Raw genomic sequence first — 57,671 nt, 5'->3', positions numbered from 1 at the left:
GGCCGCCGTCCGGCCCGGCGGGACCTGGTCGCGCTCGCCCCGGGCGAGAACGGGCCGACGCCGCCCGGGTCAGCCGGCCGTCCAGCGGCGGGTGACCTCCTCGGCGGTCGGCGGCGGGCCGGGCGGGGGAGGAGCGGAGGTCAGGCGCAGAGCGTCCAGCATCAGGGTGAGATGGCGGCGCCGTATCTGCGCGGTCCGCTCCTCGTCGCCGAGGTGGAGGGCGGCGAGCTGGTCGAAGATCAGTGACATGTCGGAGGTGTTCAGGCCGGGCCGCACGACGCCTGCCCGGGCGGCGCGGTCGAATACCTGCTCGGCGAGCCCGCCGGCGCGGGCGGCCTCGCGCCCTAGCTCCTCGGTGGGGGTGAAGGTGCCGGCGAGGTTGATCGTCAGGGAGTGGACGTCGGCGTCCACGATGCGCCGCATGAAACCGGCGAGCGCCTCCCACGGGTCGTCCCGGTTCGACAGAGCGGTCTCGGCCTCCGCGATGTAGGTCCGCAGCCCGTCGGAGCAGAGTTTGCGCAGGAGGTCCTCCTTGCCGGCGTAGCGGCGGTAGAGCGCGCTGATGCCCACCCCCGCCCGCTCGGCCACCGCCGAGATCGGGGCGCCGGGGTCGGCGACGAACACCGCCCGCGCCGCTTCGAGGATCACCTGGTCGTTCCGGGCGGCCTGGGCCTTGCGGCCGCTCATGGGGGCCGGGGTCGTCGTCTCCACCCTTCCACTATAGTCACGGAACATAACCTTCCGTTCTATGAACGGTGGCGTGGCCTCGGATGCCGGGGCGATCCGTGGCGGTCCGTGGCGGTCCTGGAAGGACGGCCTCGGAAGGACGCCCCGGTGAGGGCGGCTTGAGGGAGCGCCCCGGCGAGGAAGGCGTGAGGAGGGCACCTCGGCAAGGAAGGTCCGGAAGGGGCGGCCTAAGAGGGACGCCTTCGTGAGGAAGGCCCGAGAGGGGCGGCTCGGGAAGGACGGTCCAGGGGAAGCGGCTCCGGAAAGCCGGAAGACCCGCCCCGGGCGGGTCTTCCGCTACGTCTCGGCGGGAACCCCGCCATCCCTCGGACGGATCAGGCCGCCGGTGTGGGGCCGCTCGTCCGCGGGAAGAGCACGACGTTGCGTCCGGCGTAGGCGCGGAGGTCGACGACCTTGGCGTCCCTGGCGGGCCCGCGGTCCTTCGCGGAACGGATATCCCTGATCTTGAGCCGTGCGACCTGAGGCGGCACGACCGCAAGTCTCCTCATTGAACAGCCCCCCGGCGTGATGATTCCGTTACGCGAGTTGTTTACAGAGAACCGCGTAAAACCACTGTAAAGGGACGTTCAATAAGGAAGCATGCGGCCCGACGGGGTCCGCAGGTCCGGCTCGGTGCCGACGGTGCGGCGGCGCCGGTCACGCGGCCTGATGGTCTTGCTGCGTCGCATGGTCCGCCCCCCTTTTCTTTACGCCTGGTGTGTCCGATATCACCCGGCATTCCCCGCCGCGAGCCGGTGTAAAAGGCCGGCTCGCACGGAAAGCCCGTGCGAGCCAACCTAGCCCCGGGAGACCCTCCGCATCAACCGCTTTGGTTGCGAAGAGAACCCGCGACCTTACGCGTGGTGACGCAGATCCGGTTCCAGGCGTTGATCGTCGAGATCGCCATCACGAGCGCGGCCAGGAGCGGCGGCTCGAAGTGCCGGGCGGCCTCCTCCCACACGTGGTCCGGCACCGCCTCCGCCCGGTCGCTGAGCCGGGTGACCTCCTCGGCCAAGGCCAGGGCCGCCCGTTCGGCGTCGGTGTAGTACGGCGTCTCCCGCCAGGCGGCCACCGAGAACAACCGCTCGTCGCTCTCGCCGGCCTGCTTCGCCTCGTGGCTGTGCATGTCCACGCAGAAGCCGCAGCCGTTGATCTGGCTGGCCCGCACCTTCACCAACTTCAGCGTGGGTCTCGGCAGGCCGCTGCCGTTGAGGTACTTCTCCAGGCCCAGCATGGCCTGGTAGCCCTCGGGGGCGACTTCGGCGATGTCCATCCGTTCCTTCATGGAATGCTCCTCAGCTTCTCCGGGTTCATCACGATGTAGATCTCGGTGATCCGGCCACCGGCCGTGTTCAGCGTGTAGACGCCGTGCGGCGCGCCCCGCCGGAACCGCAGCAGCCCCGGCCAGCCGTTGACCGCGACCGGAGCGAACCCGCGGGAGGGGCCGTACCGCCTGGTGATCCCGATCAGGAAGCGGGCCACCCGGTCGGCGCCACGGACGGGCCGCCTGGCGGCGGTGACCAGGCCGCCCCCGTCGCTGCGCAGCACCACGCCGGGGTCGAGCAGCTCCATCAGCGCGCCGATGTCGTCCCCGGAACCGGCCCGGGCGAACGCCTCGACCACCCTGCGGTGCTCGGCGGCGTCCACCTCGAACCGGGGCGCCCGCGCCGCGACGTGCCGGCGCGCCCGGGCGGCGAGCTGGCGGCAGGCGGCCGGTGAGCGCCCCACGGTCCGGCCCACCTCGTCGAACGGCATCCCGAACACGTCGTGCAGCACGAACGCGGTGCGCTCGGCCGGGCTGAGCGACTCCAGCACGACGAGCATCGCCATGCTCATCGACTCGTCCAGCGTCACCCGGTCGGCCGGGTCGCCCCCGCCCACCACCGGCTCGGGCAGCCACGGTCCGACGTACTCCTCCCGGCGCGCCCGCGCCGAGCGCAGCACGTCCAGCGCGAGCCGGGAGACCGTGACCACCAGCCAGCCCGTGACGTCCCGGATCTCCTCGCGGCCGGCGCGGCCCAATCGGAACCACGCCTCCTGGACCACGTCCTCGGCCTCGTCGAGGCTGCCGAGCAGGCCGTAGGCCACGCCCACCAGGCGGGGCCGGATCGCGGCGAACTCGGCGGCGAGATCTTCATCGGTCTTCACACATGGAGGACGGGACACCCTTCGAGTGTGTGACATCCGCCGGTCGGAGCCGCCGCCGGAGCACCCGGAAAGGCGCGGAAACCCGGAGGGGGCCGGGGAAGATGATGATTGCGCCCCCTCGCGCGGCGCGGGTTGACTTACCATGACGGAGACGTGAAAGGGCGGGGGTGAAGTGAACGTCATCGAGCCCACCCCCGTCCACGCCGCGGCCTGCGAGACCGCCTCCGAGCACTGGTGCGGGCGCGGCGCGTGCCCCGTGGCCTGTAGCGACCCGGGCTGCCCCGTCTGCCACCCCGAGCCTCCCGACTCGGTCGTCGTCTTCCGCACCCGGCCCGCGGCCACCCCCGGGACGCAGGGCGATTTCGGGATGCGGGCCGCCTCCGGGACGCATGCCTCCGCCTGACTCCGGTCCCGCGATGACGGGTCAACGTTCGACCGGCTTCGTCTGAGTCCGTCCCCGGCCGGGTAGACCCACGGCGAGGACGCCGCCGGTTTTCGGGGGGAGACATGGCTCGGTGTGAGGTCTGCGGCAACGACTACGACATGTGCTTCGAGGTGCACGCCCAGGGGGCCGTGCACGTCTTCGACAGCTTCGAGTGCGCGATCAGCGGCATGGCGCCGGTCTGCGAGCACTGCGGTGTGCGGATCGTCGGGCACGGGGTGGAGGCCGACGGGCGCTGGTACTGCTGCGCGAACTGCGCCCGGCAGGAGGGAGCCGAGGCGATCGTGGACCGGGTCGGGGTCCCGGCCCAGCAGCGCGGCCTGTAGACCGCCGTCCGGATCGGCGCGCGACGGGGCCACCGCCGGAGCCGGTTGCGGCGGGATCTCCGTCCGGATCAGCGTGGCCGCTGCGGGGTCCGCGCCCGGGTCAGCGTGTGGCCGCGGCGGGATCGCCGAACGCGTACCGCACGGGCGGCAGCACCGCCCGGGCGTCCGCGCCGCGGAACCACAGGCCGACCATGAACGCCATCGTCGCCTCCAGCAGCCCGGCGCGGTCCAGGCCGCCGGCCTCGACGGCCTCGCAGCCCAGGTCCTCGGCCAGGGACCGTACCGTCGCGAGCGCGCCGGGGTCGTCCCCGCACAGCGGGACGGCCAGCCGTTCGCCGTCGAAGACGGGCGGCGTCATCCGCCAGACGTCCTCGTGGCAGAGGTTGAACGCCTTGACGACGCGGGCGCCGGCCGCGATCTCCGCGACGCGCCGGGCCATCGAGGGGCCGCCCTCGGTGGCGAGGACGAACCTCCCGGGGACCACGGAGTTGGTGCAGTCGATCAGCACGCGCCCGCGCAACGCCCCGTCCGCCGAGCCGGCCGCCGCCAGGACGTCGGGCACCGCCTCCGCGTGTACGGCCAGCAGCACCGCCTCCCCGAACCCGGCCGCCTCGGCCCAGGCGCCCGCTCGGGCCGCCGGTCCCAGACGCTCCGCCAGGGCCGCGGCCTTCGCCGCGTCCCGGCCGCTCACCATGAGCTCGTGGCCCGCGCGGGCCCACTGCGTGCCGAGGGCGTCGGCCATGTTGCCCGCCCCGAGGATGCCGATGCGCATCCGTCCTCCCCATGTCGTCATGCCGTCGTGGCCGGTGTCCGTGGACCGGGTGACGACCCGGCACGCGTGCCGTCCGGCCCGGCTCCGCGCCGCGGACCGGGGGATGACCCGGTCCGCGTGCCGTCCGCCCCGGCTCCGCGTCGCGGGCCGTTGGGAACGACCATAGGCAAGCCGTAAGGCACCGTTCGGTGCGCGACGGCGGCGGCATAATCGGTGACGTGGACGTGTTCCTCGCCGACTGCCGTGCCCGGCTCGCCTTCGACCTGATCGGCAACACCTGGAACGCCGTCGTGCTGTGGGCGCTGCGCTCCGGCCCGCGCAGGCCGGGGGAGCTGCGCGAGGGGATCGGCGGGATCAGCCGGAAGGTGCTCACCGAGACGCTCCGCAGGCTTGAGTACAACGGCCTCGTCGGACGGCGGGCCTACCCGGAGGCGCCCCCGCGGGTCGAGTACGGCCTGACCGACCTGGGCCGCAGCCTGGTGCCGCTGATCGGGGCGTTCGGGGAATGGGCGTTCGAGCACGGCGATGACGTCCTCGCCGCCCAGGACCGGGCCGAGGCCCTCACCCCGGGGTGTCCCCGCGACCCCCGTCCCCGGCCCGGCGAGGACCTCCGCTAGCCGCGTCCGGCGGTGCGCGGGACGGCGGCCACGGCCTCCACCTCGACGGCGAACTCGGGGGCTGCCAGGGCCGCGACCACCGCCAGCGACTGGGCGGGCCAGTCGCCGTCCGGGAACCACCTGCCGAACGCCTCTCCCATCGCCGCGCGGCAGCCCGGCAGGTGCTCGGTCCCCGCGACCATCGTGAACACCTTCACCAGGTGCGCCGGCGTCGCGCCGATCGATTCGAGCAGCAGCTCGATGTTGACGTAGACCTGCCGCGCCTGTGACTCCGCGTCCGGGCCCGCGAGGGCGCCGTCCGGCAGCACGCCGAGCTGCCCGGAGATCATCACCAGCTCGTGGCCCTCGGGCACCGCCGCGAGGTGGCTGTAGCGGCCGGCCGGGGCGGCCACGACGTCGGGATTCCAGCGGCGGATCATCGAAACTCCTTGTATCCGGACACGGCGGACTGTCCGCCGCATCCTTCCACAGGCCACACCGGACGGGGCCGCTCAGTCTCCCCGGGGCTCGTCCCGCCGGGCCACCAGGACGTCGTGACTTCCGGAGGGGCCGCCGGCACCTCCGCCCGGGACGTCACGCGGATCCGCGGCGCCGCCCGGTCCGGGGGCCTTCTCCCGGGCGCCGGGCGGATCCCCGCCGACGGTGGTCCCTCCCGTCTCTCCGGCGTTCCCGCCGTCCCGCGTGTCCCCGGTGTCCCCGGTGTCCCCGGTGTCCCCGTACGGGTGCGCCCGCTGCCGGGCGGGGAACTCCGCGGTGTCCCCGCCGGGTGCCGGCCCGCGCCCCGTCCCCGCCGGCCCGGCGTCTCCCGCGTCCGCGGAACCCGCGGCTCCGGCGGTGGTTCCGGCGGTTCCGGCGCCCCGGGCGGACTCCGGCTCGCGCAGTGCCGCGATCACGTCGTCGGCCTCGGTCTCGGCGGCGAAGTCCTGGGCGGCCTCGGCCTCCCGCCGCCTCATCACCAGCAGGTGGTCGACCGACAGGCGGCCCGCGCCGACGACCGCGAGGAGGACGGAGGCGGCGCCGAGCGCGATCACCAGGCTGACGTCCCCGCCGGTCAGCGGCAGGCCGTGCTCGCCGGTGGTCACGACGAACACCGCGACGGCCTCGGCGAACAGCATCAGACCGCAGGCGGGAACCGCCAGCCCGGCCACCAGGAGCACCCCGCCGACGAGCTCGATCAGCATCGTCGCGGCGGCCCAGGCTCCGGGCGCGGGCGCCCCGAGGGACGTGAACTGGTCGTTGGTGGCGGTCAGGCCCGCCTCCAGCTTGTGCCAGCCGTTCGCGAAGAAGATCCCGCCCACTCCCAGCCGGGCGGCCAGAGCGGCGAGATCGCGGAGGGTTTGTCGCACGGTTCCTCATTCTGGGGAGATTCCGCGTTCATGCCCATAGCTGACCGCGAACGGGTTTCTCAAACGCCCGGCGTGCCGCCGGAAAAAACGCCTCTCCGGCCCGGTCCGTCCTCCTTGACCGGTCCGGCTGGCTCTCCCCGCCCGGCCTCGCGGCCCCGGGGCCGGCTCAGCCGGAGTCGTCCCGCCGGTCGCGCGGCACCAGCAGCGCCACGGCGGCGGCGGTGCCGGCCAGCAGGAGCAGGCTCACCAGGACCGTGGTGTGCAGGCCGGAGACGAAGGCGGCGCGGGCGGCGTTCAGCAGCGCCGTACCGGTGCCGCCGCCGACCTCCCGCGCCACGTGCGCGGCGGCGGCGAGCGACTGGCGGGCCTGGTCCATCAGCGCGGGCGGGACGCCCGGGACCCGGGCCAGCGAAGGCGCGTAGACGAGGGTGGTGACCGTGCCGAGGATCGCCACACCCAGGCCGGCGCCCAGCTCGTAGGCCGTCTCCTCGATCGCCGCGGCGCCGCCGGCGCGATCCTCGGGGGCGGACGACATGATCGTGTCGGAGGCGGCAAGCAGGGTGACCTGGATGCCGAAGCCGATCCCGACGAAGCAGAGCGCGAGGACCAGGGGATGGGCCTCCGTACCCCAGGTGAGCGGGGGCGTCAGCGACAGGGCGGTCAGCGCGAGCCCGCCGCTCATCGTGGCGCGCAGCCCGAACCAGCGCAGCAGCCGAGCGCCGGCCAGCCCGCCGCAGACGGCGGCGACCATGAGCGGCAGCATGCGGATCGCCGCTCCGAGCGGGCTGTCGCCGAGCACGAGCTGGAGGTACTGGGCGAGCATCAGCTCCAGGCCCACCAGGGCGAAGACGGCCAGCAGCACCGCCGCCACGCCGACGGAGAAGGCCCGCCGCCGGAACAGATCGAGGTCGAGCAGGGGGAACGCCAGCCTCCGCTGCCGTCGCACGAACCAGACCAGCAGCCCGGCCCCGCAGACGAACGCCGCGATCCCGGCCGGATGGCCCGAGCCCGCCTCCTTCAGCCCGAAGGCCAGCGCGAGGATGCCCAGCACCGACAGCAGCGCGCTGGGCGCGTCCCACGGCTTCGGGTCACGCGGACGGCACTCGGGCAGCAGCCTGGCGGCGGTGGGCAGCAGCACCAGCAGGATCGGCACGTTGATCAGGAAGACGGCGCCCCACCAGAAGTGCTCGACGAGCAGACCGCCGATGACCGGCCCCACCGCGGCCCCGGCCGCCGCGACCGCGCTCCACACGCCCAGTGCGAGCGCGCGCTCCCGGCGGTCGGTGAAGACCTGCCGGATGATGGACAGCGTGGCCGGCATGATCATGGCTCCGCCGACGCCCAGGAGCACCCGCGCGGAGATGAGGGTGAGCGGGGTCGGCGCGAAGGCCGCCGCGGCCGAGGCGACGCCGAAGACGAGGTAACCGGCGAGCACCAGGCGCTTGCGTCCGTGGCGGTCGCCGAGCGTGCCGAAGGTCAGCAGCAGCGGCGCGACCACCAGCGAGTAGGCGTCGATGATCCACAGCAGTTCCACCGAGCTCGGCTCCAGCGCGGAGGTCAGCGCCGGGACCGCGATGTGCAGGACGGTGGCGTCCACCGCGATGAGCAGCAGACTGAAACAGAGGAGGGCGAGGACCGACCAGCGGTTCGGCTCGCCCGTCCGCCGACCCCCCTCGCGCCGCGAGGGCGCCACCGCGACCCTCATGGCGCTCATCGGCGGCGGGGGGTCTTGCCGGCCTGGACGAACATGCGACGCAGCTTAGGCGAAGTCGGGCACTGATTGAGTCGGCATCGAGGTTATCGGTTCACGGCGGTATGCCCGTGGCGGCCGCGCGCACCGGCGTGAGGCGGACCGGCGCGCGCCACCTCTCTAGAGAGATACAGGCATGTGGCCGCCGTCTAGGCAAACGCCGCCTCCGCACAGATCATGGCCATCGTGGCCGATGAGCGCGGAACCCGCGGCGAGCCCGGCGAGACACGCGACACCCACCGGACCCCCGGGGGTCGCGGCCGGTGAGAACGAGATCCGCGGAGAACGGAACCCCACCGCCGGCGGATCCCGGTGACCCGCGCGAGTGGTGCGCCCTGGCCGCGTGGCACCTGGCCGAGGACCGGCCCGAGGCCGCGCTGGAGGCCGCCCGCCGGGCGGTGGAGCGCGACCCGGGCGCCGAGTACGCGGCAGGGTGGGGCTACCGCCTGGCCAGCCTCGCGTTCGAGCGGCTCGGCCGCTCCGCCGAGGCCGTCGCCGCCGCGGAGGAGGCCGTACGGCTGGCTCCGGGGTCCTGGACGGCGCGGCTGCGCCTGGGGGCGGCCCTGCGGCACGTGCCCGGCCGCTGGCGGGAGTCGAGGGCGCAGGCGGCGCGGGCCGTGCGCTACGCGCCGCAGGAGCCCGACCCCCACGTCCTCGCCGGCGACCTCGCTCTGCTGCGCGGCGAGCACCGCGCGGCCGGGGACTCCTACCGGGAGGCGCTGCGCCGGCTGGACGGGCACCCCGGGGCGAGGGTCGGCCTGGGCCTGGCCCTGCTTCGCTGGGAGAGCCCCCGGGACCACCACGACCCGGCGTGGCCGGTGGATCCGCGCGAGACCGGGCGGGCGAGGCGGGCCCTGGAGTCGTGGGCCCGGCAGACCCGCCTGCTGCTGGCCGCGGCGCTCGTCACGGCGGCCGTCGCGGCCTTCGGAGCCGGCCTGGTGACCTGGGCGGAGATCGGCTGCGGCGCGGTGCTCGCGGCCGTCGTGGCGATCACCCTCCGCCAGGCCCGCCGGGTCAGGCTCTGGTCCTATGTCCCCGGCATGCTCGCCAGGGACGTGTGGCTCGCGGTGTCCGTGTCGGTGACCCCGGTCGCGCTCGCCGCCTACGTCGCGGCGGTCGCCACCCTGCCGCGGGCGGTCTCCCGGTCCGCGGCGGGGGATTTCGACGGCGCGTGGGCCGTCCTGGCCGGGACGGTCCTGCTCAACGGCGTCGCCGTGTTCGTGCTGCGCGTCCTGGCCGAGGCGTGGCGGGGACGGCCGGTCGCCGCTCTGGCCCAGTTCGCCGCCGCCGGCGGGGACCGTACGGCCCGGCGCGCCGCCGACGTGACCCTGTGGCTGGTGGCGGGCCGCGCGTGGTCGGCGCTCGCCGTCGTCGCGGCGGCCGCCCGGGCCACCGGGTACGGGCGCGACCGGGCGGGCGACCTGGCCTGGTGGTGCGCCGTGACGGCCCTGGCGGTGTTCGCGGCGGTGTTCGCCGTCCGGTCGGCGCGGGCGTGGTGGCAGGGGTCGCCGGGCCCCTGGCGGGCGTCCCTGATCATGCACGACGGCCGTGGCGGCCGGCTGCCGGGTGACGCCGGGCCCCCGGTCGGCCTCAGCGGTGACGTGCGCCGTGCCTTCGTCCACGCCCGGGAGGTGGTGCTCGCCTGCGCCGCCTCCGGCGGGCCCCGCGCGCTCGCGGTCGGCGCGGTCGGCGCGATCGGACCGGGCGGCGAGTTGCGCCTGGTCGCCGGGGAGGACGCCTGGGAGGCGGCCGAGCGCGATCCCCGGGTGGCGGTTTTCGCCGCCGACCCCGTCGAACGCGGGTTCTGGGTCGAGGTGCGCGGTGTCGCGGTCGGCGACCCCGAGGCCGGCGTGCTGCGCGTCACCCCCGAGCACGTCACGGTCGGCGAGTTCCCCGGACGCCACCGGGGCCGGGCTCGCGCCGGCTGAACATCGAGTCCGTACGGGCTGGACACCGGGCCCGTGCCGGCTGGACATCGGGTCCGCGTCGACCGGACATCGGGTCCGCGCCGGATACCGGGCCCGCGTCGGCCGGACACCGGGCCCGCACACGCGGGCTTGCCGGACGGTGAGATTTCCCTGCCGGTTTGCCGTGACGCGTGGCGGGCAGGAGGCCGCCGCCCGGATCGTGGGGTTCATCCGGTCCTACCGCTTCGCCCGATCATGACCGAACGGCGGCGTGGCGCGACGCCCAGGCACGCGCGAACGTCTGTCCGGTGCGGTATAACCGGGTGGCAAACCGGGGAGGCGTGATGCGGGAACCCGACATGGCCCGGCCGGCGGGACGCGCGGCGGCACGTGACGCGTTCGAGCAGGTGCGGATGCGATACTTCCGCCTCCCCCCTCCGGTGCGGCGGCTGATCCACGTCGCGGTCCTGGTCGCCGCGGCGGGGCTGGCGCTCGGCATGGGCTGGCCCCTCCTCACCGCGCTGCCCGTCACGATCGCCCTGCTCGGCTTCGTGTCACTGGCCCTGCGCTACCCCCGCGCCGCCGCCACCGTGGCGGTCGTGGCCGCCTGGATGCTGCCGGCGCTCCCGATCTTCGGGTTCGTCTTCGGCCCCTCCCTCGCCCCGACCGGGATGATGCTGCTGGCCCTGCCCGTGGCCGGTCTGGCGCACGTCATCCGCTGGGTCCCCCCGTGGATGACCACGCTCATGGCCCTGGCCGCGGCCGGGGTGGTGGCCGTCGCCGCCGGACTGACCGTGCCGGGCGTCGCCGTGTGGGCCGCCTACGGCGCGGCCGCCGCGGTGCTGGTGTACCGCTTCGTCCAGGCGCGCCGGGCCAAGGCCGCGCTGGACGCCGCCGAGGGGCACGCGCGGCCGGAACGGGCCGGCCGGGCCGAGCGGCTCCGCGGCAGGGAGGGGGGCCCGCCGGCCGCCGCGTCCGCCGGCCGTACCGCGCCGCCGCCGATCTCGGTGGAGGAGGCGCTCGGCGAGCTGGACGCCATGATCGGCCTCGCCCCGGTGAAGGAGCAGGTGCGGTCCATCGCCGCCTCGATCGAGGCGGCCCGGCTGCGCAGGGAGGCCGGATACACGACCGAGCCGCCGATGCGCCACTTCGTGTTCGCCGGTCCGCCGGGCACCGGCAAGACCAGCGTCGCCCGGACCGTCGCGAAGATCTTCTACGCCTTCGGCCTGCTGGAGACCCCGTACGTGGTGGAGGCCCAGCGGGCCGACCTGGTGGGGGAGTTCCTCGGCGCCACCGCGATCAAGACGAACGAGCTGGTCGACCGGGCGCTCGGCGGGGTGCTGTTCATCGACGAGGCCTACGGTCTGATCAACTCCGGTGACGGCCAGCCCGACCGGTTCGGCGCGGAGGCCGTGCAGACGCTGCTCAAACGGGCCGAGGACGACCGCGACCGGCTGATCATCATCCTGGCCGGCTACGAGAAGGAGATGGCCTCCTTCCTGTCGTCCAACCCCGGGCTGTCCAGCCGGTTCGCGAGCCGGATCCACTTCCCCGGCTACGCGCCCGAGGAACTGCTGCGGATCACCGAGCTGCTGCAGCGGGGACGCGGCGACCGGACGGCCCCGGACGCCGCGCCCGCGCTGCTCGCCCGGTTCGAGGACGTCCACCGGCGCGGGCTGGTCGACGAGCTGGGCAACGCCCGGTTCGCCCGCAGCCTCGTCGAGGCCGCCGCCCAGGCCCGCGACGTGCGCGTGGTGGGCGCGGGAGGCGCGCCGACCACCGAGGACCTCGTCACCGTCACCTCCGCCGACGTCGCCAAGGCGTTCGACGAGCTGACCGCCCGCTACCGCGGCTACCAGGCGGCCCCCAGCCTGGAGGAGGCGCTCGCCGACCTGGACCGGATGGCCGGCCTGGAGCCGGTCAAGCAGCAGGTGCACGCGATCACCGCGCAGCTCAGGGTGGCGAGGATGCGCCAGGAGCGCGGCCTGCCGACCCCGCCGCAGATGAGGCACTTCGTCTTCACCGGCCCGCCCGGCACGGGCAAGACCACGGTGGCCCGCATCGTCGGCCGCATCTTCGCCGCGCTGGGCCTGCTCGCCCAGCCCGACGTGGTGGAGGCCCAGCGGGCCGACCTGGTGGGACAGCACCTCGGCGCCACCGCGATCAAGACGAACGAGCTGGTCGACCGGGCGCTCGGCGGGGTGCTGTTCATCGACGAGGCGTACAGCCTGGTCAACCCGGGCTACGCCGGGGGTGACGCCTTCGGCGCCGAGGCCGTGCAGACGCTGCTCAAGCGGGCCGAGGACGACCGCGACCGGCTGGTGGTCATCCTGGCCGGCTACGAGGACGAGATGGACCGCTTCCTGGCGACCAACCCCGGCCTGGCGAGCCGGTTCAACCAGCGGGTGCGGTTCCCCTCCTACGCGCCGGGCGAGCTCGCCGAGATCGCCGAGCTGCTCGCCCTCCGGGCCGGCGACCGTTTCGACGAGGCCGCCCGGCGGGACCTGTCGGAGGTCTTCACCTGGGTCTGCGACAACGGCCTGATCGACGGCCTGGGCAACGGCCGGTTCGCCCGCTCGCTGTTCGAGCGCGCCGCGATGTGCCGGGACGTCCGGCTGGCCGCCCTCGACGGCACCGCCAGCGCCGAGGAGCTGACCACCATCACCGGCGCGGACCTGCGGGCCGCCGTCGACGAGCTCGCCGGCCGCTGACCCGCGCGCCGTCTCCCGGCGCTCCCGGTTCGGAAAGGCCCGTTCTGCGAGAGCCGGGAGCCGGGGCCGGGGGCCGCCTCGGAATCCCGGCTCCACGCTCCGGCCCGGGCCCCCGGGCCCCCGGGCCCCCGGGAGCCGGGATTCCGCGCTCCGGCCCGGGGCCCCGCCATACCCGGGAGGCGCTTGACCGAGACCGCACCCCCGATTGGGCACGTAGCGTGTTCGCGCTGCTGCATTATGTAGCAGGATGGCTGCCGACGGCGCGCGGGAACGCGGAGGGGGACGATGGCGGGATTCCTTTTCCGCAGGCTGCTCAACTACCTGGCGTTGATCGCCGTCGCCACGAGCCTGGCCTACGCGCTGGCGGCCACCGCGCTGAACCCGCGGGCCAACTACGAGGGCCGCAACCCGCCGATCCCGCCCGCCGTGGTCGACGCCCGCCTGGCCGAGCTGAACCTCGACGATCGCACGCCGCTGCCCGAGCGTTACCTGAGGTGGGCGGGCGGGGTCGTGCGCGGCGACTTCGGCAGGACGGTCACCGGCGGGTCGGTCAACCAGGACCTCGGGCGGCGGATCGGCGTCACCCTGCGGCTGATCACCGCCGGGCTGCTGCTCGGCAGCGTCACCGGCGTGCTCGTCGGGGCCTGCGCGGCCGTCCGGCAGTACGGCCCGTTCGACCGGTTGTCCACCGGCGCGTCGTTCGCCGTGCTGGCCGTCCCCACCGTCGTGCTCGCCAACGTCCTGATCATCGCCGCGGTCTGGTTCAACTACCTGGTGGGCGCCCACGTCTTCCTGGTCAGCGGTGAGGCGACGCCGGGCCTTCCCGGCGGCTTCGCCGCGCAGGCGGCCGACCGCCTGCGGCACCTGGCCCTGCCGACGCTGTCGCTGTCGCTGGGCCTGGCCGCGGTCTACAGCCGCTACCAGCGCAACATGATGCTCGACGTCCTGGGGGCCGACTTCGTGCGCACGGCCATGGCCAAGGGGCTGCGCCGCCGTACCGCGCTGGTCAGGCACGCGCTGCGCACCGCGCTGATCCCGGCGGTCACCTACTTCGCCTTCACCTTCGGCGCGCTGCTGGTCGGCACGACCTTCACCGAGAAGATCTTCGGCTGGCACGGCATGGGGGAACAGCTCGTCGACTCCATCTCCGGCAACGACGTCAACACCGTCGCGGCGATCAGCTGCTTCGCCGCCCTCGCGGTGCTGGCCGCCGCCCTGGCCTCCGACCTGATGCACGCCGTTCTCGACCCGCGGGTCCGGGTGGGGGCGGGCCGATGAGCGTCACCGGCGAGGAGCTCGCCGAGCAGTTCGAGGCGGGAGACCGGCTCGGTGCGCCGTCGCGGCTCCGGGTGGTCGCGGGCCGCTTCTTCGGCTCGTTCCAGGGCCGGGCCGGGTTCGCGCTGCTGGCGCTGATGTTCCTGCTGGCCTTCGCCGGCCCGCTGCTCGGCCGGTGGAGCTACACCGACCGCGACTTCACCGCCTTCCTCGCGCCGCCCTCGTCCGTCCACTGGTGGGGCACGCTGCAGACCGGAGCCGACGTGTACGCCGTCACGCTGCGCGGCATGCGGCGGTCGCTGGTCGTCGGCCTGCTCGCCGCGGTCGTCGGCACCGCGCTGGCGGCCGTGGTGGGAGCGTTCGCCGGATACTTCGCGGGCTGGACCGACCGGGTGCTGACCTGGTTCACCGACCTGCTGCTGGTGCTCCCGGCCTTCCTGATCCTGGCGGTCATGTCGCCGCTCTTCGCGAGCGGTCAGTGGCCGCTGTTCGTGCTGGTGCTGGCGCTGTTCCTGTGGATGGTCACCTCCAAGATCGTGCGGAGCGTGACGATCTCGCTCCGGGAGCGGGAGTTCGTGCACGCCGCCCGGTTCATGGGGGTGCGGCCCACCACGGTCGTCTTCCGGCACATCCTGCCGAACATGTCCTCGCTGCTGGTCGTGGACGCCACGCTCAACGTCAGCGCCGCGATCCTCACCGAGACCTCCCTGTCCTACTTCGGCTTCGGCATCCAGCCGCCCGACGTCTCGCTGGGCAGCCTCATCGCCGACGGCACGAAGACGGCCCTGTACGCCCCGTGGACGTTCTGGTTCTGCGCCGGGCTGCTGGTCGTGACGGTGCTCGCGGTCAACATGGTCGGAGACTCCCTGCGGGACGCCTTCGACCCGGCCTCCGGGAGAGGACGCGGATGAAGGGGTACGGCGGGCTCCGAGCGGAGACGGCGGGCCGTCCCGGCACGGGCCGGACGGACCCGGCCGGCCCGGCGGATCGGGACGATCCGGCTGACCGGGGCGACTCGGCGGACCGCCATGACCCGGCGGAGCGGCCAGGCCCGGTGCTGGAGGTGACCGGCCTCCACGTGACCTTCGGCGCGGGGGCCGGGGCGGTGCGCGCTGTACGGGGGGTGAGCTACGCCGTCCGGCCGGGGGAGGTGCTGGGCGTCGTCGGCGAGTCGGGGTCCGGGAAGTCGGTCACCTCGCTGGCCGTGATGGGCCTGCTGCCGCCGCACGCCCGCGTCACCGGCTCGGTGCGGCTGCGCGGCCGGGAGATCCTCGGGGCGGACGAGAAGACCCTCTCGGCCGTCCGGGGTGGGACGATCTCGATGGTCTTCCAGGACCCGCTCTCCGCGCTCACCCCGGTCTACCGGGTGGGCGACCAGATCGCCGAGGCGGTCAGGATCCACCAGCGGGTGAGCAGGGGGAACGCCGCCCGCCGGGCCGTCGAGCTGCTCGACCTGGTCGGCATCCCCGACGCCGCGCGGCGCGCCCGCGCCTTCCCGCACGAGTTCTCCGGCGGCATGCGCCAGCGCGTCATGATCGCGATGGCGATCGCCAACGACCCCGACGTGATCCTCTGCGACGAGCCCACCACCGCCCTCGACGTCACGGTCCAGGCCCAGGTGCTGGAGGTGCTGCGGCGGGCGCGGCGCGAGACCGGCGCGGCGATCGTGCTGATCACCCACGACCTGGGGGTGGTGGCCGGGTTCGCCGACCGGGTGATGGTCATGTACGCCGGGAGGCCCGTCGAGACCGGGCCGGTGGACGACGTCTACCTGCGGCCGCGCATGCCGTACACCGCGGGCCTGCTCGCCGCGGTCCCACGGCTGGACGCCGCGGAGCGGCCGGTGCCGATCGAGGGGACGCCGCCGTCGCCGGCGGCGCTGCCCCCGGGCTGCCCGTTCGAGCCGCGCTGCCCCCTGGCGGTCCCCGCCTGCGCCGTCGCCGAGCCCGCCCTGGAACCGGTCGGCTCGCCCGGCCACCTGGCCGCGTGCGTCCGCGCGGGTGAGATCGAGGCCACGGGCGGGGCCGTGCTCGCGGCCCGCCCCCCGGGCGTCCTCCCGGTGGCGGGTCTTCCGGCTGAGACGGACGTCCCGGGGCGGACCGGCGAGACGGCCGGTGGGGAAGTCCCGGAAGAACCCGGCGGGACGGCCGGCGAGAGAGTCCCGGAGGGGCCCGGCGGGCGCGCGGCACGGCCGCGACGGGACCGTGAGGTGGTCCTCGCGGTGGACGGCCTGGTCAGGCACTACCCCCTGACGAAGGGGACGCTCCTGCGGCGGCGGATCGGCACGGTCCTGGCGGTGGACGGCGTCTCCTTCGACGTCCGGGAACGCGAGACGCTGGCGCTCGTCGGGGAGTCCGGCTGCGGCAAGACGACGACGCTGATGGAGATCCTGAGGCTGGAACGGCCGCAGGGCGGCACGGTCACCGTGCTGGGCCGCGACGTCGCGGCGCTGGGGACCCGTGACCGGATGGCGATCCGGCGCGACCTGCAGGTCGTCTTCCAGGACCCGATGGCCTCGCTCGACCCCCGGATGACGGTCTACGACATCGTCGCCGAGCCGCTGCGCACCCACGGGGTGCGGCGGCCGGGGCCGAGGGTCCGCGAGCTGCTGCGCCTGGTCGGACTGGAATCCGGCCATGCCGCGCGCCACCCGCAGGACTTCTCCGGGGGACAGCGCCAGCGCGTCGGCATCGCCCGCGCGCTCGCGCTGGAGCCCCGCCTGGTCGTGCTGGACGAGCCGGTCTCCGCGCTCGACGTGTCGGTCCGGGCGGGCGTGCTCGACCTCCTCACGGACCTCAAGACGCGGCTGGGCCTGTCCTACCTGTTCGTCGCGCACGACCTGGCCGTGGTCCGGCACCTCGCCGACCGGGTCGCGGTCATGTACCTCGGGGTGATCGCCGAGATCGGCCGGGTCGATCGGGTCTACGCCGCGCCGTTGCACCCCTACACGCGGGCCCTGCTGTCGGCCGTGCCGGTGCCCGATCCCGTCGCGGAGCGCTCCCGCGGGCACGTCCTGCTGGAGGGCGACCTGCCCAGCCCGGCCGACCCGCCCTCCGGCTGCCGGTTCCGCACCCGCTGCCCGCTGTTCCGGGTGCTCGGCGAGGCCGAGCGGGCGCGGTGCTCGGGCGAGCGGCCCCCGCTCCGGACGTTCGGCGACGACCACGCCGTCTCGTGCCACTTCGCGGAGAGATCCGGAGCCGGATGAGACCGCCGGCCGGGGGAGCACGCCGTACGGGGGCCGCATCGGGTGGGCGGGCCGCGTCATGGAGCCGGAGGGCCACGCCGTACGGAGGTCGCATCGGGTGGGCGGGCCGCGTCATGAGGCCAGAGAGGCGACGTCGGATGAACCAGTCGGATGAACCAGGAGGAAGCGTGACATCATTCCGGCGCGCGGCCGCGTTCGCCGCCGTGCTGGCCACGGCCTGGGCGCTCGCCCTGACCGGCTGCGCCGGCGGGCGGGGAGCCGGGCCGGGCGGGGACGACAGGGCCGGCCCGATCCGCGCCTACGACATCAACCCCGTCCCGCGCGAGGGGGTCAAAAACGGCGGGCGGCTCCGCTGGGGCCTCAGCGAGTATCCGGCTAACTGGAACCTCAACCACGTCGACGGCAACTCCGCGATGGTCAAGAAGGTCATCGACGGGCTGATGCCCTCCGCCTTCCGCTCCGACGAGCAGGGCCACGTGTCGGCGAACACCGACTACGTGCTCTCCGGCGAGGTCACCGCGCGCACCCCCAGGCAGGTCGTCACGCTGCGGCTCAACCCCCGGGCCCGGTGGTCCGACGGCACCCCGGTCACCTGGGAGGACTACCGCGCCCAGTGGCGGGCGCTGAACGGCTCCGATCCCGCCTACCGCGTCGCCGGAACCACCGGCTACCAGGACATCCAGGACGTCGCCAGGGGCCGGGACGACCACGAGGCCGTCATCACCTTCGCCCGTCCCTTCGGCGACTGGCAGTCGCTGTTCGGGCCGCTGTACCCGAGGTCCACCAACGCCACCCCCCAGGCGTTCAACACCGCCTGGCTGAACCGCATCCCGGTGACCGCGGGGCCCTTCAGGCTCGGCTCGTTCGACCAGACGGCCAAGACCGTCACGCTCCTGCGGGACGACCGCTGGTGGGGCGACCGGGCCAAGCTGGACCAGATCATCTTCCGGGCGATGGAGAGCGACGCGCTGGTCGGCGCGTTCAGCAACGGCGAGCTGGACACCTTCGACGTCGGCCCGTCCGCGCCCGACTACATGCGGGCCAGGAGCACCCCGGACGCGGTCGTACGGCAGGCCGCCGGCCCGGACTTCCGGCACATCACGATGAACGGCGAGAGCGCGGCGCTCTCCGACGTCCGGGTGCGCCGGGCCGTCGCGACGGGCATCGACCGGCAGGTCATCGCCCGATCCGACCTGCAGGGCCTCGACTGGCCCATCACCCTGCTGGGCAACCACTTCCTGATGAACACCCAGGAGGGCTACCGCGACAACGCCGGAAGGACCGGCGTCTACGACCCCGCCGAGGCCGGGCGGCTGCTGGACGCCGCCGGATGGAGGCTCTCCGGCCAGACCCGCCGCAAGGACGGCCGGGACCTGAGCCTGCGTTTCGTCGTGCCGTCCGGTCTCCAGCTCACCAAGTCCGAGGCCGAGCTGGTGCAGAGCATGCTCGCCCGGATCGGCGTCAGGGTCGTCATCCAGTCGGTGCCCAGTGACGACTACTTCACGAGATACATCATCCCCGGCAACTACGACATCACCGCGTTCTCCTACGTGGGCACGCCCTTCCCCGTCTCCAGCGGCTACGGCCAGTACGCCGACGCGTCCAAGGACGCCGCCGGGCACCTCCAGTGGAACGCAAACCTGGGCCGCATCGGCTCCCCGCGGATCGACGCCGCCATGCAGAAGGCGACCGCCGAGCTCGACCAGGAGCGTGCCCTGGCCGCCACCAACGCCGCCGACCGGCTGATCTGGGAGGAGGTCAACGTGGTGACGCTCTACCAGCGCCCGCAGAACGTCGCGGTCGGCCGCGACGTGGCCAACTACGGCGCCCGCGGCTTCTACGACCTGCGCTACCAGGACATCGGTTTCACCCGCTGAATCCGCGCCGGCGTCCCCGGGGACGGGCCCGCCCGGCCCGCCGGTCCGGCCGGCGCCCGGGAGCCGGGCCTCCGTGCGGAACGGCGGTCGGCACAGCGGTCGCCACGGTGGCCGGCCCACACGGTCCGGCCGCCGCTGATCTCTCCGTCGGAGCGGTGGTGTAGAACCTCATCCATGTCTGTCTCCCTGACCTGGCCGCAGGTGCTCGCCTGGCGGCTGAGGCGGCAGTTCGTCGACCCGGTGGCCGGCCCGGACGCGGTCTCGGTGGTCCGCCGCCTGACCGGGGTGCAGGCGCAGGTGGCCTCCTCCGCCGAGCTGGCCGTGGCCGTACGGCACGCCGCCCCCCGCCCCGGCGAGCTCGACGAGGCCCTGTGGCGCGACCGCACCCTGGTGAAGACCTGGACGGCGCGCGGCACCCTGCACCTGGTCCCCGCCGACGAGCTGGCCGCCCACACCTCGGTCCTCGGCTCCTTCCGCCACTGGGAGAAGGGGTCCTGGCAGCGGGGCCACGGCGTCTCCGCCGCCGAGGTCGCCGCGATCCTGGAGGCGGTGCCCGCGGCGCTCGCGGGCCGCGCGCTCACCCGCGAGGAGCTGGTCGAGGCGGTCGTCGAGATCACCGGCGACGCTCATCTGCGGGAGGCGCTCACCTCCGGCTGGGGCGCCCTGCTCAAGCCGCTCAGCTTCCTCGGCGAGCTCTGCCACGGCCCGCCGCGCGCGGGCCGGGTGACCTTCGTCAGCCCCCGCGACTGGCTGGCCGGGCACCGGCCCGGATCGCTCCCGCCCGAGGAGGGCGGCGTGCGGCTGGTCCGCTCCTTCCTCGGCGCGCACGGCCCCGCCACCCCCGAGACCTTCGACACCTGGCTCTACCGCGGGGGAGCCCGGAAGGCGGCGCTGCGCGGCTGGTTCGGCGACCTCGCCCCCGAACTGGCCGAGGTCGAGGTCGAGGGACGGCCGATGACGATGCTCGCCGGGCACCTCGACGACCTGGCCGCGACCGCTCCCGCCGCCGGGGTCCACCTGCTTCCCGGCTTCGACCAGTACATCCTGGGCGCTCCCCGCGACCTCACGCCGCTCCTGCCCGCGGCGGCCCGGCCGAAGGTCAGCCGGGCCGCAGGCTGGATCTCCCCGGTCGTGGTCCACCGGGGCCGGGTCGCCGGGGTCTGGGAGGCGAAGGACGGCGAGATCGTCCTCGACCTCTTCGAGGACGTGCCCGCCGCCGCCCTGGCCGCCGAGACCGAACGCGTCGGGGCCCTGCTGCGGCGGGGGCGGACCGGCGCCTGAGCGGCGGGGCCCCGCCGAGCCCGGGGCCCCGCCGCCCCACCCCGCCGCGCCCGCCCGTCCGGCGCGCCCGGCGCCCCGGTCGTGCCAGCGCCCCGGCTGTCCCGGCGGCCCGGGTGCCCCGGCCACACGGGCGCCCCGGCCGTGCCGGGGAGCGGTCACAGCGGTGGGGCGAACGTCCAGCCGCGTGCCAGCAGGGCGTCGATCGCCTCGACGGCCCGCTCCAGCCGCGCGGCCGGAGGTCCGGACACCACGACGTGCGGCAGCCCCCGCGCCCGGAGCTCCTCGCGGAAGCGGGCGTCCATCCGGTGCCGGATCGCCTCGCCGTCCCGCCAGCCGTCCTGTTCGAACGGCACGTCCTCCACGGAGGTGTGGATCCACAGGTCGTGCCGGGCCCGCGGGGGAACGGCGCAGGCCGTCCCGAGGTAGCGCTCGTGCCACAGCGAGGTGGCGAACGCGTCGGTGTCGCACACCAGCAGCGGGGAGCCCACACGGGCGGCGGCGTCCTCCCAGGCGAGCTGGCGCTCGGCGATCTCCGTGAACTCCGCGGAGTCCCACTCCAGGCCGTCCAGCCACGGCTCGGGGAGCCCGGCCGCCTTCGCCCGGCGGCGGGCCAGGGCGAGCTTCTCCTCGCAGTACGTCCTGCCGTACTCGGGGACCCAGCGGGTCGCCGCCCAGGGCCCGCCCCGGGCGGCGTAGTGGGCGGCCAGGTCCCTGGCCAGGGTGGTGGTGCCGCTGGACTCGGCGCCGACGACCGCCACGCGGCGGGCCAGGTGGCCGCGGACCGCCGGGGACAGCCACGGCCAGCACGCCACCGGGTCGCGCCGGACCATCGTCCCGCTCACCGGGAACCGCGCCCGGGTCGCGTCGACGCTCACGTGGGCGGCGCCGAACCGGCGGGCCAGCTCCGGGCCGTACTCCTCCGAGGAGAAGACCGCGTCGATCCGCGGGACGACGCCGTGCGCCAGGGCGAGCGCGTGCCGGAACACCGCCACGTGCGCGGCCCAGATCCCCGGATCGCCGTAGTCGATCTCGACGTCGTCGACCACCGGGGCGATCGTCACGCCGGGCTGCGGGTGGGCTTCGCGCAGCCAGGCGGCGCGCAGCGCCAGCGGGACGCTCTCCGCCGACGAGGCGGTCACCACCACGCTCACCCGGGCGCACCGGGCCGCCGCGGTGTCGACGAGGTGGTGGTGACCCGCGTGCGGAGGGTAGAACTTGCCGATCACCAGCCCGTGGGCGAAGGACCCGGCCGCGCCGTCCGCCCCGGTCACGTCATCCGGAAGGCCCGCCCCGCTCACGTCGCCCGGACGACCCTCGCTCACATCGCCAGGACGGCCCGGCCCGCTCACGTCGCCGAAGCCGCTCATCCCGGTCACGCCGTCACCGGGACCGGCCGGGCCGCGAGCTCTCCGCGCCAGGCCCGCAGGCCCGCGACGCAGAGCGCGAGGAAGACCACGTACAGGACGGCGGTGAGGTACAGCCCCTTGTAGGCGTAGAGCGGGATGTAGACCAGGTCGGCCGCGATCCACAGCCACCACGACTCCACGAGCTTGCGTGTCTGCCCGTAGGTGGCCGTCAGCGACAGCGCGGTGGTCAGCGCGTCCCAGAAGGGCACGGTGGAGTCGGTCCAGGTCGCGAGGGCGACGGTGAGCACGGCGGTGGCGGCGGCGCCGCAGAGGGCCAGCGCGGTCCACTCGGCGCGGCGGGTCCGGCGCACCGCCGGCCGGGTGCGGCCCGCCCCGCCGTACGTCCACTGCCACCAGCCGTACGCGCCGAGCGCCACGTAGAGGACCTGCAGGGCCGCGTCGGCGTAGAGCCCGACGGCCAGGAACACCAGTCCCAGCAGGACCACGTTGGCGATCCCGATCGGCCAGTTGGCGATGTGCTGTCGGGCCACCAGCCAGACCGTGAGGATGCCGCTGGCGAAGCCCAGCAGCTCGGCCCAGCTGGTCGGCGTCCCGGCGAGGGTGAAGGCGGGCTGGAGGAGGGGGTCGAGCAGTTCGGCGAGGGACATGCGCTCTCCTTTATCGTCGATATGACGATAAAGGGTCAGCGGAGACGGAACCAGACCGGGTCCCCCGGACGCAGTTGCGCGGCCGTCGCCAGGTCGGCCGGGACGACGACGGCGATGACCGGATAGCCGCCGGTCGGGGGATGGTCGGCGAGGAAGACGATCGGCCGGCCGTCCGGCGGCACCTGAACCGCCCCGGCCACCATGCCCTCGCTGGGCAGCTCACCGTCGCGGACGCGCCGCAGGGCCGCCCCTGTCAGCCGTACGCCGACCCGGTTGCTGTGCTCGCTCACCCGGTACGGCGCGGCGCACAGCGCCTCCAGCGCGTCCGGGGCGAACCAGTCGTCGCGGGGGCCGGGAAGCACCCGCAGCACGCCCCGCGGGGCCGGAGGCGGCGGCGCGGCGTCGACGACGATCGGCCGCAGGCCGGCGGCCGGGCCCAGAGGCAGGCGCAGCCCCGGGACCAGCGGCGCCGGCCCCAGGCCGGAGAGCGCGTCGGTCGAGCGGCTGCCCAGGACGGCCGGCACGTCGAGGCCGCCGCGGGCCGCGACGTAGGTGCGCAGCCCCTCGGCGGGCGTCCCCACCCGCAGCTCGCCGCCGGGCGGCACCCACACCGGCGCGTACGGCCCCACGGCTCCGAGCTGTGCCAGACCCCGTGCCGCGTCCCGCGAGGTTCCGGCGGCGGGGGAGCCGGCCGGGTCCCCCGCTCCACCGGGGACGTGGAGCGTGAGGGGGCAGGGCGCCCCGGTGACGGCGACCCAGGCGCCGGCGGGGAACCGCAGGCGGGCGCCGCCGAAGGTCAGCTCGATCCCGGCGGCGTCCTCGGGGTTGCCGACCAGCCGGTTGGCCAGCCGCAGGCTCGGCGCGTCCGCGGCGCCGGAACGCGGCACCCCGAGGTGGCCGTGGCCGGGACGGCCCAGGTCCTGCACGGTGGCGTACGGGCCGGGCACGATCACCTCGACCACGCGGGGGCCGGGAGCCGGCTCCGGGATCATCCCGCACCGCCGGGACGGGCACCCGATCGGACCGAGAGGACGGCGGCGCTCATCCCCGCAACACCCGGAAACGGGCCCGATCGAACGGAGAGGACGGCGGCGCTCATCCCCGCACCGCCCGGAAGCGGACCCTGGTGCCGGGGGTGAGCAGCGCGGGCGGGTCGGCGGCCGTGTCCCACACGGTCAGGGAGGACCGCCCGAGCAGTCGCCAGCCGCCCGGCGAGGCCGCGGGGTAGACCGCCGAGTACTCGTCGGCGATCGCCACCGCCCCGGCGGGCACCGAGGTCCGGGGCGTGGACAGGCGTGGCACGTGCAGCACCGGGTCCAGGCCGATGAGGTAGGCGAAGCCCGGGGCGAACCCCAGCCAGCCCACCGTCAACTCCACGCCGGTGTGCCGCTCGACGACCTCCCGCACCGGCAGCCCGCTCAGCTCGGCCACCTCGGCGAGGTCGGGGCCGTCGTAGACCACCGGGACCGTCACCGTCCCGCGCGCCCCGGAGGGGGCCGGGGCGGCGTCGCGCGCCGCGCCGAGCAGCTGGGACAGCCGGGCCCGCAGGGCTCCCGGGTCGGCGCCCGGGGCGACGACGAGGACGGTGGCGGGACCGGGCACGATCTCGGTCACCCCCGCCGGGGGGTGTTCCCGCAGCAGGGCGTCCAGCCGGTGGGACACCTCCAGCGAGCCGGTCTCCACCAGCAGCGCGGATTCCCCGGCCCGGCGGATCACCGGAAGGACCGCAGCCTCACCCCGGCGGCCTCCAGCGCCTCGCGGACGGCCCGCGCCAGCGTCACCGCGCCGGGGGTGTCGCCGTGCACGCAGATGGAGCGGGCGTCCACCGCGACCTCCGAGCCGTCCGCCGCGGTGACCGTCCCGGACGTCGCCATCCGTACGGCGCGGGCCGCGACCGCGGCGGGATCGTGCAGCACCGCGCCGGGGGAGCGGCGGGGGACCAGCGCGCCGGCCGAGGTGTAGGCGCGGTCGGCGAACGCCTCGGTGACGGTGGACACGCCCGCGCGGGCCGCGACGGCGTGGACGGCCGAGCCGGGCAGCGTGAGCACCGGCAGGCCCGGGTCGTAGCCGGCCACCGCCGCCACGACGGCCTCGGCCTGCCCGGTGTCGCGGCAGATCCGGTTGTACAGCGCGCCGTGCGGCTTGACGTAGGAGACCCGGCCGCCCATCGCCCTGGCGATCCCGTCCACCGCCGCGAGCTGGTAGAGCACCTCGGCGCACAGCTCCTCGGGATCGACCTCCATCTCGCGCCGCCCGAAGCCGGCCAGGTCGTGGTAGGAGACCTGGGCGCCGATGGCCACCCCCCGGTCGGCCGCGGCCGCGCAGGTGCGGCGGATCGTACGGGGATCGCCGGCGTGGAAGCCGCAGGCGATGTTCGCGCTGGTCACGATGTCCAGCAGGGCGATGTCGTCGCCCAGCGGCCAGACGCCGAACCCCTCGCCGAGGTCGGCGTTCAGGTCGATCGCCACGCCGGTCACCACCGTCCTTTCGTCCCCGGCGGCTCGTCGGGGATGTCGGCGATGTCGTCGAGGGCGACGGCGAGCTCCTCGGGGTCGTCGCCGATCCGCTCGACGATCTCCATCAGCACGTGCAGGACGTCGTGCCGGTCGTGGCCCAGGTCCAGCAGCCGCTGGGCGGCCTCCCACAGCTGCGGGGGGTCGCCCTCCCACAGTCGGCCGGCGATCTCCTCGTGCCAGGCGAGGTGCTCGTCGCGGTCGGGCCGGAGCAGTTCGTCCGCGTGGTCGATCTCCAGCAGGACCCGCCGGTCGGCGTCGTCGGCCGGGTTGAGCACGTCGAGCTTGACCTCGCCGTGCGTGCCCTGAAGGAAGGGGAACGCGAAGACCCGCCGGGCCAGCGCCGACAGGTCGCCGTCGGGCAGCAGCCTCTCCAGCAGGTCGCGGTCGATGCCGAAGGTGGTCGGGTCGCGGTAGGCCTCGGCGAACTTCCCCGTCGCCTCCCAGATCCCGTCCAGCGTGGCGCGCAGGCCCTCCTCCGGCAGCCCGGTCCGGCGGGCCGCGAAGCGCGCCCAGGCGCCGAGCACGTGCGGCACCGCCTCCTGCTCGGCCGGGCTGAGCATCACCTTGCGCGGCAGCCAGTCGAGCAGGAACGCCTCGCACTTGGCCGGGCTGACCCGCAGGGGACGCCCGAAGTCCTGGTCGCAGCCGTAGTCGATGATGTGGTCGGCGCACCGTGAGGCCGCCGACGGGTCCGACAGGTGCTCGGCCGCGTCCGAGGAGAGGAACTCCGCGGCGAGCATCGCCCGGCGGTCGCGGCTGTAGGGGGCCTCGCTGTGCAGCGGGGCCGGGCGCTTGCGGCCGGGCGGCAACGCCTTGATCCGGGAGCGGGCGAAGGCGTGGTAGGCGCTGTAGCTGTCGCTGACCGGCGCGGTCGTCCTGCGGTCGCCGTACTCGGCGGTGGCCTTCATCGCCGACTCCAGCAGCGCCCGCGCCTGCTGCGACTCGATCTCCTCGAACCGGAGCATCGGGTTGGCCTCGGCCTCGGCCCTGGCCTGTTCCAGCAGCTTGTCGACGTGCGAGGAGACCCAGGCGTCGCGGGCGATGCCGCGCATGTTGTAGTCGACGACCATGACCAGGGCGTGCGGCTCCTCGGCGGCCTCGGCCCCGCGGTAGCCGAAGGCGCACACGACGGTGTCCTGGTCGCCGTAGGCGTCTCGGGAGACGTAGCAGCCGGTGGGCTTGACCGCGCCCAGCCGGTCGGCCCACCGGGGCCTGGCGACGTCGCGCTCGATGAGCGCCAGCGCCGCGCCCTCCGCCTTGGCCGCCTGGCGGGCCGTGCCGAGGTAGGCCAGCGCGATCAGCAGGGTCAGCGCGGCGGGGGAGCCGGCCTTGGCGGCGTAGTCGACCAGGCCCTCGCCGAGTACCTGCTCGGCGTCGCCGCCCTTCAGGCGGCGCCCCCACCAGGCCCCCACCATGTCGGAGACCATGAGCTCGGCGTCCAGCGGGCTGCGTACGGCCAGCAGTTCGCGCGCGGCCACCAGCATCTCGGAGAACACCTCGTCAGGAGACTGGTTCTCCCGAGGGTCTCGGCGGTGTCGCCGGCTCAAGCGGCCTCCCCCGTCGGCCGGATCCCGGTGCCGCCGCGCTGATCGGTTCGCTCGCTCACGCCCCAACCTTCTCGCATTCCCGGGCCAAACGGTGCGTAGGACGCGCTCCGGTGATCTCGATGTTACCGGGGACTTCGGGGCGGCGGCGCGGAGTTGACGAGCGCGAGCAGATGCTCGCGGGCGACGCGTTCCACCACCTCGGGCGTCGCGTCGATCCCCAGATGCTCCGCGCAGGCGCGGACGTCGGCCACGCACCTGCTGACGGCTGCGGAGGGGACGGTGAGGAACTCATGGGCCAGGCGGGCGCTCACCGGATCGTGGAGCTTTGTTGCACCGCCGGCGAGACGGGCGACCAGAGCGGACATGTATGTCGCATTCCTCCGGGATCCCGGGGCAAACCCCCGGACGGACGACGGGGACGTGCGTTCTCATTTCACAGCCTATCGCGCGCCTGTCAACCCCTGGCCCTGTCCGGGATGCCGGGTTGACATGAATTCTGACAGGTTTGTGAGGTCGGGGAGTAAACGAATGTCCCCGAAGAGGGAGCCAAATCGGGATTGAGTCAGTAGCCTGATCTTGTTCGGGGCGCGCGCGGGGCCGAGGTGGACGGTTGTCGGGACGGTCCGGCTTGATCCTGCTAGGGTCCTGGCGGCATACGGAGGTGGACGCGGAGGGGAACGGCGCCACCATTCGGCTTCGGCGGAATGCTGGTCGGGCGATGCCCGTGCCGGGAACCCGGCGCGTCAGCGTGCGGGTTCCGGTCCCGGACCGGGGAGGGTCCGCGGGATGCGCGCTTCGCCGCATCCTGAGCGGGGCTTCCGTCCGCACGCACCCATCGCCGATGATGTACTGCAGATCCGGTCCCCCGGAGCTGCGCTACGCCGATTCGCAAGTTTGGAGATGTGCCTCGTGGGAGACCCTGGCACGCGACGGAGGTGCCGACCATGAGCGCCGAAACCTCCGTGCCCCGTCCCCGGGAGTCTGGTGTGGACATCTCGGACTCCGGTCTGCTCCATGGCCTGTTGTCGCAGTCGCCCTTCGCCTTCGCGTTCTTCGGCCCCGACGGCCGTTTCCACCGGGTGGACGAGGTCTTCGCCGATGTGGTCGGCCTTCCCGCCGAGCGGCTGGTCGGCCGGACGCCGGGCGAGCTGCTCCCGGCCGACCTCACCTCGCTTCTGGAGAGCGCGGTCCGCGGCGTCGCCGCGGGCGCCGACGTCGAGGCCGACCAGCGGATCCGGGTGCGCGCGGCCGACGGCGGCACCCGCCACTGGTCGCTGACCTTCTCCCCGGTCCACGACGACAAGGACGCGCTCCGCGCGGTCTGCCTCGTCGGGGTGGACGTCACCGGCAGCCGGCAGGTCGAGGAGGACCTGCGGCGCAGCGAGGAGCGTTACCGCTCGCTGGTCGAGGCCCAGTCGCAGCTCGTGTGGATCACCTCGCCGAGCGGGGCCGTCGTGGAGGACGCGCCGCAGTGGCGGGCCATCACCGGCCAGGGCCTGGAGGAGTATCTCGCCCACGGCTGGCTGGAGGCCGTCCACCCCGACGACCGGCCGCACACCGAGGAGGCGTGGCGCGAGGCGCTGCGCGGCCGGACCATGTTCGAGTGGAGCTACCGCGTCCGCACCCGTGCCAGCGGCTACCGCCACTTCGAGGTGCGCGCGGTCCCCATCATCCGGCACGGCCGGGTGGTCGAGTGGGTCGGCGCCAACACCGACGTCACCCCGCAGCGCGAGGCCGAGGAGATGCGCGGCCGCCTCACCGACCAGCTCGGCGCCGCCGCGCTGCGCACCGCCCGCCTCCAGGGCGCCACGGCGATGCTCGCCGAGGCGCTCACCGTCGAGCAGGTGGTCCAGGTCATCATCGACGTGGGCCGTACGGCGGTGGCGGCCGACCGGTCGGCGGTGGCCCTGCTCGACGTCGACCGGGCCGCCCTGAAGCTGGTCAACAACGGCGGCATCCCCGACGTCCCCGGCGCGCCGGGCGACGAGATCCCGCTGGCGCACTCCAGCGTGATGACCATGGCCGTCAACAGCCGCCGCCCCGTCTTCGCCGAGTCCCCGGAGAGCCTGCGCGCCCAGCTCGCCGAGGCCGGAGGCGACGAGGAGATCATCTCCGGGTTCATCGCGCACAGCGACGAGCGGGCCTGGGTGGGACTGCCTCTGCTGGCCGCCGGCCGTGCGCTCGGCGCCCTGCGGTTCTCCTTCACCCGTCCCCAGAAGATCTCCCAGGAGGACGGCGTCTTCCTGGAGGCCCTGGCCGGTCAGTGCGCCCTCGCCGTCGAGCGCGCCACGCTGTTCGAGCGGGAGCACCGCACCGCCGAGACGCTCCAGCGCAGCCTGCTGCCCGACCGCCTGCCGGTGGTGCGGGGCCTGGTGCTGGCCCAGCGGTTCCGCTCGGGCAGCCGCCACGTGCAGGTGGGCGGCGACTGGTACGACGCGTTCGTGCTGCAGGACGGCAGGGTCGCGGCGGTGGTCGGCGACGTCATGGGCAAGGGCGTCAAGGCCGCGGCCGGCATGGGCCGGATCCGCAACGCCATGCGGGCCCTGGCGCTGACCAACCCGCCGCCCGCGGCCGTCCTCACCGGCCTGGACCGGGTGTTCGAGGCGACCGAGGAGGAGGAGCAGGTCACCACCCTCGCCTACATGGTCGTGGAGCCCGGCACGGGAGAGGGGACGCTGGCCCTGGCCGGCCATCCGCCGCCCCTGCTGGTCTCGCCCCAGGGAGTGCCGATCCTGTGCGACGGCGAGCCGAGCACCCCGCTCGGCTGGCCGACGAGCCGCAGGCAGTTCCGGTTCTGCGTGCCGCCGGGACACACCGCGGTCCTGTACTCGGACGGCCTGGTGGAGAACCGCAAGCGCGGGCTGGACGCGGGACTCGCCGATCTGTGCTCCGTCGTGACCGAGGCTCCTCCGGAAGTCGTGGGAAGTCCTCACATGTTGCTCGACTTCCTCGTTGATCGCATGTTGGCGGGATATGAGCAGGATGACGACGTCACGGTACTGGCGATCCACGTCCCACCCGCCACGAAGAGTGACTGAATGAAACAGTCATAACGGTTGCTTTCGGGTATCGGTGGCGCGCTTACGTACGCACTACTCTCTTGGTCGGCCTAGGGTGGAGGACAACCGCCAGGAGGCGGCCGTATGGATCACGGTGTCATGTCACAATGCTTGACAGGTGCGTCGCGGTTCGCGCGGCCTCGTCCAGCACAACTAGAGGTATTCGCCCCTAGCGGGCATCTGGGTCCATTCTCGTCACGCTTTCCTTCGAGAGGTGTTCGTGTCGCCTGCAAGTTCGACTCGCTCGAAGCCATCCGAGCTGAACGAGCCCGTCATTCAGCAGCTGATGGAGCGGGGACGCTCGCAGGGGTTCCTCGAGTCCGAGGATGTCCGCAAGGCCGTCGAGGAAGCGGACATCCCGATGGCGCAGGTCGCTGGGATCCTGCGCAACCTCAGCAAAGAGGGCATCACCGTACGGTTGACCGCTGAGGATTCCAAGGCTCCCAAGAAGTCCCGGACTCCGGCCAAGCGCCGCACCCCCGCCGCTCCCGCCCCCGTCAAGAAGACCAAGACCGCCGCCGCGGCCAAGGAGCAGCCGGAGACCGTCACCGCGGTCGTCGGCGGCGCCGAGCCCGCTCCCGCGGCCAAGAAGCCCGAGCCGCCGGCCAAGAAGGCCGCCCCGGCGGCGAAGAAGCCCGTGCCCGCGCAGCCCAAGCGGCCCGCCGCCGAGGCGGTGACGCCGAAGCCCGAGCCGAAGCCCAAGTCCGCCGGTGCCGAGGACGACGAGGTCATCGACCTCGAGGACGTCGAGATCGAGGACTTCGACCTGGAGGTCGAGGAGGTCGAGGCCGAGACGGAGGGCGACGCCGAGACCGAGACCGAGACCGAGGTGGAGACCGAGGCCGAGGTCGAGGAGCCCAAGGGCGAGGTCCTCAAGCAGACCGAGGACGAGGTCCTCATCATCTCCGATGACGACGACGACGCCCCCGTGCCGCAGGTCGCCGCCGCCGGCGCCACGGCCGACCCGGTCAAGGACTACCTCAAGCAGATCGGCAAGGTCCCCCTGCTCAACGCCGAGCAGGAGGTGGAGCTGGCCAAGCGCATCGAGGCCGGCCTGTTCGCCGAGGAGCAGCTCGCCACCGACGGTGAGACGCTCCCGGTGGACGTCCGCGCGGAGCTGGAGTGGATCGCCGAGGACGGCCGCCGGGCCAAGAACCACCTGCTGGAGGCCAACCTTCGCCTGGTGGTCTCGCTGGCCAAGCGTTACACCGGCCGCGGCATGCTGTTCCTGGACCTCATCCAGGAGGGCAACCTCGGCCTGATCCGCGCGGTGGAGAAGTTCGACTACACCAAGGGCTACAAGTTCTCCACCTACGCCACCTGGTGGATCCGGCAGGCGATCACCCGGGCCATGGCCGACCAGGCGCGGACCATCCGCATCCCGGTCCACATGGTCGAGGTGATCAACAAGCTGGCCCGTGTGCAGCGGCAGATGCTCCAGGACCTCGGTCGTGAGCCCACTCCCGAGGAACTGGCCCGCGAGCTCGACATGACCCCCGAGAAGGTCGTCGAGGTCCAGAAGTACGGCCGTGAGCCGATCTCCCTGCACACCCCCCTGGGTGAGGAGGGCGACAGCGAGTTCGGTGACCTCATCGAGGACTCCGAGGCGATCGTCCCGGCCGACGCGGTCAGCTTCACGCTCCTGCAGGAGCAGCTGCACTCGGTGCTCGACACGCTGTCGGAGCGCGAGGCGGGCGTGGTGTCCATGCGGTTCGGCCTGACCGACGGTCAGCCCAAGACGCTCGACGAGATCGGCAAGGTCTACGGCGTGACGCGCGAGCGCATCCGGCAGATCGAGTCCAAGACCATGTCGAAGCTGCGCCACCCGTCCCGGTCGCAGGTCCTTCGCGACTACCTCGACTGACCCCCGGCCGGAAGGCCGACGCGAGGGGGCTCACGCCGTACGGCGTGAGCCCCCTCGTCGTGTCGGGCACGTCGTCCCGCCGCTCCGCGAGATGACGGGACGGCCCGGGGGCCGGCACGGGTGTGCCGGACTTCGTCGTGCCGCGAGTCCCCTCGTCGTGTCACGAAACCTCGTCAGGTCCCGTCACGCGCGGCGACGTCGAGGATCCACGGCCGTCCGGCGGCCGGTTCGGGACCGAGCACGACGTCGTGGCCCATGCCGTCCAGCACCTTCGCCAGCTCCTCCGGCGTCCCGGGGTCGTCACCCGACTCCAGCAGCGAGCGGGCGACCGCGCCCCGGGTGGCCTTCGCCATGTGGCTGACGACCCTGCCGTCCCTGAGCACCCGCACCGCGACGGCGCGGCCGCCCGGACGCCAGGCCGGCGCGTAGGCGCCCGAGCGCAGGTCGACGACCAGGCCGGGTTCGGCGTCGAGGACAGGGGTCACCGGGCGGCGCCACCAGGCCGCGAGACCGCCGAGCGGGGGCAGCCGCACGGCCATGGACAGCCGGTAGGACGGGATCCGGTCGGCGGGCCGCAGCAGACCCCACAGACCGGAGAAGATCACCAGACTCCGGGCCGCCCGGCCCGCGGCCCCCGGGGACAGCGTGGCGAGGCCGAGGTTGTCGTAGAGCACGCCGGTGTAGAGCTCGGCGGCGGGCAGCGTGGGCGCGGTCCGCAGGGCCCGGTTCCTGCCGATCTCGCCGAGCAGTCCGGGAGAAAGCCCCAGCACGGCCTGCGCCCGGGGCCCCTCGCACAGTGCGACGAGCGCGGACAGGACGGCCTCCCGCGACGGGTTGAGCGACGGGAAGCTCAGCCGGGACGGGTCGAGGGCGGGGCCTTCGGCGGGCTCGGCCTTCCCCTCCGACGGCGGCAGCAGAATCAGCACAGTCGCCGAGCGTAGTGGGCTCGGTGCGCGCGGGCGGGGAAGGGGGCGGGTCGCCGTACGGCCGGGACGCGGTACGAGGGCCCGGCGACGACGGGGGCGGTCGCCGCGTGGCCGGGAAGGCTCACGCGGTGAAGGCGGCCACGGCGGATCACCGTACGGCCGGGGCGGCGCGTGACGGCGTGGCAGGGAACACCGTGCGCCCGGGTGAGGCGGAGGTGTGAGGGGTGGAGCTACCGCATGGCCGTGGCACCACGTGTGTGGAGCCACGGCCATGGACGGGTGAGAGCGCGTTCCCCGCCCCGGTGGGGCCGGGGGAGGGGGGCGCGGCGGATATATCGGATCAAGCCAGAGCCGGACGCCCGGCCCGGCCGCCGGACGGGCGGAGGGAGGGCGCCATGGTGGGGCGATATCACTACCGGCTCCCGTCGGCTTCTAGCGTTCGTCTTCTTTCGCACTCGAAGGGGTGTCGCTGAGGCGCGCCGACTCGTCCTGGATGTCGGCGCCCTTGTCGCGCAGCACGGCCACGTGCTGCCGGCCGTGGTGGGCGCAGAACAACAGCTCTCCGCCCGCGGGCAGGGTCGCGCGGATGTAGGCCTGTGCGCCGCACCGGTCGCAACGATCCGCGGCCGTCAGCTGCTTGGTGGGGGCGAGAATTCCAGTCACGTATCGCCTTTCAGGTCATCCCCGATTGGAGGGATCTGGCGTCAGTCACTTGAGAGAACATCTAACCCGATGCGAACGTTCCCAACCGGGCCCCCGCTACGCCCAGAGCGGAAAGTGCCCAGGGGTAAGAGAGATCACACCGGAGGTAACGCCGGAGGCCCCCGGGTGGCAAGCTTGTACACGGCGCGGCGGGAAGGACGGTAGGCTGCGCACACGTGTTCGAGCGAAGTGGAGTGGGCGTGACCGCGGTCAGTACGGAGACGGCTTATACCGCTCGGCATCTGTCGGTGCTGGAGGGGCTGGAGGCCGTCCGCAAGCGCCCGGGCATGTACATCGGGTCCACCGACAGTCGCGGCCTCATGCACTGCCTCTGGGAGATCGTCGACAACGGCGTGGACGAGGCCCTGGCGGGACACTGCACCCGCATCGAGGTCGAGCTCCACCCCGACGGGTCGATCGAGGTCCGCGACGACGGCCGCGGCATCCCGGTGGACATCGAGCCCAAGAGCGGTCTCGCCGGAGTCGAGCTGGTCTACACCAAGCTGCACGCCGGCGGCAAGTTCGGCGGCGGCGCCTACGCCGCGTCGGGCGGCCTGCACGGCGTCGGCGCCTCCGTGGTCAACGCCCTGTCCTCCCGGCTCGACGTCGAGGTCGACCTCAACGGCACGACCCACGCGATCAGCTTCCGCCGTGGCGTCCCGGGCGTCTTCGACGGCGACGGTCCCAGCGGCAAGTTCAAGAAGAAGTCCGGCCTGCGCGAGACCGGCACGGTCCCCCGCAAGGTCACCGGCACGCGCGTCCGCTTCTGGGCCGACCGTCAGATCTTCCTCCCCGAGGCCGAGGTCTCCCTCGACGAGATCCACGTCCGCCTCCGCCAGACCGCCTTCTTGGTCCCCGGCCTGGCCCTGTCCGTGCGCGACAGCCGCGGCGAGGAGCCGGTCGAGGAGGAGTTCCGCTTCGACGGCGGCATCTCGGAGTTCACCGAGTTCCTCGCCCGCGACGAGGCGATCTGCGAGGTGCTGCGCATCCAGGGCGTCGGCCACTTCCACGAGACCGTGCCGGTCCTCGACGACCTGGGCCACATGACCCCCACCGAGATCCAGCGCGAGCTGACCGTGGACGTGGCGCTGCGCTGGGGCAAGGGTTACGACAACACCGTCCGGTCGTTCGTCAACGTGATCGCCACCTCCAAGGGCGGCACCCACGTCAACGGGTTCGAGCGGGCGCTGGTCCGCACGCTCAACGAACTGCTCCGCGAGAGCCGCCTGCTGAAGAACGGCGACGCCCCGGTCACCCGCGAGGACATCATGGAGGGCCTCACCGCCGTGGTGACCGTCCGGGTGCCCGAACCGCAGTTCGAGGGGCAGACCAAGGAGGTCCTCGGCACCGCCGCGGCCTCCAGGATCGTCTCCCACGTCGTCTCCCGCGAGCTCAGGGAGCTGTTCACCGACCCGCCGCGCCGCGCCAAGCAGCAGATGCGGGCGGTCCTGGAGAAGATCGTCGCGGCGGCCAAGGCCCGCATCGCCGCCCGCGAGCACCGCGACACCCAGCGGCGCAAGACCGCCCTGGAGAACTCGGCGCTCCCCGCCAAGCTGGTCGACTGCCGCAGCGACGACGTCGACCGTACCGAGCTGTTCATCGTCGAGGGCGACTCGGCGCTGGGCACCGCCCGCGCCGCCCGCGACTCGGAGTTCCAGGCGCTGCTGCCGATCCGCGGCAAGATCCTGAACGTGCAGAAGGCGTCCGTCGCCGACATGCTGAAGAACGCCGAGTGCGCCGCGATCATCCAGGTCATCGGCGCGGGCTCGGGCCGCTCGTTCGACATCGAGGCCGCCCGGTACGGCAAGGTCATCCTCATGGCCGACGCCGACGTCGACGGCGCCCACATCCGCTGCCTGCTGCTGACCCTGTTCCACCGCTACATGAAGCCGATGGTCGAGGCGGGCCGGGTCTTCGCGGCGGTCCCGCCGCTGCACCGGATCGAGATCACCAACCCCGGCCGGGGGCAGGACAAGTACGTCTACTGCTACTCCGATGCCGAGCTGCAGAGGGTCCTGCGCGACCTGGAGCGCCGTGGCAAGCGCTGGAAGGACCCGGTGCAGCGCTACAAGGGACTCGGGGAGATGGACGCCGACCAGCTCGCCGAGACCACCATGGAGCCCCGCCACCGCACCCTGCGCCGGGTGCGGATCGAGGACGTCGAGGCGGCCGAGAACATCTTCGCCCTCCTGATGGGCAGCGACGTGGCCCCGCGCCGGGAGTTCATCGTGGGCAGCGCAGCCGAGGTCGACCGCGACCACATCGACGCCTGAGGCTCGACCGCGGCCCCATGCCGGGGCCGGCCGGTCCTGAGGCGTCAGAGACGCCTCAGGACCGCCTGAGGGCGCCTTTAGGAGGCGGAGTCCGCCTCGACGGGCGCGAGCTTCCCGGTGCGCACGTCGTAGATGGCGCCTCCGACGGCCAGGTCCGACGGAAGGAACGGGCTGGTCCTGATGCGGGTCAGGTCGTGACGCAGCGCGGCGTCCTGGTCGGGGACGGTGTGGAACTCCAGGCTCCTGGTGTCGACGCCCTGCCGGGCGGCGAGCTGGTGCACGTCCTCGTCGGTCGCCTTGGCCATGCCGCAGTCGGTGTGCGGCATGACGAGCACCCGGTTCACGCCCAGCAGGTAGACCGCGAGCACCAGCGTGCGCAGGACGTCGTCGGTGACCCGCGCCCCGGCGTTGCGCAGGATCTTGGCGTCACCGGGCCTGAGCCCGAAGACCCCCAGCGGGTCGATCCGGGAGTCCATGCAGGTGACCACCGCCAGCCCGCGGGCGGCCCGGCCGGTCAGCTCGGAGTCCGTGAACGTGGCCGAGAACCTCTCATTGGCCGTCAGCAGATCGTCGAAGACGCCTCCGGAAAACCCGTGCGGCATTGAACCCCCTACGGTCGTGGTCGATGAGCCAATGATCCTGCATGTCCTTTTCACAGGAGTTTCCGGGGTCCCGTCCGTGCCGACTTCATGGAGATCCCGCAGGCGTGGTTGACTGTGCGTGATCGCTCTGTGACATCGCGTACGGAAAGCTGGAGCTTGCCATGAGCAGGATCGAGTCCCTGGCCGACTATCTGCGTGCCGAGGGCAGGCGGAAACTGGACCGGGTGGAGGTCCGCGACGGAGGGCGCAACGCGCGCTCGGCGCTCGCGCTGCTCGACGCCGCGGTCCACACCCGGTCGCTCGGCGACGACGACCCCCTGGTCGCCGTCCTCGTCGGCGCGGGCTGCTTCGGACCGTCGGGGCACGAGGAGTTCCGGCCCGGCGAGCAGGTCGTCCGGATCGTGCGCTCCTGGGAGTCGGGCGACCCGCAGGAGCTGCTGGCGAGGATCAGCCTCGCCGTGCAGGAGGCACCCGTCTGAGCGGCCCAGCGGCCCGCCGTGGCGCGCAGCCCGGGACGGGGGCGCCGCCGTCCGGTGGGGGCGCACAAGCCCGGCGGGGGGCGCACACGCGGCGTGGGGGCGGGGGGCCCATGAGCCCGGCGGGAGGGACGCCACGCGCGGCCGGAGGCGCGCCCGCGGCGTGAGGGCGTACGCCCCGGGTGAGGGCGCACGTGTCCGGGCCGGGGTTTGCTTCGCCGCCGCCGGGAAGCAAGGTGAGACGCGGCGACCGCGTCACGGGCACCGTCGTCCCGGGCCGGACACCACTGTCAGGAGAGAACATGGCGATAGCAAGGATGCGGTCGGTGGTCCTCGACTGCCCAGACCCGAAGGGCCTCGCCGGCTTCTACGGCGCGCTTCTGGACTGGAAGATCACCAATGTGGAGGACGACTGGGTGACGCTCACCGACGGGGAGTCGGGCCGGCGCCTCTGCTTCCAGCTGGCCCCCGGCCACCGGCCGCCCACCTGGCCCGACTCCGGGATCCCCCAGCAGTTCCACCTGGACTTCGCCGTGGACGACCTGGACGAGGCCGAGGCGAGGACGCTCGCGCTGGGCGCGGTCAAGCACTCCCACCAGCCCGACGAGGAGGACGACGACTTCCGGGTCTTCCTCGACCCCGCCGGGCACCCCTTCTGCCTCTGCATCATCTGACGACCGCCGTCCCGCCCGGGGCCACGCTCCGGGCGGGACGCGGGTCAGTCCTGCGCGGGCGTCGGCGCGGGGACCTGACCGGCACCCGGGGCCCCGCCTGACGCGCCGTCCGGCACGTCGCCGGCAGGGCCGATCGGCCCGCCCACGGCCGCCACCGTGTGGGTGAGACGCACCCCCGAGCCGTCGCGGCGGCCCAGCTCCTCGGGCAGCGGGACGGGCTTGCCGACGGCCGAGGCCGCGCGGACCGGTGCCGGGCCGGCCCAGGCGAGCAGCAGGACGTCCTCGCCCTTCAGGAATCGCTGTGCCCGGACGCCTCCGGTGGCGCGGCCCTTGGCCGGGTATTCGGCGTAGTCGGATATCTTGGCGCCGCCGATCTGGGTGCCGGGCAGGGCGGTGGAGGACCCCGCGATCGTCACCACCCTGGACTCGCGCGCGGGGTCGATCACGCCGAACCAGATCGCCGAGGCGTCACCGTCCAGCCGGATGCCCGCCATGCCGCCGGCCGGGCGGCCCTGCGGGCGGACGCTGGTCGCCGGGTAACGGAGCAGCTGGGCGTCGGAGGTGATGAACACCAGGTCGTGGTCCTCGGAGGTGAGCTCCGCGGCGCCCACCACCCGGTCGCCGTCCTTGAGCCCGATCACCTCGAACTCGTCGCGGTTCGGCGGGTAGTCGGGGACGACCCGCTTGACCACTCCCTGCACGGTGCCCAGCGCCAGGCCGGGACCGTCGGGATCGAGCGAGCCGATGCCGACGACCGTCTCCCCCGGGGAGAGGCTGACGTACTCCGACACCGGGTGGCCGCCGGAGAGCGAGGGCGGGTCGGCCGTCGGGGGCAGCGTCGGCAGGTCGACGACCTGGACGCGGATCATCCGGCCCTCGCTGGTGACCGCTCCGACCTCCCCCCTGACCGTGCTGCGCACCACCGACACCAGCACGTCGTGCGCAGACCGCTCACCCTCGCCCGGCAGCGGGGAGGCGTCGGTCGTGCGGGCCAGCAGACCGGTGGAGGAGAACAGGACCAGGCACGGGTCGTCGGCGACCTCCAGGGTCACCGCGGCGCTCCTGGTGACGCCGGAGGACTCCAGGAGGACCGTACGGCGCGGCGTGCCGAAGGTCTTGGCGACCTGGGCCAGCTCGTCGGAGACGACCTTGCGCAGCCGGGTGTCGGAGGACAGGATCTCGGTCAGCTCGGCGATCTCCGCCTGCAGCGTCTCCTTCTCCCGGTCGAGCTCCAGCTTGTCGAAGCGGGTCAGCCGGCGCAGCGGGGTGTCGAGGATGTAGGCGGCCTGGATCTCCGACAGGTCGAAGATCTCCATCAGCCGGGCGCGGGCCTGTGCCGAGTCGTCGGAGGAACGGATGACCTGGATGACCTCGTCGATGCTGAGCAGGGCGACGATGAGGCCGTCGACGAGGTGCAGCCGCTCCTCGCGCTTGCGGCGGCGGTGGGCCGAGCGGCGGCGGACCACGTCGAGGCGGTGGTCGACGTACACCTGGAGCAGCTCACGCAGGCCCAGCGTGCGCGGCTGGCCGTCGACCAGCGCCACGTTGTTGATGCCGAAGCTCTCCTCCATCGGCGTGAGGCGGTACAGCTCCTCCAGCACGGCCTCGGGGATGAAGCCGTTCTTGATCTCGATGATCAGCCTGAGGCCCCTGTGACGGTCGCTGAGGTCCTTCAGGTCGGAGATGCCCTGGAGCTTCTTGGCCGTCACCAACTCCCTGATCTTGGTGACCACCCGCTCGGGGCCGACGTTGAACGGCAGCTCGGTGACGACGATGCCCTTGCGGCGGGGGCTGACCTGCTCGACGGCGCACTTGGCGCGCATCCGGAAGGTGCCGCGCCCGCGGGCGTAGGCGTCGCGGATGCCGTCCAGGCCGATGATGATGCCGCCGGTCGGCAGGTCGGGGCCCGGGACGAACCGCATCAGGTCGTCGAGCGTGGCGTCCGGCTTCTTGATCAGGTGCCGGGCGGCGGCGACGACCTCGACGAGGTTGTGCGGCGCCATGTTGGTCGCCATCCCGACCGCGATGCCGGTGGCGCCGTTGACCAGGAGGTTAGGGAACGCCGACGGCATGACCGTGGGCTCGGTCTCCTGGCCGTCGTAGTTGGGCTTGAAGTCGACGGTGTCCTCGTCGATCGACTGCACCATGGCCATGGCCGCGGAGGCCAGGCGGGCCTCGGTGTAACGCATCGCGGCGGGCAGGTCGTCGGGGGAGCCGAAGTTGCCGTGCCCGTCGACCAGCGGCAGCCGCATCGAGAACGGCTGGGCCATGCGGACCAGCGCGTCGTAGATGGCGGTGTCGCCGTGCGGGTGCAGCTTGCCCATCACGTCGCCGACGACCCGCGACGACTTGACGTGTCCCCGGTCGGGCCGCAGGCCCATCTCGCTCATCGAGTAGAGGATGCGCCGCTGGACGGGCTTGAGGCCGTCCCTGGCGTCCGGCAGCGCGCGCTGGTAGATGACCGAGTACGCGTATTCGAGGAAGCTGGTGCGCATCTCGGCGGACACGTCGATGTCGACGATCCGCTCCTCGAAATCCTCAGTCGGGGGTTTGGTCGTCCGTCGGGCCATCAGATTCTCCTCGCGCGGGCCCCGGCCCGGAGGCCGGGAGGGAAGCGCGTCCTCCTTGTCGTCTTCCTCGTCTTCGTGGTGTCACAACCGCCGGGCCCCGGCGCGCCCGGGAAGTGTCCGGGTGGTGCGCGGGGCTCACGCGGACGGCGTCGGCGGCCGTTCCGCGTGTCGTTACCATACTCACGCCCGGTGACACTTCCGGACGTCCGCGCGCGCCGCCGGGCGCGCCGGACTCGGCCGGGAACACCCGGGAGCGGCGCCGGGAGCGTCCGGGAGCGTCGCCGACGCCCCACCGGCGGCCCGGAGGTCCCCCCGGGCTCACCCGCGCCCGGGAGCGCCCTCCTCGTCCCGCCCGCGCTCCGGGGCGGCACCAGGGCCCCCGTACGGCCGCGGCCCCGCTCCCGGCCACGCGCCGGCCGGCGGGCCGTCATAGGCGTCGCCCGGGGCGTTGACCTTCGTGTCGTAGATCCGGAACCCCCGCGCCTGATAGTTGGGCAGCGCGGCCGCGCCGTCGAGGGAGCAGGTGTGCAGCCACACCCGCCGGGTCGGCGCGAGGCTCGGCCGGCGGTCGGCGATGTCCCAGGCGCGGGCCGTACCGGCCTCCAGCAGGCGCCCGCCGGCACCCCTGCCGATCGCCCACGGCAGCAGGCCGAAGGAGGTGATCTCCACCGCCCCGTCGTCGCAGGGCAGCAGTTCCACGTATCCCGCCGGGGTGCCGCGGTGGTGGGCCACCCAGGTCTCCACCCCGCCCGCCAGCAGGTCGGCCCACTGCTGCCAGGTCCACGAGAGCCGTTCGCTCCAGTGCCAGTCGCCGCCCACCGCCGTGTACAGGAACCGGCTGAACTCGGGGGAGGGCACCTCGGCGAGTGCGATGTCGAGCGCGATCGCCGGGGGCCTGGCCGGGATCAGATCGGAGGGGGAGGTCTGTTCGAGGTACCAGGTGGTCACGTCCATGATGCCTGCATCCAACCACGCCGCGGGGGAGCGCCGGTCCGCCGCCCGGGAACCAGGGAGATCCGGGTGATGCGGAAAACAGTCCGCCGGAACTGGTAGCAATGAGCCGTGAGCGAAGAGCAGATGCTGCGTGAAGAGGCCGAGGGGCGGCTGCGGGCGCTGGCCGGTGAGCACGCCCGGCTGCGCGAGGACCAGTGGTCGGCGATAAAGGCGCTGGTGATGGACCGTCGCCGGGTGCTCGTGGTGCAGCGCACCGGCTGGGGCAAGTCGGCGGTCTACTTCGTCGCCACCGCCCTGCTGCGCGAGCTGGGCGAGGGGCCGACCGTCATCGTCTCGCCGCTGCTGGCCCTGATGCGCAACCAGATCGCCGCCGCCGAGCGTGCCGGGATCCACGCCGTCACCGTCAACTCCGCCAACCCCGAGGAGTGGGAACAGGTCTACGGCCAGGTCGCCGAGGGCATGGTCGACGTGCTGCTGGTCAGCCCCGAGCGGCTCAACAACCCCGAGTTCCGCGACCAGGTCCTGCCCGAGCTGGCCGAGAGCGCGGGCCTGGTCGTGGTGGACGAGGCGCACTGCATCTCCGACTGGGGCCACGACTTCCGCCCCGACTACCGCAGGCTGCGCACGATGTTCGAGGGGCTGCCCGAGGGCGTGCCGGTCCTGGCCACCACCGCCACCGCCAACGCCCGCGTCACCCGTGACGTCGCCGAACAGCTCGGCGAGGAGACCCTCGTCCTGCGCGGCGCGCTGGAGCGCGAGAGCCTCCACCTGAGCGTCGTACGGCTGCGCGGCGCCGAGGAGCGCATGGCCTGGCTCGCGCAGACGCTGCACGAGCTGCCGGGCTCGGGCATCGTCTACACCCTCACCGTGGCCGCGGCCCAGGAGATCGCCGCCTACCTCCGCGGGCAGGGCCACGAGGTGATCGCCTACTCCGGGCAGACCGAGCAGGCCGAACGGCTGGCCGCCGAGCAGGCTCTGCTGGACAACAAGGTCAAGGCGCTGGTCGCCACCTCCGCGCTCGGCATGGGATACGACAAGCCCGATCTCGGCTTCGTCGTCCACGTCGGCGCGCCCCAGTCGCCCGTCGCCTACTACCAGCAGGTCGGCCGGGCCGGCCGCGGGGTCGAGCGAGCCGAGGTGATCCTGCTGCCCGGCCCCGAGGACCGCGAGATCTGGGCCTACTTCGCCTCCCTGGCCTTCCCCCCGGAGCCGGTCGTGCGGGCCGTGCTGGCGGCCCTGGAAGAGGGCGGCGTGCTGTCCACGGCCGCGTTGGAGAACCGCGTCGACCTCAGCCGCAGCCGCCTGGAGACCATGCTCAAGGTCCTCGACGTGGACGGCGCGGTGCGCCGGGTCAGGGGCGGCTGGGAGGCCACCGGCGAGCCGTGGCACTACGACACCGACCGCTACGCCCGGGTGACCGAGGCCCGCGAGGCCGAGCAGAAGGCCATGCTCGAATACCTCGGCACCACCGAGTGCCGCGAGGTGTTCCTGCGCCGCTGCCTGGACGACGACGCCGCCGTGCCCTGCGGACGCTGCGACAACTGCACCGGCGCGCACCGCTCGCCCGAGGTGGCCGCGGAGGCTGTGGAGCGGGCGGCGGCGACCCTGCACCGTCCCGGTGTGGAGATCGAGCCCCGCAGGCAGTGGCCGACCGGGCTGACCGACCTCAAGGGCCGGATCAAGCCGGAGCTGGGCGCGGGGACCGGCCGGGCGCTGGGCCGGCTGACCGACATCGGCTGGGGCAACCGCCTGCGCGGCCTGCTGGCCGAGAACGCCCCCGACGGCCCGGTGCCCGACGACGTCTTCGCCGCGGTGGTGAAGGTGCTGTCGTCGTGGGAGTGGGAGCAGCGGCCGACGGCGGTGGTCGCGATGCCCTCGGCGAGCAGGCCGCTGCTCGTCCGCAGCCTGGCCGAGCGGCTGGCCCAGGTCGGCAGGCTGTCCTTCCTGGGCGAGCTGGGATACCGTTCCGGTCCGCCGGGCCGGCAGTTCAACAGCGCCCAGCGGGTCCAGGCGGTCCGCGCCACCCTGGCCATGCCCTCGGCGCTCGCCGCGGCCGTTGCCCAGGCGGGCGGGCCGGTCCTGCTGGTCGACGATCGCGTCGACACGGGCTGGAGCGTGACCCTGGCCGCCGCGATGATCCGCCACGCCGGAGCCCCGGCGGTGCTGCCGCTGGTCCTCGCCGTGACGAGCTGACCTGAGCCCGCGGCCGGCCCGCGCGTACGGCGTGCCCGGCCGGTCCCGGCCGGGCACGGGTGAACCGTACCGGGCGGGCCGGGACGAGCCGGGCCGTACGGAGGGTCAGAGGCGGGGGCGGGCGCCGAGGTGCGAGATCGCCTTGGCGGCCAGCCGGCAGCCGGCGGAGAGCGCCTCCGCCGGGGGCTTCTTCTCCAGCCAGGAGGGCAGGAACCCGGCGACGAAGGCGTCGCCGGCGCCGGTGCCGTCGACCACGCGGTTCACCGTCTCGGCCGGGCACATCACCGGCTCGCCGCGGCCGTTGGCGTACCACAGGGCGCCCTCGGCGGCGAGCTTGACGACGACCTGGGGGAACCACGCGGTGAGCACCTTGGCCGCCGCGGCGGGGTCGTCGCGGCCGGTCAGCACCTTGGCCTGGTCGGCGTTGGCGAACAGCAGCGTGGCTTCCTCGGTCCACTCCAGGAACGGCTCGGCGCCGGTCCGCTCAAGAGGCGCCGACGAGGAGCAGTCGACCGAGACGGTCATCCCGGCGCGGCCGGCCAGCTTCAGGGCGGCGAGCCCCGCCTCGCGGGACCCCTCGTTGATCAGGGTGTAACCCGACAGGTGCAGGTGACCGCCCTGGAGGAACAGGTCGCGCGGCAGGTCCTCGGGCGACAGCGCGGCGTTGGCACCGGGGTCGGACAGCATGGTGCGCTCTCCCTTGTGGGTGATGAGCACCACGCACGTACCGGTCGGCCGTTCGGGGTCCATCACCAGGCGGGCGTCGACGCCGTAGCCCATCAGCTCCATGTCGCGGTTGCGGCCGGTGATGTCGGCGCCGCGGCGCCCGATGAAGGCGACCTCGGCGCCCTCGACGGCGAGCCAGGAGGAGATGTTGGCCCCCGAGCCGCCTCCGTGCATGGTGACGATCGCCGGTGTGTCGCTGGCCCGGGCCAGCGGGTAGCGAGCCCGCGCGACGGCGTCGGTCATGAGATCGCCCACCACGACCACCCGCGCCATGATGCCACCACCTTGCTGCCTTCGATGCTGAAGTGCCTCTAGCCGCGAAAAACTTAACAGCTTCCGGACCGCGTATGGGGTCGGGAGCGGAGAGCGGGGCGCAGTCGATGCACAAGCGTTGCGGGAATCCGCCCGGCTGGTCCGGCTTGTGTGATTCGCGTTTACTCTCGGGACTGTGGAGGCTGCTCAGTACCCCGCCCACTGGGAGGCGGACGTCGTCCTGTCGGACGGCGGGACCGCCCATGTCCGACCGATCCATCCGGCCGACGCCGATCTGCTGCGCGCGTTCTACTCGCGGCTGTCGGAGGAGTCGATCTACTTCCGCTTCTTCGGCCCCAGACCCCGCCTCTCGGACCGGGAGATCACCTGGTTCACCAACGTCGACTACACCGACCGGGTCGCGCTGATCGCCACGATCGGCACGGAGATGGTGGCGGTCATCCGCTACGACCGGATCGACCCGGCGGAGGCCGAGGTGGCCTTCCTCGTCGAGGACGCCCACCAGGGCCGCGGGGTCGCCTCGGTGCTGCTGGAGCACCTGGCCACCACGGCCCGGGAGCGGGGGATCTCCCGGTTCGTCGCCGACGTCCTGCCGGCCAACCAGAAGATGATGGGTGTCCTGAAGCAGGCCGGCTACACCGCGCAGAGCCGCTTCGCCGACGGCGTGGTCCGGATGATCCTCGACCTCACCCCCACCGAGACCTCCCAGGAGGTGACCGCCGCCCGCGAGCACCGGGCCGAGGCGCGTTCGATCGAGCGGCTGCTGTCCCCGAGGTCGGTGGCGGTCGTCGGCGCCGGCCGCGAGCCCGGCGGCGTCGGGCAGACCGTGCTGCGCAACCTGCTCGCCGCCGACTTCACCGGACCGGTGTACCCGGTGCACCGCGAGGCCCGCGCGGTCGCCGGGGTGCGGGCCTATCCCGGCGTGACGGCCATCGACGGCGAGGTGGACCTCGCGGTGCTGGCCGTACCCGCCGAGGGGGTGATCGAGGTGGTCAAGGAGTGCGCGGAGAAGGGCGTGCGCGGGCTGATCGTGGTCTCCTCCGGATTCGGCGAGACCGGCCCCGAGGGGCGCGCCAGGCAGGACGAGCTGGTCCGCATCGCCCGCGCGTACGGCCTGCGCGTCGTCGGCCCCAACTGCCTCGGCGTCGCCAACACCGACCCGGCGGTCCGGCTGAACGCCACGCTCGCCGCGACCGTCCCCGGCCGCGGACGGGTCGGCTTCTTCAGCCAGTCCGGCGCGCTGGGCACCGCGCTGCTGCAGCGGGTGGCCCAGCGCGGCATGGGCATCTCCTCGTTCGTGTCGGCGGGCAACCGGGCCGACGTCTCGGGCAACGACCTGCTGCAGTACTGGGAGGAGGACCCCGCCACCGACGTGATCCTCCTCTACCTGGAGTCGCTGGGGAACCCCCGCAAGTTCGCCCGCCTCACCCGGCGGATCTCCCGCCGCAAGCCGATCGTGGTGGTCAAGAGCGGCGGAACCACTCAGAACGTGCCGACGGGTCACGCCGCGCCGGTGCTCGGCCTGCCCGACACCGCGCTCAGCTCGCTGTTCGAGCAGGCCGGGGTGATCCGGGTGGACGACCTGGTCCAGCAGTTCGACGTGGCGCAGCTGCTGGCCCACCAGCCGCTGCCGGCCGGGCCCCGGGTGGGCCTGGTCAGCAACTCCGACGCGATGGCGCTGCTCGCGGCGGACGCCTGCGTGCGGGCCGGGCTGGAGCCCAGGCCGCCGGTCAACCTCGGCGCGGCCGCGGGGGCGGCGGAGTTCGGCGCGGGCCTCGCGTCGGTGCTGCCTGACGTGGACGCGGTCGTCGTGATCTACATGCCGCCGATCCCCGGTCCGGCCGCCGAGGTGGCCGCCGAGCTGCTACGGGTCTCGCGCGACCACGGCAAGCCGGTGCTGGCCACGTTCGAGGGCCGGACGGGCATGCCGCCGGAACTGCGGACGGACTCGGTGCCCGGGTGGGGGTCGATCCCGTCGTACCCGGCGCCGGAGGAGGCGGTCCGCGCGCTGTCCCACGCCGTGCGGTACGCCCGCTGGCGGGAGCGGCCCGCGGGGATCCCGGAGGAGCCGGAGGGCGTGGACACCGCGGCCGCGCGGCGGCTGGTGCGGGCCGCACTGCGGAAAGACCCTGCCGGGACCGGCGCCGCACCGCCGGAGGGGACGGTCGTGACCGGCCCCGCCGGGCCGTGGGGGGAGAAAGCCGCCGAGCCGTGGGGGGAGAAGGCTGAGATCGACGCCGCCGGGCTGCTCGCCTGCTACGGGGTGCGGGTGTGGCCGGCCGAGCGGGTGGACTCCGCGGAACGCGCCGTGGCGGCGGCCGAACGGCTGGGCTGGCCGGTGGCGCTCAAGGCCGCCGACCCCGGGGCGGCCAAGCGCGCCGGGACCGTACGGCTCGGCCTGACCGGCCCCGACGGGGTGCGCGAGGCGTTCGAGGGACTGTCCCGGCAGCTCGGCCGGGACGCCGCGCTCGCGGTGCAGCGGATGGTCCCGCAGCCCGCGGTGCCGACGGTGATCGGCGTCGTCGAGGACGCCGCGTTCGGCGCGGTCGTGTCGTTCGGGCTGGGCGAGGTCACCGCCCGGCTGCTGCGCGACGAGGTGTACGGGCTCGCCCCGCTCACCCGGGAGGACGCCGGGGCCCTGGTGCGGGCGCCGCGCACGGCGCCCCTGCTGCTCGGCGGGTACGGTTATCCGCCCGTCGCGGTGGAGGCCCTCGCGGACCTGCTGGTCCGGGTCGGGCGGCTGGCCGACGACCTGCCCGAGGTGGCCAGGCTCGACCTCGACCCGGTGCTCGTGGGGGAGTCGGAGGCGATCGTCCTGGGGGCGCGCGCCGTGCTGCGCGAGCCGCCCGGCCCGCGGATCGACGACGGCCCGCGCCGCCTGGGCGGGTTCCCGGCCTGAGGTGATCCGCGGCGGCGGACCGCCGTGCCGTACGGCCTGGTTCCTGAGGCGGCCCGCGGCGGATCGCCGTGCCGTACGGCCGGGGCGTGGCCCGTGCCGTGCCGTGCCGTGCCGGACGGTGGCTGACCGCCGTGCCGTACGGCCGGGTACGGCCTGAACCGTGCCGGGCCGGACGGCGCGGGCCACGGGCCGCGGGAGTCCACGGGCCGACGCGTCCGGCGGGAGAGGGCGTGCTGGAGGTGAAAGCGCTGCCCCGGACAGGGCAGGATGGACCCATGAGGGATACCCGACTCTCGGCAACCGGGCTGCGCGACGCCATCGACCGCAGCGGCTACTACCCCGACCTGGTCACCGACGCGGTCGAATCCGCCCTGGGCAAGGAGCAGGTGACGGCGTACGTCGTGCACCACGAGGCCACCTTCGACCCGGCGATGGAGGTGCGCAGGCACGTCACCGTCCTGGTTCTCACACCCACCCGGCTGCTCGTCTGCCACACCGACGAGCACCCCGCGGTGGAGGGGGTCTCGGCGTCGCACGCCTCCACGACCACCGAGGCGGTACGGCTCAGCCGGATCCAGTCGGTCTCCGTCACCCGGGTGGTCCCCGACCCCGCCTCCTACGTGCCGGGCGTGCCGCCCACGGAGGTGACGCTCACCATCGGCTGGGGGGCCATCTCCCACGTCGACCTGGAGCCCGCCACCTGCGGCGACGAGAACTGCGAGGCCGACCACGGCTACACCGGGGCCGTCACGGCCGACGACCTGTCGCTGCGCGTGAGCGAGGCGGCCGACGGCCCCGAGGCGGTCTCCCACGTGCTGACCTTCGCCAAGGCTCTGTCGGAGGCCACCGCCCGCGCCGCCTCGTAACCGGCTTCCCGGCCTCCCGGCCTCCCGGCCGATGCCCGGCGGCCGGGAGGCCGCCGTATCGCCGCCGTAACGCCATGGCGTCGCCGTGGCGCGATCGCCGGCCCGCCGTTCCACCACCTCGCCGCTTCCCCCGCCGCGGTGTCCGGCGCCCTCCCGGGGCCGGCTCCGCGCCGTCCCGCATCCCGAACCTCTGCGAAGGGGAGACCCTGATGAGCCCGCTGATCACTCCGGCCGAGCTGGAGGCCCTGGACGGCCCGGCCGTCCTGGACGTGCGCTGGAAGCTCGGCGGCCCGCCCGGGGCCGACGCCTACCGCGAGGGCCACATCCCCGGCGCGGTCTTCTGCGACCTCAACGCCGACCTCGCCGCGCCGCCCGGACCGCAGGGCCGCCACCCGCTGCCGGAGGCCGGGGCGTTCCAGGAGGCGATGCGCCGCCTGGGCGTGTCCGGCTCCCGTACGGTCGTCGTCTACGACGAGGCCGACGCCACCGCCGCCGCGCGGGCGTGGTGGACGCTGCGCTACTTCGGGCACCCCGACGTCCGCGTCCTCGACGGCGGCCTGCGCGCCTGGGCGGCCGAGGGGCGGCCCGTCGCGGCGGGCGAGGAGTCCGTACGGCCCGGCGACTTCACCGCGCGGCCCGGCGGGATGCCCGTCCTCGACGCCGGTCAGGCGCTGGAGCTGGCAGGCGAGGGGGTGCTGCTGGACGCCCGCGCCGCCGAACGCTACCGGGGCGAGGTCGAGCCGATCGACCCCGTCGCCGGGCACATCCCCGGTGCGGTGAGCGCCCCCACCTTCGAGAACGTCGATCCCGCCGGGCTCTTCCACCGGCCGGAGTTCCTGCGCGAGCGGTTCAACACCCTGGGCGCCGTGCCGGGCGTCGCGGTCGGCACCTATTGCGGCTCAGGTGTGACGGCGGCGCACCAGGTGCTCGCGCTGGACGTGGCGGGCGTCCCCGCCGCCCTCTACGTCGGTTCCTGGTCCAACTGGGTGGCCGACCCCTCCCGGCCGGTCGCCACCGGCTGACCTCTCCCGGCCGGCATCGGCAGGTCGCCGTACCCGAAGCAGGCGAACCCCGCCACCCCGGTCTTCGCGCTCGCCGCGGCCAGCGCGCGGGCCGGCGGACGCCCGGTGGCCAGCAGCTCGTGGAAGACCTCCATCAGCGCCAGCGCCGGCTCGTCGCGCACCGGCACCAGGCTGGCCACCACGCACCGCGAGCCCACCGACAGGAAGGCCCCGGCCAGCCCCAGCGGAGCTCCGTCGGCGGGCACCCGCGCCATGCCCGCGTCGCACGCCGACAGCACCGCCAACGCGGGCGGGCGGCGCAGCCGCAGCAGGTCGTAGGCCATCAGCGGCCCGTCGTCGAGGTGGATGCTGGACAGCAGCGGGCTGCCCGGGGAGAACACCCCGTGCGCGGCCAAGTGCGCCACCTCCGCGCCCTCCAGCGCCGCCAGCACCTCGGCCCGCCGCGCCGCCACCGCCTCCGTGCCGGGGCGGCGGGCGGCGACCATGGCGGCCTCGGCCCCGGCGCAGCGCAGCGCCGGACCCGCGACCGCCACGGTCCTCCCGCCCGGTACGGCGGGCGCCCGGTGCCCGGCCAGCCAGGCCGCCGCGGCGGACGCCACGGTGACGGGACGGCCGGCGTTCATCGGCAGCACCGGCCAGGGCAGGGTGTGCAGCGAACCGGTCGGCACGATCACCAGCGGCCGGTCGCCGAGCGGCCGGCGCAGCGCGCCGAACAGCAGCCGCTCCAGCAACGCCGCGTCGCCGTCCAGCGCCGGGGCCCGGCCGTCACGCAGGTGCGCCCGGCGCAGGCCGTACCGGAGCCGCACGGTGGCCTCGGCGACGGCGGCGAAGGGACCGAGCCGGCGCAGCGCGACGCGCTCGGGGGCGACGGCGACGGCCACCAGCCCGTCGCCGTCGCGGACGAACTCCACCAGCGCCGCATCACCCAGGGCGGCCCGCAGCTCCTCGACGCCGGGAGCCACGGGCCGCCCGGGACCCCCGGCGACCGCCCGCCACCGCTCGGCCCAGGCGAGGACAGCGCGGCCCCGCCCCGTCTCCAGCGCGAGCTCCAGCCCGAAGCGGGCCAGCGGCTCACCGGCGCCGACGGCGTACGCCCGGATCGCGGGGTCGTCGAGGGCGGCCGCGGTGGAACCCGCCTCGGCCAGTCCGGCGCGGACGGCCGCGAACGCGCCGCGCCGGTCGCCGGACAGGGCCCGGTGCAGCGCGGCGGCCCGGTGGCGGAGCAGCCCCGGGGCTCCGCGGGCGAGGACGGCGAGCCGCTCGCGGGCGGACGCCCGGTCGCCCAGCCGCAGGACGGTCTCGGCCGCGGTGAACCGCAGCTCGCGGGAGAGGTCGGGGCGGCCCGCGCCGTCGAGGTCGGCCGCGCACGAGAGCAACTCGGCGGCCAGCTCAGGGGACGGCGGGCCGGACGCCAGACGGGCCCGCAACAGCACCTCGGCGGCGAGCGGCACCAGCGCCGTCCTGCCCTGCGCGGCCAGGGCGGCCGCGGCCGGCTCGGCGTGCTCCGCGGCGCGGCGCGGGTCGCCGGTGCGCAGCTCCACCCGGGCGAGCAGCAGTCGGGCGTCGGCCAGCGCCACCTCCGCCCCCGCCGCCGCGAGCTCCGGAACCGCCAGGTCGAGCAGCGCCCGCGCCTCACCCGGCAGGTGCGCGTCGACCAATGCCTCCGCCAGGTCGCAGCGCATCGCCGCGAGCCGTTCGGGAAAGCCGAACAGGCTGCTCTCGGCGCGCCGGTAGGCGGCGAACGCGGCGGGCAGGTCACCGCGCCGGGCCGCCAGGAACGGCAGATTGCCCTCGGCGAGTGTGAGCACGTGGTCCAGGCCCGCGTCCCGCGCCAGCTCGGCGCAGCGGCGCAGGTCGGCCTCGGCCTCCCCGAAGCGCCCCAGGAACACCCTGCTCAGCCCCCGGTTCAGCAGGGCCCCGGCGAGATAGTAGGCGTCGCCGTCCAGGGCGCCCACGGCCCGGTCGCACTGGGCGAGGGCCTCGGCGTAGCGGCCCAGGCGGGTCAGCGCCCCGGCCCGGTGCACGGCGAGCCTGGCCGTCTCGGCCGGCGGCAGACATGGTTCGGCCGCCGCCGCGACGGCCAGCGCCCGCCGGGGGTGGCCGAGCTCGGTGAGGACGTGCACCAGCGACAGCCGCGCCTGCGCCGCCCGGTACGGCAGGCCCGCCCGCAGCGCCACGCGCACCGCGCTCCGCAGGTGCTCCTCGGCCAGCGGCAGGTCTCCCAGCTCCCGCGCGGCCACCGCCAGCGCCCGGTGGGCGACCGCCGCGGCCTCCGCGGGGAGGGCGGCACGGAGCATGTCGCGCGCCAGCTCCCGCGCGGCGGCCGGGTCGCTGCCGGACAGCTCCAGTGCCCGCTCGGCGGCGGCGAGCGCTTCGTCGGGGGCCACCTACGGGCGGATCCTGGTCCAGCTGGTGACGACGGGGACCTGCCCCGGCCGGTGGCACACCACGCTGAACCAGCCCGGCGGCAGGCCCGTCACGGCGAACTGACCGGTCGCCGACAGCTCCCGCGCCTCGGTGAGGTGCGGGGTGCGGACCTCGACCCGCGTGCCCTCCTCGGGGCAGGGGGAGACCTGCCCGGCCAGGTCGACCAGGCCGTCCATCGCGGTGACCTCCAGGTCGACGGTGAGTCCGGCCGCGGTGAAGCGGAGCAGCCGGTCCTGCCCGCCGTCGCGGACGTCCCGCGGCGCCGGCGCGGCCACGGGCAGGGCCGTGGCCGCGCCGGGCAGCCGCAGGCCGAAGGCCGCGCGCGCGGCCGCCGGGATGTGACCGGGCACGGGGTCGCGGCCGGCCGCCAGGCGGAGCGCGGCGATCAGGGACTCGTCGTCGATCGCGGCGGGACGTCGGGTCAAGATGCGGCCTCCTGAGCGGTGAGCATGGTGCGTAGTCGGTTCAGGCACCGGCCCCGGGTGGGGCCGTAGCTGCCGCTGGGCATGCCCAGGCGTCCGGCGAGCTGGTGGACGCCCGCGTCGGGAGCCGTGGCCATCAGCCGGAACAGCGAGCGGCACGGCTCCTGCATCGCCTCGACGGCCAGCCAGAGACGGCGGCCCTCGTCGGCGCTGAGCACGATCAGGGCCGGGTCGGGGGCGGCCTCGGCGGGTGACGGGCCGGGGCGGACCTCGCCGGCGTCGGCCGGGTCGGCGACCGGCCGCTCGCCGCGGCTCCGCCTGCGGAGCAGGGACGCCTCCCGCCGGACCGTGGTGAACAGCCACGAGCCGAGCCGGCCGGGGTCGCGGATGGTGTGCAGGCTCTCCAGCAGCCGCAGCCAGGTGCCCTGCACCGCGTCCGCGGCGTCCGCCGCGCTCAGGCCGTGGGCGCGGGCCACCGACCACAGGGGACCGGAGAACCGGTTCACCAGCGTGTCCCACGCCTCCTGGTCGCCCGCCAGCGCGGCGTCGATCGTGTGCTGGTCGCTCACCGGAGCCTCCGAAGCCGTCCCGGACACTCTTCGTGTCTCAGTGGTGACTTTGGGTGAGACTTTACCTTGGCCCGGCCACGACGACGCCCAGATCTGAGATTTTTCGGTTCCGTTCCGGATCGAGGACGTGCGCCGCGGCCTCGGCGGGTGTCCGCCCCCGGGTCGCTGCGGCGATCGCGCCGCTGACCACGGCGGCGGCGAAGGAGGTGCCGCTCCAGCGCGCGTAGCCGTGGAACGCCCCGTGCTCCAGGAAGGAGCTGGTCAGCCATTCCCCGGGGGCGCAGGCGTCGACCCAGGGGCCGTGGGCCGAGAACGGCGCCCGGTCCCGTCCGGCCGCGTCCAGCGCGCCGACGGCGATCACCCCGGGCAGCGCGGCCGGCCAGAACGGCCGGTCGGAGGCCGTGTTGCCCGCGCAGGCCACCGCGACGGTGCCCGGCAGGCCGGCCATGGCGGCCTCGAGAAGGGGGGATGGCCGGTCGTCGTAGGTGTGCCCGCCCAGGGAGAGGTTGAGCACCTGGGGCGGCTCGTCCCGCAGCCGCGTCAGCGCCCGAAGCAGCCCGGCCTCGTCTCCGACGCCGCGGCCGTCCAGCACCCGCAGCGGGCGCACCCGCGCCTCGGGCGCCGACCGCAGGATCAGCCCGGTGACGAACGTGCCGTGCCCGGCCTGGGGGTCCAGCCGCCCGTCGCCGTCGTCGTCGGGCACCTCGGCGGCCTCGCGCCGCCGTTCGAGGAACCACGGGAGGTCCCGCCACCAGGGGTGCGCGGCCAGGCCGGTGTCGGCGACCGCGACGGTCACCGGCCCGCCGGGTCCGCCGGGTCCACTGGGTCTGTCCGACCCGCCCGGGATGCCGCCGCGATCCTCGTCGTTCCCGGGGCCCCCGGGTCCGTCCGGCCCGCCTCCCGGTGCGGCGCCGGGAGGCGGAGGCGGAGGCGGAGGCGCCGGGAAGGGCCGGGAGGCCGGGCCCCCGAAGAAGAGGGGCTGGCCCACCAGGATGTGGTTGGGGGAGGCCGCGTGCCCGCGGTCGCGGACCGTGGCGGCGAGGTCGCAGACGTCGACGCCGGGCACCAGCCGTATCCGGAAGACGCCGTCGGCCTCGGTCACCGCCGTGGTCCACCGGGCGACGGCCGCCATGCCGGGGGCGTCCGTCAGCAGCTGGTCACGCCTGATCAGAGCCGGTGCTCCCGGGACGGGCTCCACCCGTTCGATGTCGGCGTCCATGTGGCTCTCCGGGGGGTCGGGCGGCGGATCGTCGGATCGTCTCACTTCGAGCATGCCCCAGCCGGAGGCCGGTCGCACGGCATCTCGGTATGACCCCCCTCTGGTGCGGCGTCACAACCGACGGTAGTCTCTCCTACAGTCACTTGTGATCATCCTGGTCGAGGCCGTTGGGGAAGGCGCACCTCGTACGAAACGGGAGGTCCGGTGTCTGCTCGTGGCGTGCTTTACGTCCACTCGGCTCAGCCTGCGCTGTGCCCGCATATCGAATGGGCGGTCGCGGGTGTCCTTGGCGTGCCCGTCGACCTGAACTGGACCCCGCAGCCGGCCGCGCCCGGCCACGTGCGCGCGCAGGCCGAATGGGTCGGCCGCCCGGGGACGGCGGCGGCCATCACCTCGTCCCTGATGGGCTGGCAGCGCATCAGGTTCGAGATCACCGAGGACCCCTCGCCGGGTGCCGACGGGTCCCGGCACGCCTACACGCCGTCCCTCGGCGCCTTCACGGCGGTGATCGGCGCCTCGGGTGACATCCTGGTGCCCGAGGACCGCCTGCGCTCGGTCATGCTCATGGCGCGGCAGGGCAGGGTGGTCCTGGAGGAGGAGCTCGACAGGCTGCTCGGCAAGCAGTGGGACGCCGAGCTGGAGTCGTTCAGGTATGCGGGCGAGGGCGCGCCGGTCCGCTGGCTGCACGCCGCCGTCTGACGGCGCGCGAACCCTTCCCGCACGGTCGCCCTACGGCGCGCCGCGCGGTCGTCCGGCGGCGGCGCCCTACCCCGTGGCCGCCCGGCGGCGCGCGGTCCCTCCCGGCGCGGTCCTCCGGCGGCCCCGGCCCCCCGGACGCGTCACGGCACGCCGTTCCCTCCCCGTACGAGCAGAACGCCCCCACCGGCCTCGGCCGGTGGGGGCGTCGCGCGTCACGCGGGTCTCCCGGGGCTCGCGGGCCCCGGATTCCCGGAAGGGGACGGGCCTGTACGGACTTCGGATCTTCAGGCGGGTTGAAGGCTTCGGATCCACAAGAGAGCTCCGCGGAGGTGCAGGCCGGCCAGATGGCTTTCGGGAGTCTCGTCGAAGCGGAAGGCCAGGCCGCGGCTTCCGCGATCATCACCTGCATCGGCTGCGCGAAGACGCCCGATGTACCCCCGAGCAGGACAACGGCCGCATGGATCTGAACGGTGCACCGCCATCGCAGCTTGGGCGGACGGCAGCGCAAGGAGCGGTCAGGTCGTCGGGAGGCCGACCGCGTTGGACGCGTCGGCCTCGAAGTATTCCGTCGTGGCGAAGAGGCCGACGTGATCTTCGAAGAAGCTCCTGACGCCGTCGATCGAGTCGTGGACGATGACGTTCACCGCTTTGGTCCCGTCAGTGCTCGCCACCGCCAGCGTCCACTTGGCACCCTTGGGAAGCTGGCCGTACGCCTTCTTCAGGGAATCCCAGAAACCGTTGTTGTCAGAAATCGTGGAAACAGCCATGATGTGCACTTTGGTGCCCTCCTCATTGACTCTCGGATTCACTCGGCAATTGATGTGGAGATATTGTGCGACACCATTCTCGAAGTCGTAGATCGCGACGGTTTGAGGGTCCTCGAGCGGATCGTCCGAAGGCATCAAGAAGTGAGTCTCACTGATCGGGTACAGCTCGTAGTCGAGCCGTTCTGGTTTATTGAGGAGTTGCGCCTCCATGGGGTTCAGGGTGAATTTGAGGTGGAGTTTTCCGCGGTCGGCCGCCACTTCGTAGCGGGTGCCGGGGCGCTCGTAGGAGCCTTCGTACCTGGACAGATCGAGGGCCAAAGTCGGGTCGGGCTCCGGCAGGTCGGGGATCGTGACCGCGCCGAGGTCGGTCAGGATTTCGTTGAACACCTTCCGGTAGAAGCTGTCGCGCGGCCCGGCGTTCGCCAGCATCGAGATGGCGATGTTCGATTCCGTCAGGATCCGCAGGCGGGCGCTTTGGCTGACTGCACTGCCGTCGTGGGCGTAGACGGTTTGGCCGTGCCAATCGCACACGATGAGGCCGAGTGCCCATTCCGGCCCGAACATGTACGGGTCGGGTATGGGGACGCGCGACTCCGTCATCTCTCGGATGATGCCGGGTGAGACGATTCTGGTTCCGTTCGGTGCTTTTCCTTCGTTAAGGAAGACGTACGCCATCGTGAGCAATTCCCGGGCCGTCGTGTTGACGTTGCCTCCGGGGCCGAAGGAGCGCGGCAGGTGACCCAGCGGTGAGAGGATGGGGCCCTCTTCGAGGGATCGGATCAGGTATCCGGCCGCGGCCCGTTTCCGGTCCACGTGCTCATGCCGGCTGCTCGTCGAGGTCAGTCCCAAGGGGTCGAACAGGCGATCCTTCATGATGCCGTCCCACCGCTTGCCGTCGATCACCTCCATGATGCGGGCGAGGATCGCGTAGCCCAGGGCCGCGCTGTAGCCGTGCGTGTGGCCCAAGGGGTGGACCTGGCGTGCGCTGGCGATGTTCTCCACCATGCGCTTGTACACATCGTCGTCCTCGCCCGGATCTCCGTAGTTCTCCTCGATGCCGTTGGTGTGGTTGAGGAGATGGCGGGGTGTGACCTTGGCGCCGACGTCGAGGTCGGCGACCCGGAAATCAGGAAGGTAGGTCCGCACCGGCTCGTCCAGGGCGACTTTCCCCTCGTCGACGAGCTGCATGAAGGCGAGGGCGGTCCATGTCTTGGATACGGAGCCGCACTGGTAGATGGTGTCGGTCGTCGCGGGCTCCCGCGTGGAGATGTTCTTGACGCCGACCGCGAAGTCGGTGATCTCCCCGTCGCTGAGGACGCCGATGGCGGCACTCGGAATCCGGTACTCCGCGAGCAGCCCGGAGACGCGAGCTCGCATCCGGGACACATCCAACGCTCTTGCCATAAGGGGTTCCTCGTCCCTCCCGATTCTTTCAGGGCGAGAAAAGGCTACGTTGCATTTCAATGATCGTCAACAAGAGGCTTCCAAGTATGCGCTTAAATACTGGGCTTTCGCGTCGATCGTTGCAACAGGATTGTTGGTAAATGCAACCCCAGCCAACCAGTCGTTGCAATGTACTGTTGGTGAACGCACTCGTGGACCCGAACCGACAGGAGGGCGAACCGATGCCCGGAGGCAGGCTGACCCATGAGGATCGCCGGCAGATCGCGATCTGGCTGGTCGAAGGGCTGGGATACGCCGAGATCGCCCGGCGGCTGGGCAGGCCCACGTCCACGATCAGCCGCGAAGTGGCACGCAACAGCGCGCCCGGCGGCTACCTGGCCGACCGCGCCCAGCAGGCCGCCGGGCAGCGCGCCCGCCGCCGCAGACCGGTTCGGACCACGGAGCCGCCGGCCGACGGGCGGCCGGCCGAGTCCGTGCGCGGTTTCGTGGAGCGGTTCGCGACGCTGCTGGTGGGGACCGGCCTTCCCCGGATGCCCGCTCGCGTGTTCGTCTGCCTGCTCACCTCCGACTCCGGGGGCCTGACGTCCGCCGAGTTCGTACGGCGGCTACAGGTCAGCCCGGCGTCGGTGTCCAAGGCCATCGGCTTCCTCGAGGCGATCGAGTTGGTCAGGCGCACACAGGATTCCGGTCGCCGCGAGCGGTACGTCATCGACGACGACGTCTGGCTCCGGGCGTTCAAAGCCGACACAGGGGCACACGCCGCGGTCGCGGCGGCCGCACGGCACGGGATCGAGATCTTCGGTGCCGGCACGCCCGTCGGCACCCGGCTGGGCCGGATGGCTCAGTTCTTCACCTGGATCAGCGAGCAGATGAACGACAGCGGCCTCACCGACGCCGTCGTCCGCGACGCGCTGACGGTGCTGGCCGCGCTGGTGTACGCCGCTCGGCCACTGACCGTGGACGAACTCGCCACGGCCCTGGACTGGCCCGTCCAGCGGGCGGCCGACGCCCTGGACGCGATCAGTCGTCGTCCGATCCTCTCCGACCCGCTCACCGTGGAGCGGCTCGGGCACGGCGCGTACGCCATCACCCCGAGGCCGGACCGCCTGAACTCCGGGCAACGCGACGCACTGATCGCCAGTCCGTGCTCGACCCAGGGGACTCGAAGATGACGAAACTTGATGGACGTCGCAACCGCGATCCCTCCGGCCGCACCCGCGCGCCTGCCGGGCCGCGTCGCAGTTCCGAGATTCACGCCATCTCGGAAGCACCCTCCCAGGTGTGACTTCCGAGATTACGCACAGCGGGGCGTCGCAGGAGCCTGGATCCGCTTCCGAGATTACGAGGCGGCGCCTGGGCGCCCGCCCCACCCGGCTCCCCCCCGCCTACGACACCGTCCTTCTGCTTCCACCGGCGCACCCACTTGTGCGCCGTGGTGCGGGAGATGCCCGTCCCGGCGGCGACATGGGCGACGGGGCGGCCCGAACGGACACACTCGATGAGCAGACGCCTGCCGTGAACGGTCAACCGGGCGTTACGGTGGGACACGAAGACCTCCGTGCGGTTTGCTCCTAGTGCTGTGACCGGAAAGGTTCACCGAGTTGGGTGGTCGTCAGGCCGCGGCT

The 57,671-nt window shown here is 73.8% G+C and carries 47 protein-coding genes and 1 pseudogene; 21 read left to right on the top strand and 27 right to left on the bottom strand.

What is annotated here, in order from left to right; genetic code table 11:
• Positions 1-69 precede the first annotated feature (69 nt).
• From AB0D67_RS28920 to sigJ, 4 genes are all read right to left on the bottom strand, one after another.
• The gene (locus AB0D67_RS28920) at positions 70-711 is read right to left on the bottom strand and encodes a TetR/AcrR family transcriptional regulator (protein ID WP_362942713.1); all 642 of its coding nucleotides are present in this window, start codon (positions 709-711) and stop codon (positions 70-72) included.
• A 350-nt stretch (positions 712-1,061) separates the two neighbouring features.
• Positions 1,062-1,235 carry a hypothetical protein gene (locus AB0D67_RS28915; RefSeq protein WP_362942710.1) on the bottom strand — a complete coding sequence of 58 codons (174 nt, stop codon included), beginning with the start codon at positions 1,233-1,235 and terminating at the stop codon, positions 1,062-1,064.
• A 311-nt stretch (positions 1,236-1,546) separates the two neighbouring features.
• Positions 1,547-2,011: a carboxymuconolactone decarboxylase family protein gene (locus AB0D67_RS28910; RefSeq protein WP_362942707.1), complete on the bottom strand. Its 465-nt coding sequence runs from the start codon at positions 2,009-2,011 to the stop codon at positions 1,547-1,549.
• A complete protein-coding gene (sigJ, locus tag AB0D67_RS28905; protein WP_362942704.1) occupies positions 2,008-2,874 on the bottom strand; it encodes an RNA polymerase sigma factor SigJ in 867 nt (288 codons plus the stop codon). Before sigJ ends, AB0D67_RS28910 begins: the two co-directional genes overlap by 4 nt.
• A 172-nt stretch (positions 2,875-3,046) precedes the next feature.
• Here sigJ and AB0D67_RS28900 point away from each other — a divergent pair, with 172 nt between their 5' ends.
• Positions 3,047-3,277, top strand: a complete 231-nt coding sequence (locus AB0D67_RS28900; RefSeq protein WP_362942701.1) for a hypothetical protein — start codon at positions 3,047-3,049, stop codon at positions 3,275-3,277.
• Between the two features lie 104 nt (positions 3,278-3,381).
• Positions 3,382-3,642, top strand: a complete 261-nt coding sequence (locus AB0D67_RS28895; RefSeq protein ID WP_362942698.1) for a hypothetical protein — start codon at positions 3,382-3,384, stop codon at positions 3,640-3,642.
• Positions 3,643-3,742: 100 nt separating this feature from the next.
• Here the strand turns inward: AB0D67_RS28895 and AB0D67_RS28890 are convergent, their stop codons facing one another.
• Complete coding sequence (locus AB0D67_RS28890; protein WP_362942695.1) at positions 3,743-4,414, bottom strand: NAD(P)-binding domain-containing protein; 672 nt, start codon at positions 4,412-4,414, stop codon at positions 3,743-3,745.
• A gap of 218 nt (positions 4,415-4,632) precedes the next feature.
• On the opposite strand from AB0D67_RS28890, the gene AB0D67_RS28885 reads away from it, so the two are divergent.
• Positions 4,633-5,031 (top strand): helix-turn-helix domain-containing protein, encoded by a 399-nt coding sequence (locus AB0D67_RS28885; RefSeq protein WP_362942692.1) that lies wholly within the window; start codon positions 4,633-4,635, stop codon positions 5,029-5,031.
• Here the strand turns inward: AB0D67_RS28885 and AB0D67_RS28880 are convergent.
• The 3 genes from AB0D67_RS28880 to AB0D67_RS28870 form a co-directional block, all read right to left on the bottom strand.
• A complete protein-coding gene (locus AB0D67_RS28880; protein ID WP_362942689.1) occupies positions 5,028-5,450 on the bottom strand; it encodes a RidA family protein in 423 nt (140 codons plus the stop codon). The genes AB0D67_RS28885 and AB0D67_RS28880 overlap by 4 nt on opposite strands.
• Positions 5,451-5,522: 72 nt before the next feature.
• Complete coding sequence (locus tag AB0D67_RS28875) at positions 5,523-6,377, bottom strand: DoxX family protein (protein WP_362942686.1); 855 nt, start codon at positions 6,375-6,377, stop codon at positions 5,523-5,525.
• A 166-nt stretch (positions 6,378-6,543) separates the two neighbouring features.
• Complete coding sequence (locus tag AB0D67_RS28870; RefSeq protein ID WP_362942683.1) at positions 6,544-8,082, bottom strand: MFS transporter; 1,539 nt, start codon at positions 8,080-8,082, stop codon at positions 6,544-6,546.
• A gap of 308 nt (positions 8,083-8,390) precedes the next feature.
• On the opposite strand from AB0D67_RS28870, the gene AB0D67_RS28865 reads away from it, so the two are divergent.
• The 7 genes from AB0D67_RS28865 to AB0D67_RS28835 all read left to right on the top strand — a co-directional run bounded on the left by AB0D67_RS28865 (position 8,391) and on the right by AB0D67_RS28835 (position 20,383).
• Complete coding sequence (locus tag AB0D67_RS28865; protein WP_362942680.1) at positions 8,391-10,055, top strand: hypothetical protein; 1,665 nt, start codon at positions 8,391-8,393, stop codon at positions 10,053-10,055.
• A 323-nt stretch (positions 10,056-10,378) separates the two neighbouring features.
• On the top strand, positions 10,379-12,745 hold the full coding sequence (locus AB0D67_RS28860; protein ID WP_362942677.1) for an AAA family ATPase: 2,367 nt from the start codon (positions 10,379-10,381) through the stop codon (positions 12,743-12,745).
• Between the two features lie 285 nt (positions 12,746-13,030).
• On the top strand, positions 13,031-14,023 hold the full coding sequence (locus tag AB0D67_RS28855) for an ABC transporter permease (protein ID WP_362942674.1): 993 nt from the start codon (positions 13,031-13,033) through the stop codon (positions 14,021-14,023).
• The gene (locus AB0D67_RS28850; RefSeq protein WP_362942671.1) at positions 14,020-14,931 is read left to right on the top strand and encodes an ABC transporter permease; all 912 of its coding nucleotides are present in this window, start codon (positions 14,020-14,022) and stop codon (positions 14,929-14,931) included. The genes AB0D67_RS28855 and AB0D67_RS28850 overlap by 4 nt, the downstream gene beginning before the upstream one ends.
• Positions 14,932-15,074: 143 nt before the next feature.
• The gene (locus AB0D67_RS28845) at positions 15,075-17,225 is read left to right on the top strand and encodes an ABC transporter ATP-binding protein (protein WP_362942668.1); all 2,151 of its coding nucleotides are present in this window, start codon (positions 15,075-15,077) and stop codon (positions 17,223-17,225) included.
• 167 nt (positions 17,226-17,392) lie between these two features.
• Entirely contained in the window at positions 17,393-19,102 is a 1,710-nt protein-coding gene (locus tag AB0D67_RS28840) for an ABC transporter family substrate-binding protein (protein ID WP_362942665.1), read from the top strand.
• Positions 19,103-19,276: 174 nt separating this feature from the next.
• Positions 19,277-20,383, top strand: a complete 1,107-nt coding sequence (locus AB0D67_RS28835) for a winged helix DNA-binding domain-containing protein (RefSeq protein WP_362942662.1) — start codon at positions 19,277-19,279, stop codon at positions 20,381-20,383.
• 155 nt (positions 20,384-20,538) lie between these two features.
• Here AB0D67_RS28835 and AB0D67_RS28830 read toward each other — a convergent pair whose 3' ends face one another.
• The 7 genes from AB0D67_RS28830 to AB0D67_RS28800 all read right to left on the bottom strand — a co-directional run bounded on the left by AB0D67_RS28830 (position 20,539) and on the right by AB0D67_RS28800 (position 26,825).
• Positions 20,539-21,750: an AAA family ATPase gene (locus AB0D67_RS28830; protein WP_362942764.1), complete on the bottom strand. Its 1,212-nt coding sequence runs from the start codon at positions 21,748-21,750 to the stop codon at positions 20,539-20,541.
• A gap of 5 nt (positions 21,751-21,755) precedes the next feature.
• Complete coding sequence (gene pnuC / locus AB0D67_RS28825) at positions 21,756-22,397, bottom strand: nicotinamide riboside transporter PnuC (RefSeq protein ID WP_362942659.1); 642 nt, start codon at positions 22,395-22,397, stop codon at positions 21,756-21,758.
• Between the two features lie 35 nt (positions 22,398-22,432).
• Positions 22,433-23,389 carry a biotin-dependent carboxyltransferase family protein gene (locus AB0D67_RS28820; protein WP_362942656.1) on the bottom strand — a complete coding sequence of 319 codons (957 nt, stop codon included), beginning with the start codon at positions 23,387-23,389 and terminating at the stop codon, positions 22,433-22,435.
• 103 nt (positions 23,390-23,492) lie between these two features.
• The gene (locus tag AB0D67_RS28815; protein WP_362942653.1) at positions 23,493-24,113 is read right to left on the bottom strand and encodes a carboxyltransferase domain-containing protein; all 621 of its coding nucleotides are present in this window, start codon (positions 24,111-24,113) and stop codon (positions 23,493-23,495) included.
• Complete coding sequence (locus AB0D67_RS28810) at positions 24,110-24,865, bottom strand: 5-oxoprolinase subunit PxpA (protein WP_362942650.1); 756 nt, start codon at positions 24,863-24,865, stop codon at positions 24,110-24,112. Before AB0D67_RS28810 ends, AB0D67_RS28815 begins: the two co-directional genes overlap by 4 nt.
• Before the next feature lie 5 nt (positions 24,866-24,870).
• On the bottom strand, positions 24,871-26,397 hold the full coding sequence (locus tag AB0D67_RS28805; RefSeq protein WP_362942761.1) for a hypothetical protein: 1,527 nt from the start codon (positions 26,395-26,397) through the stop codon (positions 24,871-24,873).
• 185 nt (positions 26,398-26,582) lie between these two features.
• Positions 26,583-26,825, bottom strand: a complete 243-nt coding sequence (locus AB0D67_RS28800) for a hypothetical protein (protein ID WP_362942647.1) — start codon at positions 26,823-26,825, stop codon at positions 26,583-26,585.
• A gap of 579 nt (positions 26,826-27,404) precedes the next feature.
• On the opposite strand from AB0D67_RS28800, the gene AB0D67_RS28795 reads away from it, so the two are divergent.
• Both AB0D67_RS28795 and AB0D67_RS28790 read left to right on the top strand, forming a co-directional pair.
• The gene (locus AB0D67_RS28795; protein WP_362942644.1) at positions 27,405-29,498 is read left to right on the top strand and encodes a SpoIIE family protein phosphatase; all 2,094 of its coding nucleotides are present in this window, start codon (positions 27,405-27,407) and stop codon (positions 29,496-29,498) included.
• Between the two features lie 241 nt (positions 29,499-29,739).
• Complete coding sequence (locus AB0D67_RS28790) at positions 29,740-31,383, top strand: RNA polymerase sigma factor (protein ID WP_362942641.1); 1,644 nt, start codon at positions 29,740-29,742, stop codon at positions 31,381-31,383.
• A gap of 173 nt (positions 31,384-31,556) precedes the next feature.
• Here AB0D67_RS28790 and AB0D67_RS28785 read toward each other — a convergent pair whose 3' ends face one another.
• Positions 31,557-32,309 carry a peroxide stress protein YaaA gene (locus AB0D67_RS28785; RefSeq protein ID WP_362942638.1) on the bottom strand — a complete coding sequence of 251 codons (753 nt, stop codon included), beginning with the start codon at positions 32,307-32,309 and terminating at the stop codon, positions 31,557-31,559.
• A 432-nt stretch (positions 32,310-32,741) separates the two neighbouring features.
• A complete protein-coding gene (locus tag AB0D67_RS28780) occupies positions 32,742-32,972 on the bottom strand; it encodes a hypothetical protein (RefSeq protein ID WP_362942635.1) in 231 nt (76 codons plus the stop codon).
• Between the two features lie 239 nt (positions 32,973-33,211).
• Here AB0D67_RS28780 and AB0D67_RS28775 point away from each other — a divergent pair, with 239 nt between their 5' ends.
• A complete protein-coding gene (locus AB0D67_RS28775) occupies positions 33,212-35,284 on the top strand; it encodes a DNA topoisomerase IV subunit B (protein WP_362942758.1) in 2,073 nt (690 codons plus the stop codon).
• 77 nt (positions 35,285-35,361) lie between these two features.
• Here the strand turns inward: AB0D67_RS28775 and AB0D67_RS28770 are convergent, their stop codons facing one another.
• On the bottom strand, positions 35,362-35,886 hold the full coding sequence (locus AB0D67_RS28770; RefSeq protein ID WP_362942632.1) for a carbonic anhydrase: 525 nt from the start codon (positions 35,884-35,886) through the stop codon (positions 35,362-35,364).
• 161 nt (positions 35,887-36,047) lie between these two features.
• Between AB0D67_RS28770 and AB0D67_RS28765 the strand changes: the two genes are divergently transcribed.
• Together AB0D67_RS28765 and AB0D67_RS28760 are read left to right on the top strand one after the other, a co-directional pair.
• Positions 36,048-36,365, top strand: coding sequence for a hypothetical protein (locus AB0D67_RS28765; RefSeq protein WP_362942629.1), 318 nt, complete (start codon positions 36,048-36,050; stop codon positions 36,363-36,365).
• Positions 36,366-36,664: 299 nt separating this feature from the next.
• Positions 36,665-37,036 (top strand): VOC family protein, encoded by a 372-nt coding sequence (locus tag AB0D67_RS28760; RefSeq protein WP_362942626.1) that lies wholly within the window; start codon positions 36,665-36,667, stop codon positions 37,034-37,036.
• A gap of 44 nt (positions 37,037-37,080) precedes the next feature.
• Here the strand turns inward: AB0D67_RS28760 and AB0D67_RS28755 are convergent, their stop codons facing one another.
• Together AB0D67_RS28755 and AB0D67_RS28750 are read right to left on the bottom strand one after the other, a co-directional pair.
• The gene (locus tag AB0D67_RS28755) at positions 37,081-39,606 is read right to left on the bottom strand and encodes a DNA topoisomerase IV subunit A (RefSeq protein ID WP_362942622.1); all 2,526 of its coding nucleotides are present in this window, start codon (positions 39,604-39,606) and stop codon (positions 37,081-37,083) included.
• 318 nt (positions 39,607-39,924) lie between these two features.
• Complete coding sequence (locus AB0D67_RS28750; protein ID WP_362942616.1) at positions 39,925-40,560, bottom strand: GNAT family N-acetyltransferase; 636 nt, start codon at positions 40,558-40,560, stop codon at positions 39,925-39,927.
• Between the two features lie 123 nt (positions 40,561-40,683).
• Here AB0D67_RS28750 and AB0D67_RS28745 point away from each other — a divergent pair, with 123 nt between their 5' ends.
• Positions 40,684-42,753: a RecQ family ATP-dependent DNA helicase gene (locus AB0D67_RS28745; RefSeq protein ID WP_362942755.1), complete on the top strand. Its 2,070-nt coding sequence runs from the start codon at positions 40,684-40,686 to the stop codon at positions 42,751-42,753.
• Positions 42,754-42,858: 105 nt separating this feature from the next.
• Here the strand turns inward: AB0D67_RS28745 and AB0D67_RS28740 are convergent, their stop codons facing one another.
• Entirely contained in the window at positions 42,859-43,752 is an 894-nt protein-coding gene (locus AB0D67_RS28740; RefSeq protein WP_362942611.1) for a sugar kinase, read from the bottom strand.
• Positions 43,753-43,927: 175 nt separating this feature from the next.
• Between AB0D67_RS28740 and AB0D67_RS28735 the strand changes: the two genes are divergently transcribed.
• From AB0D67_RS28735 to AB0D67_RS28725, 3 genes are all read left to right on the top strand, one after another.
• Positions 43,928-46,651 (top strand): bifunctional GNAT family N-acetyltransferase/acetate--CoA ligase family protein, encoded by a 2,724-nt coding sequence (locus AB0D67_RS28735; RefSeq protein ID WP_362942606.1) that lies wholly within the window; start codon positions 43,928-43,930, stop codon positions 46,649-46,651.
• A gap of 275 nt (positions 46,652-46,926) precedes the next feature.
• Complete coding sequence (locus AB0D67_RS28730) at positions 46,927-47,517, top strand: DUF5998 family protein (protein ID WP_189245531.1); 591 nt, start codon at positions 46,927-46,929, stop codon at positions 47,515-47,517.
• 209 nt (positions 47,518-47,726) lie between these two features.
• Positions 47,727-48,539: a sulfurtransferase gene (locus AB0D67_RS28725; protein WP_362942597.1), complete on the top strand. Its 813-nt coding sequence runs from the start codon at positions 47,727-47,729 to the stop codon at positions 48,537-48,539.
• Here the strand turns inward: AB0D67_RS28725 and AB0D67_RS28720 are convergent.
• From AB0D67_RS28720 to AB0D67_RS28705, 4 genes are all read right to left on the bottom strand, one after another.
• A complete protein-coding gene (locus AB0D67_RS28720; RefSeq protein WP_362942590.1) occupies positions 48,479-50,926 on the bottom strand; it encodes a CHAT domain-containing tetratricopeptide repeat protein in 2,448 nt (815 codons plus the stop codon). The two genes, AB0D67_RS28725 and AB0D67_RS28720, sit on opposite strands and share 61 nt — an antisense overlap.
• Entirely contained in the window at positions 50,927-51,391 is a 465-nt protein-coding gene (locus AB0D67_RS28715) for a hypothetical protein (RefSeq protein WP_362942584.1), read from the bottom strand.
• Positions 51,388-51,957, bottom strand: a complete 570-nt coding sequence (locus AB0D67_RS28710) for a sigma-70 family RNA polymerase sigma factor (RefSeq protein ID WP_362942579.1) — start codon at positions 51,955-51,957, stop codon at positions 51,388-51,390. The genes AB0D67_RS28715 and AB0D67_RS28710 overlap by 4 nt, the downstream gene beginning before the upstream one ends.
• Positions 51,958-52,018: 61 nt before the next feature.
• Positions 52,019-53,254, bottom strand: a complete 1,236-nt coding sequence (locus tag AB0D67_RS28705; RefSeq protein WP_362942573.1) for a S8/S53 family peptidase — start codon at positions 53,252-53,254, stop codon at positions 52,019-52,021.
• A 126-nt stretch (positions 53,255-53,380) separates the two neighbouring features.
• On the opposite strand from AB0D67_RS28705, the gene AB0D67_RS28700 reads away from it, so the two are divergent.
• Positions 53,381-53,875, top strand: a complete 495-nt coding sequence (locus AB0D67_RS28700) for a DUF3145 domain-containing protein (RefSeq protein ID WP_362942566.1) — start codon at positions 53,381-53,383, stop codon at positions 53,873-53,875.
• Between the two features lie 515 nt (positions 53,876-54,390).
• On the opposite strand, the gene AB0D67_RS28695 is transcribed toward AB0D67_RS28700, so the two are convergent.
• Positions 54,391-56,046, bottom strand: coding sequence for a serine hydrolase (locus AB0D67_RS28695; RefSeq protein WP_362942558.1), 1,656 nt, complete (start codon positions 56,044-56,046; stop codon positions 54,391-54,393).
• A 221-nt stretch (positions 56,047-56,267) separates the two neighbouring features.
• On the opposite strand from AB0D67_RS28695, the gene AB0D67_RS28690 reads away from it, so the two are divergent.
• Positions 56,268-57,218, top strand: coding sequence for a helix-turn-helix domain-containing protein (locus AB0D67_RS28690; protein WP_362942752.1), 951 nt, complete (start codon positions 56,268-56,270; stop codon positions 57,216-57,218).
• A gap of 226 nt (positions 57,219-57,444) precedes the next feature.
• Here the strand turns inward: AB0D67_RS28690 and AB0D67_RS28685 are convergent.
• Positions 57,445-57,594: pseudogene (locus AB0D67_RS28685) on the bottom strand (leucine zipper domain-containing protein); the annotation flags it as partial.
• Positions 57,595-57,671 lie beyond the last annotated feature (77 nt).

Origin of the sequence: Streptosporangium sp. NPDC048047 (assembly GCF_040653115.1) — a bacterium.
Lineage (GTDB): Bacteria > Actinomycetota > Actinomycetes > Streptosporangiales > Streptosporangiaceae > Streptosporangium.
This window is presented reverse-complemented; position numbering and strand designations above follow the sequence as displayed.

Coding starts and splice junctions, on each gene's coding strand:
- AB0D67_RS28915 (WP_362942710.1), bottom strand. CDS start 1,235: ATGAGGAGACTTGCGGTCGTGCCGCCTCAGGTCGCACGGCTCAAGATC.
- AB0D67_RS28910 (WP_362942707.1), bottom strand. CDS start 2,011: ATGAAGGAACGGATGGACATCGCCGAAGTCGCCCCCGAGGGCTACCAG.
- AB0D67_RS28895 (WP_362942698.1), top strand. CDS start 3,382: ATGGCTCGGTGTGAGGTCTGCGGCAACGACTACGACATGTGCTTCGAG.
- AB0D67_RS28890 (WP_362942695.1), bottom strand. CDS start 4,414: ATGCGCATCGGCATCCTCGGGGCGGGCAACATGGCCGACGCCCTCGGC.
- AB0D67_RS28880 (WP_362942689.1), bottom strand. CDS start 5,450: ATGATCCGCCGCTGGAATCCCGACGTCGTGGCCGCCCCGGCCGGCCGC.
- AB0D67_RS28870 (WP_362942683.1), bottom strand. CDS start 8,082: ATGAGGGTCGCGGTGGCGCCCTCGCGGCGCGAGGGGGGTCGGCGGACG.
- AB0D67_RS28860 (WP_362942677.1), top strand. CDS start 10,379: ATGCGGGAACCCGACATGGCCCGGCCGGCGGGACGCGCGGCGGCACGT.
- AB0D67_RS28855 (WP_362942674.1), top strand. CDS start 13,031: ATGGCGGGATTCCTTTTCCGCAGGCTGCTCAACTACCTGGCGTTGATC.
- AB0D67_RS28850 (WP_362942671.1), top strand. CDS start 14,020: ATGAGCGTCACCGGCGAGGAGCTCGCCGAGCAGTTCGAGGCGGGAGAC.
- AB0D67_RS28835 (WP_362942662.1), top strand. CDS start 19,277: ATGTCTGTCTCCCTGACCTGGCCGCAGGTGCTCGCCTGGCGGCTGAGG.
- AB0D67_RS28830 (WP_362942764.1), bottom strand. CDS start 21,750: ATGAGCGGCTTCGGCGACGTGAGCGGGCCGGGCCGTCCTGGCGATGTG.
- pnuC (WP_362942659.1), bottom strand. CDS start 22,397: ATGTCCCTCGCCGAACTGCTCGACCCCCTCCTCCAGCCCGCCTTCACC.
- AB0D67_RS28820 (WP_362942656.1), bottom strand. CDS start 23,389: ATGATCCCGGAGCCGGCTCCCGGCCCCCGCGTGGTCGAGGTGATCGTG.
- AB0D67_RS28805 (WP_362942761.1), bottom strand. CDS start 26,397: ATGCTGGTGGCCGCGCGCGAACTGCTGGCCGTACGCAGCCCGCTGGAC.
- AB0D67_RS28800 (WP_362942647.1), bottom strand. CDS start 26,825: ATGTCCGCTCTGGTCGCCCGTCTCGCCGGCGGTGCAACAAAGCTCCAC.
- AB0D67_RS28795 (WP_362942644.1), top strand. CDS start 27,405: ATGAGCGCCGAAACCTCCGTGCCCCGTCCCCGGGAGTCTGGTGTGGAC.
- AB0D67_RS28770 (WP_362942632.1), bottom strand. CDS start 35,886: ATGCCGCACGGGTTTTCCGGAGGCGTCTTCGACGATCTGCTGACGGCC.
- AB0D67_RS28765 (WP_362942629.1), top strand. CDS start 36,048: ATGAGCAGGATCGAGTCCCTGGCCGACTATCTGCGTGCCGAGGGCAGG.
- AB0D67_RS28760 (WP_362942626.1), top strand. CDS start 36,665: ATGGCGATAGCAAGGATGCGGTCGGTGGTCCTCGACTGCCCAGACCCG.
- AB0D67_RS28755 (WP_362942622.1), bottom strand. CDS start 39,606: ATGGCCCGACGGACGACCAAACCCCCGACTGAGGATTTCGAGGAGCGG.
- AB0D67_RS28750 (WP_362942616.1), bottom strand. CDS start 40,560: ATGGACGTGACCACCTGGTACCTCGAACAGACCTCCCCCTCCGATCTG.
- AB0D67_RS28745 (WP_362942755.1), top strand. CDS start 40,684: ATGCTGCGTGAAGAGGCCGAGGGGCGGCTGCGGGCGCTGGCCGGTGAG.
- AB0D67_RS28740 (WP_362942611.1), bottom strand. CDS start 43,752: ATGGCGCGGGTGGTCGTGGTGGGCGATCTCATGACCGACGCCGTCGCG.
- AB0D67_RS28730 (WP_189245531.1), top strand. CDS start 46,927: ATGAGGGATACCCGACTCTCGGCAACCGGGCTGCGCGACGCCATCGAC.
- AB0D67_RS28725 (WP_362942597.1), top strand. CDS start 47,727: ATGAGCCCGCTGATCACTCCGGCCGAGCTGGAGGCCCTGGACGGCCCG.
- AB0D67_RS28695 (WP_362942558.1), bottom strand. CDS start 56,046: ATGGCAAGAGCGTTGGATGTGTCCCGGATGCGAGCTCGCGTCTCCGGG.
- AB0D67_RS28690 (WP_362942752.1), top strand. CDS start 56,268: ATGCCCGGAGGCAGGCTGACCCATGAGGATCGCCGGCAGATCGCGATC.